Here is a 55,491-nt window from a genome sequence, read left to right on the forward strand (position 1 = left end):
GCAGCCCGACCCAACCCGATCTGCTCCCGCTCCAGCGGACTCAACCTCGACGCCATAACCACCCCAACGACGATCACGAAAGGGTGTTGCAACCATCGGTTGAGCCCGCCGCTCGAACGGTAACTGTCCAAGATCTCGGCGAGCGGGCGCCGCCGTGGCTGGTGCGGCGGCTTCGGGTGAGACGCGGCCGGCGCGACGGTGCGCCGTACCATCGATGGGTGCGCCGCCCCCAGTTGCCGCGGCCCGCAAGCGCCACGCGGCCCCGCCTGCTCATCGCCCTGACCGCCGTCGCCGTCCTCACCGCCACCACCGCCGCGTCCTGCGGTGACGATCAGCCGCCGGTCGCGCTCGCCTCGGCGGCCCGCAACCCGGTGAGCGAGGTGATCGACGCTCCGGCGACGGTGACCGCCCGGGCCGCCGCCACCCTGACCGCACCCGCTGACGGCACCCTGGCCAGCCTGCGCGTCCAACCCGGACAGCGGGTGAAGCGCGGCCAGGTGCTCGCCGTTGTCGCCTCCCCGTCGGCCCAGGCCCGGCTGCGCCAGGCGAAAGAGGCGCTGGACGCGGCCAAGCGCGCCGGCCGTGGTGTGTCCACCGGCAACCTGAGCAGCAGCCGGCGCGGCACCGACAAGGCGGCCGAGGAGGCGTTCGACGCCGCCCGCGAGGCGGCCGAGAAAATCGCCGACCCGCAGCTACGCGACGCGCTGCTGACCCAGGTGACGTCCGCACAACGGCAGTACGCCGCCGCCGCGCGCAGCGCCGATCAGGCCGTGCGCGCCGTACAGCGGGGGATCAGCGGGTTGAACTCCGCCGTCGGCTCGCTCTCCGCGGCGCAACGGCTCCAGGCCCAGCAGGCGTACGACCTGGCGAAGGCGACAGTCGACGCACTGACCCTGCGCGCCCCGGTCGCCGGGGTGGTGCAGCCCGGTGGCACCCGGGCCGGCGGCGGCGCCAACGGCGGCTTGGCCGGGCTGCTGGAGCAGGCCGGTGGGGCCGGTCTCGACCCGTCCGCGCTGGCCCCCGCGCAGGCCGGCCCGCCGGCCGGAGTGGACGACGCGGTGGCGGTCGGCGGTCAGGTCACCGCCGGCACGCCGGTGCTCACCGTGGTGGACACCGGGCAGCTCGGACTGCTCGCCGAGGTGGACGAGACCGACGTGCTGCTGGTCAAGGCCGGGGTGACCGCCACCGTCGAGTTGGACGCCGTCGCCGGCGCCAACTACGACGCCACGGTCCGCTCGGTCGACGTGCTCCCCACCAGCTCCGCGCAGGGCGGCGTCACCTATCGGGTACGCCTCACGCTGGGTCCCGGGAAGCTGGCCGAGGACGCGCCGGCCCCGACGCCCCGCCCCGGCATGAACGCGATAGTGCACCTGCGCGTACGCGAGGCCGCCGACGCGGTGACCGTCCCCGCTTCGGCGGTCTTCTCCGCCGACGGGCGGGACACGGTCTGGGTGGTCCGCGACGGCAAGGCCGACCGGGCGCCGGTGACCGTGGGCGTCCAGGGGGCCGACCTGGTGCAGATCCTCAACGGCGTCCAGGCCGGCGACCGGATCGTGGTGCGCGGCACCGACCAGGTGCGCGACGGCCAGGAGGTCCGGTGACCGACACCCCGCCGGCCATCGAGGCGGTGGACGTGTCGCGGACGTACCAGCTGGACGGGGTGTCGGTGGAGGCGCTGCGCGGGGTGTCGCTGACCGTGCAGCCCGGTGACTACGTGGCGCTGGTCGGGCCGTCCGGCTCCGGCAAGTCGACGCTCATGCACCTGTTGGGCGGGCTCGACCGACCGACCGGCGGCCGGTTGGTCATCGGCGGGCGGGACGTCAACGCCCTCACCCCGCCGGAGATGGCCGCCCTGCGCAACGAGACGATCGGGTTCGTCTTCCAGGCGTTCCATTTGCTGCCGCGTACCTCGGCGGTGGAGAACGTGGCGTTGCCCCTGGTCTACCGGGGCGTGTCGGCCCGGCAGCGCCGGGAGCGGGCGGCGGCGATGCTGGGCCGGGTCGGTCTCGGGCACCGGCTGGACCACCGGCCCAACCAGATGTCCGGTGGCGAGCAGCAGCGTGTGGCCATCGCCCGCGCCCTGGTCACCGAGCCGACGGTGCTGCTGGCTGACGAGCCGACCGGCAACCTGGACAGCGTCACCGGCGCGGCGGTGCTGGAACTGCTGGAGCAACTGAACGCCGAGTCCGGGGTGGCGCTGGTGATGGTCACCCACGACCAGGAGGTGGCCGCGCGAGCCACCCGCCGGATCACCATGCGCGACGGTGTGGTGGTGGCGGACAGCGCCACCGCACCTCATGATCGACCGCTGTCCGTCGATCACGGTCGACCTGAGACACTGGTCCCCGCTCCCAGCGCGGAGCCCCGGTCCGTGTCCGGAAGCGGCCCGGGGCACCCGTCCGGTGGCTCTGGTGGCGCCGCCGGAGCCACCGGGCGCCTTCCGCGCGAGCCCGGCCCGCGCCGCGGGGGGACCGACATGCGCGAGCCCGGCCCGCGCCGCGCCGAAGCCGGCCCGCGTGAGGCCGGCCCGGGCGAGCCCGCGGACGGTGCGGCGTGAGGGTCGCCGAGGCGTGGCGGGTCGCGCTTGACGCGCTCCGGGCCAACCGGCTGCGCAGCTCGCTCACCATGCTCGGCGTGATCATCGGGGTGGCCTCGGTGGTGCTGCTGGTCGCCATCGGCACCGGCACCAAGCAGAAGGTCGAGCAGCAGGTCGAAGGGCTCGGCTCCAACCTGCTGCTTGTCGTCCCCGGCAAGATCGAGGTGGGCACCGCGCCGGTCGTGTCGCCGTTGACGCTCAAGGACGTGGACGCGGTCTCCCGGGTCGTCGGCGATCCCGAGCGGGTCGCGGTCACCGTCGCCTCCGGTGCCACCGCACGCGCGGGTGCCCGCTCCGACTTCACGACCGTCCAGGGCGTGCTGGAGACCACCCCTGCGGTGTTCACCCGGTCGCTGGCCCGAGGTCGCTACCTCACCGGCACGGACGTGGACACCAGCCGGCGGGTCGCGGTCCTCGGTGACTCGGTGGCACGCGCGTTGTTCCCCGACCGGGATCCCCTGGGTCAGCAGGTGACCCTCGCCGGGGTGCGGTTCCGGGTCATCGGCGTCTTCGCGCCCCTCGGGCAGAGCCTCGGCGTCGACCGGGACGACGAGGTGCACGTGCCGGTCACCGCGGCGCAGCGCCTGTGGGGCACCCAGCGGGTGGACGGCATTGCGGTGAAGGCGCCCGATCGGGAGCGCATCGACGAGCTGGGTGAGCGCATCGTCGCCGAGCTGAACCGCCGCCACCCGGACACCGAGTTCAGCGCGGTCACGCAGCAGCAGATCCTCGGTGTGCTCGGCGACATCCTCGGCGTCCTCACCGGCGTACTCGCCGCCATCGCCGGCATCTCGCTGCTCGTCGGCGGCGTCGGCGTCTCCAACATCATGCTGGTGAGCGTCCGGGAGCGGACCCGGGAGATCGGGCTGCGCAAGGCCGTCGGCGCCCGACCCCGTGACATCGGCGTGCAGTTCCTGCTGGAGGCGGTGCTGCTCACCACCATCGGCGGGCTGACCGGGATGGCGCTGGGCGTGGGTACGGCCCTGCTGGTGGACGCGTTGTCGCCGATCCCGGCGGCGATCACCTGGTGGTCGTTGGCGCTCGCCTTCGGGGTGTCGGCGGCGGTGGGGATCGTCTTCGGGGTGGTTCCCGCGCAGCGCGCCGGCCGACTCGACCCGGTGGTGGCGCTGCGCGCCGAGTGACCAACCGGACGGTGGACGCAGCCGGGGAGATAACGGCAGGCCGGATCGGGTGAACCGACGATCCAGGCATGATCAGTTGTACGAAGGGATCGCGCCGGTCACAGCCGCCCCGCTACCGTACTGGTAACACGCGCGTCGCCGCCCGGCCCGGAGCATCCGTCGGGTTGGCACGCGCCGGGCATGGGATGGGTCGGTGAGCCATGGCCGGGTCGCAGTCCGATGGACGGCTGTCGGAGGTCAAGTTCCTGACCGTCGCGGAGGTGGCGACGGTCATGCGGGTGTCGAAGATGACTGTCTATCGCCTCGTGCACAGCGGTGAGCTCACCGCCGTCCGGGTGGGGCGGTCGTTCCGGGTGCCCGAGCACGCGGTGCACGAATATCTGCGGGGCGCGTTTCAGGAGACCGCCTGAGCCACCGGTCCGCCGATCGAGTGCCACGTAGGCGGCTTGGACGGGGGCGCGTTGGTCCTGCTGACGCTCTCCGGCTACCCTGGAGCCCGACCGAGACCCCACCGGTGCGCCCCGCCGCCCAGACTGGTCCGGTCCGTTGTCCGCATGCGGTCGCCGTCGCCACCTGCGTGGTGTCATCCGGTCCGCCCCGCACGTTGTATCGAAAGGCTGTCGTATGGGCTCGGTGGTCAAGAAGCGCCGTAAGCGCATGGCTAAGAAGAAGCACCGCAAGCTGCTGCGCAAGACCCGCGTCCAGCGTCGCCGTCTCGGCAAGTGATCGTCGCCGGGCGCTGAGCCCGGCGTTCGGCCTCACTTGCCAAACTGTCGACCCCCGGAGGCTCAGGTGATCAGGCCGTGGTCGTCCCGGCTCGGTCCCTCCTGTCGGCGTAGGTGCGTCAGATGACCCCCGGAAGCACTTCAGGTGCTCCGGGGGTCGTCGTCGTCACCGGGGTCGGTAGGTACCTGGGCGCGCACGTGGCGGCCCGGCTGGCCGCCGACCCCCGCATCGAGCGGGTCATCGGCGTGGACGCCCCGGAGCCGGGCGCCGAGTTCACCGACCTGCTGGACCGGGTCGAGCGGATTCGCGTCGACCCGGGGTCGCTCGGCGGGCTCCTCGCCGACCTGGACGTCGACGCGGTGGTCCACCTCGCGTTGGTCAGCGCCCCCGACCAGCAGCACGGCGGCCGGTCGGCCATGAAGGACCAGAACGTCATCGGCACCATGCAGCTGCTCGCCGCCTGCCAACGGGCGCCCCGTCTGCGCAAGCTCGTGGTCCGGTCGTCGACCGCCGCGTACGGGGTGTCGTTCCGCGATCCGGCGGTGTTCACCGAGGAGACCGAGCCGCGCGAGGTGCCACGCGGCGGTTTCGGCCGCGACATCCTCGACGTCGAGGGGTACGTTCGCGGCTTCCGCCGCCGCCGGGCCGACGTGACCGCGACGGTGCTGCGCTTCGCTCCGTTCATCGGTTCGACAGCCGACACGACGTTGACGCGCTACTTCGCGCAGCCGTTCGTGCCGACCGTCTTCGGCCGCGATCCCCGACTGCAGTTCCTGCACTTCGACGACGCGTTGGAGGTGCTGCACCGGTCGATCGTGGAGGATCACCCGGGCACCTACAACGTCGCCGGTCCGGGGGTGCTGTCGCTGTCCCAGGCGATCCGGCGGGCCGGTCGGGTGGCCGTGCCGGTGCTGGAGCCGGGTCTCTCGGGCGCCGCGGCGCTGGCCCGCACCATGGGGTTCGGCCGCTACGGCCTGGACCAGGTCGATCTTTTCGTGCACGGGCGGGTCGTCGACACCACGCGCCTTGAGCAGGAGTACGGCTTCACACCCCGCTCCACCGCGGCCGCGTTCGACGACTTCATCCGCGCCCACCACGGTGGGGCGGTGCTCAGCCGGGGTCAGTTGGCCGCCGCCGAGCAGTTGGTCCTGGACGGCATCCGGCAGGTCCGTGCCGCGGTGCGGGAGCGGTCATGACCGGGCCGGCGCAGGGCCGCGAGCCGGCGGGCATGGGGCCGTTCGACGTACCGCCGGGGCCGCCCGTGCCGGACGCGGAGCCGGCGCGGCGCAACGGTCACCGGCCGACGAGTCGACTCGCGCCGGCCGGGACGCCTGGCGACGAGGTCGACACCGCGACCGACGACCCGGCGACGCCGAGCGACAGCCCTGCCGGCGACGAGGTCGACCCGGCGACCGACGGCCCGGCGACGCCGAGCGACAACCCTGCCGGCGACGAGGTCGACACCGCGACCGACGAGCCGGCGAGCGGGGGCGTCGCGCCCACCGGAGGCGGGGCGGGCGGCACCGGTTCGGCGGTTCCGGATCGGCCGGGCGACCAGTGGGACCGCAGGGTCGCGAACGGGCTGGCGTTCCTGCGGCGGCGGCTGGCCGGCGACTACGAGGTCGACGAGTTCGGGTTCGACCCGGAGCTGACCGACGCGGTCTTCCACCCGCTGCTGCGGCTGCTCTACCGGGACTGGTTCCGAACCGAGGTCAGCGGGGTCGAGCACGTCCCCGTCGACGGGCCCGCCCTGGTGGTCGGCAACCACTCCGGCACCGTGGCCCTGGACGCGCTGATCCTCTCGGCGGCGTTGCACGACAAGCACCCCGCCCACCGCTACCTGCGCCTGCTCGGCGCCGACCTGGTCTTCCGCATGCCTGTGGTGTCGGAGATCGCCCGCAAGACCGGCGGCACGGTGGCCTGCAACCCGGACGCCGAGCGGCTGCTCGGCGGCGGTGACCTGGTCGGTGTGTTCCCCGAGGGGTTCAAGGGCATCGGCAAGCTCTACGCCGACCGCTACAAGCTGCAACGGTTCGGCCGGGGCGGCTTCGTCTCGGCGGCGCTGCGCACCGGCACGCCAATCGTTCCGGTCGCCATCGTCGGCGGCGAGGAGATCTACCCGATGCTCGCCGACATCAAGCCCCTCGCGCGGCTGCTGAAGCTGCCGTATTTCCCGGTCACGCCGACCTTCCCGTGGCTCGGACCGCTCGGCATGGTGCCGTTGCCCAGCAAGTGGCTGATCCAGTTCTGCCCGCCGATCCCCACCGCGCACCTGACCGACTCGGCGGACGATCCGCTGGTGGTCTTCAACCTCGCCGACCAGGTGCGCGAGACCATCCAGCAGACCCTGCACTCGCTGCTGGAACGGCGACCCGACCCCTTCGGCCCCTGAGTCAGCCGGCGCGACGGCGGCGCTGCAACGCCAGGCCGGCGGTGACCGCGCCGGCGACCAGGCCGGCTGCCGCCGTCGACGGTACGGCGATCTTGACGGCTCGGCGGCCGGTGCGGAAGTCCCGCACCTCCCAGCCGTGCTGCCGGGCCTGCCGCAGCAGGGTGCCGTCGGGGTTTACCGCGACCGCCCGGCCCACCGAGCTGAGCAGCGGCAGGTCGTTGGCCGAGTCGCTGTAGGCCGCGCAGCGGCTCAGGTCGAGCCCTTCCACGGCGGCGAGCTGGGTGACCGCCTCGGCCTTCGCCGGCCCGTGCATGAGATCGCCCACCAACCGCCCGGTGTACGCCCCGGCCCGCACCTCGGCCACCGTGCCGATCGCGCCCGTCAGGCCAAGGCGGGTGGCGATCACCCGGCCGATCTCCACCGGGGCGGCGCTGACCAGCCACACCCGCTGGCCGGCGTCCAGGTGGCGTTGGGCGAGCTGCCGGGTGCCGGCCCAGATCCGGGGTGCCATCAGCTCGTCGAAGATCTCCTCCGAGAGGCGCTCCACGTCGTCCACCCGCCATCCCTCGACGAAGGCGAGCGCGGCCTCCTTCGCCTGGGACATGTCCCCGGCGTGCTCGCGGGCGAGCAGCCGGAACCGGAGCTGCTGCCAGGCGAAGCGGGCCAGGTCGGCGGTCGTGAAGTAGTTCCGGGCGGCGAGCCCGCGGGCGAACCAGTAGATCGACGCGCCCTGCATCATCGTGTTGTCGACGTCGAAGAACGCGGCGGCACCCGGGTCCGGTGCGGGTGGGGTCACCGGCGCCAGCGCGGTCTCCGCCCACCCGGCGGTGTGACCGTCGGCGTCGGTGCTGACCGTCACCTTACGGCTGCGCGCCACGGGACTCCCTCCTGACCAGGTACGACTGATGCCTCCAGCGAGGGTAGCCGGAGCGCACGGTCGACCGGCCGGACCACAGGGAACTGTGGCCCGGCCGGTCGGACGTGCGGTATGGCGGTGCCGGGGCTGGCGGGTCAGCGCTCGCCGGGGCAGGTGGTCGGGGTGGGCCCGAGCGCGTCGCTGCCGGTCGGTGCCGGCAGGCCGCAGGCGATCGCCGCGCGTACCGAGTCCGAGCGCTCACGGATGCTGTCCAGCAGGGCAAGCGACCTCCGGGTCCGTTCGCGGTCGGGCCGGCTGGCGCCGTCGAGCAGGTTGGTCACCGCCCGGCGCTGGCTGGCGACGAACGTGTTGACGGTGTCCAGGCTGGCCGGCTCGGCCCGCTGCACTGCGGCGGCGGTGAGCAGGCGAATGCCCTGCCGGGTGTCGGCGTCCATGTCGTCGAGGACGGCGCTGTAGCCGATGCGGTCGCCGCGCAGCTCGGCTGCCTCGCCGAGTCTGGTCCGGGCGAAGTCCAGGAACAGTTGGCCGCGGCTGATGTCCGAGCTGGCCAGGGCGAGCTGGGCCCGCTCGGTGGAGCGCTTCATGCCGTACAGCGCGTCGCCGGGAACGGCGTTCTCGCTGGCGGCGGAGATCCCGGAGACGGCGATGGCGCCGGCGGCGATGCCGACCAGGATCGCGCCCCGGGCGCGGGCCCGCCGGGCGGTGACGGCGGGCAGCAGGGAGCCGCGGCTCGTCGCCGCAGCCCGTGGGGCAGCCGGCTCGGTGGTCGCCGGCGGGGTGCCCATCCCCTCGCGCTCGGCGGTGGCGAGCAGCATCGCTCGCAGGCCGGTGCGGAAGTCGGGGTTCACCTCGGCGGTGGGGGGATCGACGCTGAGTCGCTGGCCCACTGCGACGAGCGGAGCCAGTTGGCTGTCCACTCGGGACCGCACGTGGTGCCGCCGGCCGCCGTTGGCCTCGTCGAGAAGCTGCGCGAAGCGCTCGGCACGCCGGCGGGAGAAGAGGATGTCGTCCACCGCAGGCACCTCCTCTCGCTGGTCACGGCCGGTCGGCCGCCATCGTTGCCAGCGACCGGGCGGCAAAGTGACACCACGGAGGTGAGGTGCCGTCCGGCGTGCCGGTCGGACCTCGGTGCCCCGGGCCTGCCGGGACAACCACCGGTCGCACCCGGAGAAACGCGGCGGACCGGGCACGGGTTACGGGCCTGGCGGGGCCGAAATCACAGAAAGTGATCGCCATCACCGGGTGCCGGCAGCCCTGAGCTGCCGAGACATTGATCGACGCCCGTCGGCCCCGCCGCCGAGAATCACGGCTGGAAGCCGTCGGGCAGCAGCCGTGCCAGCGCGCGAACGGCCCGGTACTGCAGGGCCTTGATGGCACCCTCGTTCTTGCCCATCGCGCGGGCGGTCTCGGCGACCGAGAAGCCCTGGAGGAACCGGAGCACGATGCACTCCTGCTGCTCCGGGTTGAGCTGCTTGACGGCGGTGAGCAGGGCGACGTTGGTGATGTGTTCGACCACCGCGGCTTCCGGGCTGCCCTCCGGGCCCCGGTCCTCGCGGTCGGCGTCGAGCACGTCGCCGGTGGTGACCTCCAGGCGGTACCGGCCGGACTTGAAGTGGTCCGCGACCAGGTTGCGGGCGATCGTCACCAGCCAGGCGCCGAGATCGCGGCCCTGCCAGGTGAAGCTGCCGATCCGCTTGAGAGCGCGCAGGAACGTGTCCGAGGTGAGGTCCTCGGCGAGCTGGCGGTTGCCGACCCGGAAGTAGACGAACCGGAAGACGGTGTCGACGTACCTGTCGTAGATCAGGCCGAACGCCTCGGACTCGCCGGCCTGCGCCCGCTCGACCAGGGTCCAGACCTCGGTGGCCGGGTCGGACGGGTCCGGGCGGCTGGGGAAACCGGTCGGGGTGGTCGAGGTGGCGGCGGCCGGGACCGCCGGGATCACCGCCGTCTCGCCAGCCGTCGGATCGGTGGCCGCCGCCGGCGCGTCGCCGACCCGACGGCCCTGCGAGGGCATTGTCGGTCGGGCTGGTGCGGCGACACGGCCACCGGTCGGCATCGCGTTGGCACCCGGGGCCGCCGGTCTCGGTGGTGGCTCGTTGGTGTGCGGGCGGTTGCGGGTCCGCTGGGCCGCGTTGTCGCCGCGCATCGCGGCGTGCGGGTCGCCCAGCGGCGCGCGGGCCGCCTGTCGTTCGTTGAGCGGGGAGCGGGGCGTCTGGCCAGTCAGGCCGACCGGGCGTTCCGCGTATCCGAAGGTGGTCACCGCGCCGCCCCCGTCCCGTCGGTAGCCGGCCGGGCCGGTTTACGGGTCGTTGGTGCGGACCGACCGGGCAACCGGTCGGGCAGGACGGTTCCGGGGTGTGCCGACGGGCGGCAGTTCCCCTTGAGGTGCTGGTCCAATGCGCTCACAGGCACGGGGGCCTCCTCGGGCTGAGGGGTGTCGACTCACGGCAAATGGGGTGAGCCGACCCGAGTGATAATAGGGCCAACGTCACCCGCGCGTGGCAAGTCCGTTACACAGGGCGGAAGTATTTCCCGCTGTGTCGCACCGATGGCGGACCGGTTGTCCGTCGTGTGCGTTTGACTTTGGCCCGGGCCGGTGGTCCTGGGTGGATCCCCAGGTCGGGGGCAATGTGGCCGGTCGGCTGCGCCGCCCCGGCCGGTCGCCGTGTGGGCCGGGTCGAGGCATCCGTCCGACCCGTCGCCCGTCCCATCGGCCGGACTCGATCGGATCATCGACGGCACGGTGAGTGTCCCGTTGACGGGACGCTCGGCGACCCCGGCGGCCGACCGTCGGGCGTGGCCTGTCGATCGCCGCTGTGCCAGACTCGACCACCGTGCAGGACTTCTCGGCAGACCCCGCGCCGAACCTCGCCGACCGGGTCCACCGGGCGGCTCTCGACAACGGTGACCGGCCCGCGCTGCACTGGCGGGACGGGCGCGTCACCTGGTCCGAACTGGACGCCGCCGTGACCGCCGCCGCGCACGGCCTGGCCGCCGCCGCGCCGGCCACCGACCCGGGTGGCACGCCGCCGCGGGTCGCGATCGCGCTGCACAACACCCCCGACTTCGTGATCGGCTGGCTCGGGGCGCTGCGGGCCGGTCTGGTCGCCGTCCCGGTCAACCCCGGCTTCACCGCCCCGGAGCTGCGGCACGTACTGGCCGACTCGGGCGCGTCGCTGCTCATCGGCACCGAGCGGGTCCGCCGCCTGGTCGCCGAGGTGGCCGCCGACCTGCCCGCGCTCACCGCCGTGCACGACACGCCGCCGACCGCCGAGGCGCCCGATCCACGCCCCCGCCCACGCCGAGGCGGCGACGATCTGGCCGTACTGCTCTACACGTCCGGCACTGAGGGCCGTCCGAAGGGCGCGATGCTCTCCCACCGTGCGCTGCTGGCCAACCACGAACAGGTCGCGGAGATCGAGCCGCCGGTCGTCGGGCCGACGGACACTGTTCTGCTCGGGTTGCCGCTGTTCCACGCGTACGGGCTCAACTCGGGGCTCGGCGCCGTCGTCCACCACGGCGCCACCGGCGTGCTGCTCGACGAGCCGGGGCCCACGGCGGGGCTCGCCGAGATCGCGCGGCACCGGGTGAGCGTGCTGGTCGGCGTACCGTCGATGTTCCTGGCCTGGGCCGGCGCCGACGCGGTCCGCGCGGCGACCGCGTCGGTGCGGGTGGCGGTGTGCGGCGCGGCGCCGCTGGAGCCAACTGTCGCGGCGCGCTTCACCGAGGCCACCGGCCAGCAGGTGCACGTCGGGTACGGCCTCACCGAGACCGCGCCGGTGCTCACCTCCACCCTGGTCGGTCCGGTGGTCAAGCCCGGCTCGATCGGCCGGCCGCTGCCCGGCGTGCAGCTGCGCCTGGTCGGCGCGACCGGGGAGGACCTGTGGCGCGACGGCCAGGCGGTCCCCGATGACGACCCGGACGAGCTGGACATCTCCGACGCCGCCCCGGGCACCGACCCGGGGCAGATCGTCGTTCGCGGGCCCAATCTCTTCGACGGCTACTGGCCCGACGGCCGCGACGGCCCGGACGACGACGGCTGGTGGGGCACCGGCGACATCGCGTACGCCGACGAGGACGGTGACCTCTTCCTGGTCGACCGGCTCGGGGAGTTGATCCTGGTCAACGGGTTCAACGTGTATCCCCACGAGGTCGAGCTGGTGCTCGCCGGGCACCCCGGGGTGGTCGAGTCGGCGGTACTGGGTGTGCCGCACCCGCGGACCGGCGAGACTGTGCGGGCGTACGTGGTGCCGGTGCAGGGCCGACCGGTGACCAGCGAGGAGTTGCTCGCCCACTGCGCGCGCAACCTGGCCCGGTTCAAGTGCCCGACCGCTGTCGAGTTCGTCGACACCCTGCCGCACTCGGCGATCGGCAAGGTACGCAAGACCCAGCTCCGGTCGGCGACGCCGACCGACCGCACGGAGGTAACCGATGGCCAGTGACGCCCGACTCGCCCTGATCACCCGACCCGGCTGCCACCTGTGCGACGACGCCAAGGCGGCGCTCGACCGGGTGGTCGCGGTGACCGGCGACAAGTGGGTCGAGTGGGACGTCACCGGCGACGAGGGGCTGGAACGGGAGTACGGCGACCGCCTGCCGGTGGTGCTGCTCGACGGCAAGGAGCACGGCTACTGGCGGGTGGAGGAGGACCGGCTGCTGCGGGACCTGACCACCCCGCAGCTCTGAGTGGCACCTATGGTGCTGTGATGACCCCTGCGCGCTCCCACCTGGTCTGGGACTGGAACGGCACCCTGCTCAACGACCTCAGCCTGGTGGTGGCCGCCACCAACGCCGCGTTCGCCAGCGTGGGCGGGCCGACGGTCACCCTCGACGAGCACCGGACGCGGTTCCGCCGGCCGATCGCCGACTACTACGCCGAGGTGCTCGGTCAGGCTGTCGACGACGACGCGTTCGGCCGCCTCGACCGGATCTTCCACGACGCGTACCGCAGCGGCCTGACGACCTGCGAGCTGGCGGCCGACGCGCAGTCCGCGATGGCCGCCTGGGAGGGCAGTCAGAGTCTGCTGTCCATGTGGTTCCACGAGGAGCTGGTGCCCACCGTGCACACCTACGGCCTGACCGGCCACTTCACCCGCGTCGACGGCCTGCGGGCCACTGTCGGCGGCGACCGCAAGGCCGAGTCGCTGCAGCGGCACCTGGCCGAGCTGGGCGTGGACGGCGGCGCGGTGGTGCTGATCGGCGACTCCATCGACGACGCGGACGCGGCCCTCGCGGTGGGCGGCCGGGCGGTGCTCTACACCGGCGGCTTCACCGACCCGGCCCGGCTGCGCGCCTCCGGCCACCCGGTCGCCGACACCCTCACCGACGCGGTGGCCCTGGCCGCCCGGGAGGTCAGTTCCGCAGGTAGGTGAGGACGGCCAGCACCCGCCGGTGCTGCTCGGTGTCCGGCGGGAGCGTGAGCTTGGTGAAGATGTTGCGCACGTGCTTCTCCACCGCGCCGTCGCTGACCACCAGGGCGCGGGCGATGGCCGTGTTCGACCGGCCCTCGGCCATCAGGGCGAGCACCTCGCGCTCGCGGGGGGTCAGCTCACTGAGCGGGTCGTCGCGGCGGCGTCGGGCGAAGAGCTGGCCGACCACGTCCGGGTCGAGCACCGTGCCGCCGGCCGCCACCCTGCGCAGCGCGTCCAGGAACTCGTCGATCGCGGCGACCCGGTCCTTGAGCAGGTAGCCGATACCACCGCCGGCGCCGCCGGTGGTGGCCAGCAGATCATCGGCGTACGAGACCTCGACGTACTGGGAGAGCACCAGGATCGGCGTACGCGGCACCAGCCGGCGTGCCTCCACCGCCGCCCGCAGACCCTCGTCGGTGTGCGACGGCGGCATCCGGACGTCGACGATCGACACGTCCGGCCGGTGCTCCACCACCGCCTCGACCAGCGCGTCGCCGTCCCCGACGGCGGCCACCACCTGGTGTCCGCTCTCGGTCAGCAGCCGCACCAGCCCCTCCCGGAGCAGGACGGCGTCGTCCGCGATCACGATGCGCATGGCTGTGGTGTCTACCACGTCCGGCCCCGTTCCCGTTGGTTCACAGCGGAAGCTCCGCACGGATCTCGGTGGGCCCGCCGCTCGGGCTCACCACCGCCAGCTCCCCGCCTGCCGCCCGGACCCGGTCGGCGATGCCGGCCAGCCCGTGGCCCTTGGCGATGTGGGCGCCGCCCTGCCCGTCGTCGCCCACCCGCACCTGGAGCTGGGTGTCCTGGCGGGTCACGGCGACCACTGCCTCGGTGGCCCGGCTGTGCTTGGCGATGTTGGTCAACGCCTCGGCCACCACGAAGTACGCGGTGTTCTCCACCGCCGGATCGAGCCGTCCGCCCGGCGTGCCGAGCTGCCGGTCCACCTGAAGCTCGATCGGGATGAGCCCGCGCCCGGCGAGCGCGGCCAGGGCGCTGGGCAGGCCCCTGTCGACCAGGATCGGCGGGGCGATGCCCCGGGACAGCGCCCGCAGCTCGGCCAGCGTCTCCCGGGTCTGGGTCACCGCCTCGTCGATGGTCCGGCCGGCGGCCTCCGGGTCGGAGGCGAGCTGCATCCGGGCCCGGCTGAGGTCCATCGCGAGCCGGACGAGGCGCTGCTGGGGGCCGTCGTGGATGTCGCGTTCGAGCCGGCGCAGCGCGGACGCCTCGGCGGACACGGCGGCCCGCTTCTGCTCCTCCAGCACGGTGATCCGGTCCCGCATCTCGGCCACCCCGGTCAGCAGGGCCTTGGCGAAGCTGGCCTGGAGCAGCGCGCAGCCCCGGACCACGATCGGCAGCGTGATCAGGAAGAACACCCCGATCGCGGTGGTCACCCCGATCCGGGCCGTGGTCGAGTCGCCCAGGCCGAGCAGTTGGGCCAGGTCGCTGTCGTCCGCGCCGTGCGGCAGCGTCCAGTCGTACACCCAGTAGAGGGAGCCGGCGGCTGCGGCGATCCACCAGGCCACCGCCAGCACGAAGGTGACCAGCGCCACGATCATCCGCAGGATGCCGTGTGCCAGGTCGAGCCAGGACTGGGCGTCGCGCATCGGCAGGAAGATCCGCCGCCAGGCGTTCGCGCCCGCCTCCGGCATCCGGTAGTGCGGCCGGATCCGGGGTTGTCCCAGCACGGCGGGCAGCCGCAGTCGTTCGATGTCGGCCAGCCCCCGGGCCGCGTACAGGGTGCCGCTGAGGATCGGCAGGCCGATCACGGTGACCACCAGGCCGACACCGGCCACGAGGCCCGCGAGGAGGACGACGAAGCTGGCCACCGCGAGGGGGAGGCCGAGCAGCACGTACCCGGAGTCGACGAAGAGCTGGCGGGGGATGCTCGGTGCCAGCGTCGGATGGTCGCTGGCGGCAACGGCGGTCATAGCCCAAAGGCTAGGCATGGGGGCTCGGTGTCCCCATCCCGAAGCCCCGCCTCTCCCCCGTAGTGCTGTCCCTACCGCCGCCCCTGTGACCAGGCCCTACCACCGCCGGGACCGGCCGACGCGGGATTGGTCAGAGAAGTCGGGATTGAGCAATAATCGCCAGGGGTGGCGGGCGCGCAGGGCCGCTCAATCGATCTTGTGGAATGGAGGGGCTGGTGGGGTCGCGTCCCGGAGCGACAAGATCGCGATTTGTGCACGTCTTCACAAGCGCCTACTCTGTAGTTCCGACGCGCCCTGCTAGCACAGCCGGCAACCTCGGTCGCCAGCGGGAGTCCATAAGCGGCCGACCAGCGGAGTTGGCCGAGGATCGCACCGCACGGAGTCTCATGAGTCAGCACCGTCACCCAGGTGCGCCCGGCCGCGCCGGTGCCGTACCGGCGCTCCCGGATCTGCCCGAGGCGACCGTCGCTCGGCTCCCGGAATACCTGCGCGCGCTGCACAACCTCGCCGACGCCGGGCACGAGACGATCTCCAGCGAGGGCCTCTCGGCCGCCGCCGGGGTCAACTCCGCCAAGCTCCGCAAGGACCTCTCCCACCTCGGCTCGTACGGCACCCGTGGCGTCGGCTACGACGTCGCGTTGCTGATCGAGCAGATCGAGTACGTGCTCGGGCTCACTCAGCGTCGCGCTGTCGCCCTGGTCGGCGTGGGTAATCTCGGTCACGCTCTGGCCGGCTACGACGGCTTCGCCAGCCGCGGCTTCCGGATCGCCGCACTGCTGGACGCCGATCCCTCCCGGGTCGGCGAAGAGATCAACGGCCTGGTTGTCCGGCATGTCGACGAGCTGCCGGCGGTCGCCACGGAGGAATCCATCGCGATCGGCGTGATCGCCACACCGGCCGCCGCGGCCCAGCGGGTCGCCGATCAGCTGGTCGCGGTCGGCGTGACGAGCATCCTCAACTTCGCGCCGTGCGTACTCTCTGTTCCGGAGGGGGTCGACGTGCGCAAGGTCGACCTCGCCATCGAGCTGCAGATTCTGTCCTTCCACGAGCACCGCAAGGCGTCGCTGACCGCGCTGCCCGCCACCGGCGGGTCCGCTCTCACGGCCCTGCCCGGCGGGCTCGCGGCCACCGACACCCAGGAGGCGATCGGCACGTGAAACTGCTCGTCGTCGGCGCGTCCTACCGGACCGCCCCGGTCGCCACGCTGGAGCAGCTGGCCGTGCCCCCCGCCGACCTCACCCGCACCCTGGACCGCCTGGTCGCCCAGCCGTACGTGAGCGAGGCGGTGCTCGTCTCCACCTGCAACCGGGTGGAGGTCTACGCCGCCGTGTCCGGATTCCACGGCGGGCTCGGCGACATCTGCGCCGTGCTGGCCGAGCAGGCCGACAGCTCGCCGGCGGCGCTCGCCAGCCACCTCTACGTGCACTACGACACCGCCGCCGTGGACCACGTCTTCCGGGTCGCCAGCGGGCTGGACTCGATGGTCGTGGGCGAGGCGCAGATCCTCGGCCAGCTGCGTGACGCGTACCACTGGGCCACCGGCGCCGACTCGGCCGGCCGCCTGCTGCACGAGCTGATGCAGCAGGCGCTGCGCGTCGGCAAGCGGGCCCACGCCGAGACCGGCATCGACCGGGCCGGCCAGAGCGTCGTCACCGCCGCGTTGGAGCTGGCCGCCGGGCACCTCGACGGCAACCTCGCCGGCCACCCGGCCCTGGTGATCGGGGCCGGCGCGATGGGGTCGCTCGGGGTGGCCACGCTGTCCCGGCAGGGCGCCGGGCCGCTCACGGTCACCAACCGGGGCATCGACCGGGCCGTCCGGCTCGCCGAGTCGTACGGGGCGGACGCCGCGCCGATGACCGAGCTGGCCGCAACGCTCTCCACAGTGGACATCGTAGTGGCCGCCACCGCGTCCACTGAACCGGTCCTCACCCGCGCGGTGGTCGGTGCCGCGCTCGCCGAGCGGAGCCCCGCGCGGGGCCCGCTGGTCCTGCTCGACCTGGCCGTCCCGCGCGACGTCGAGGAGGGCGTCGCCGACCTGCCCGGCGTCGAGGTGATCGACATCGACCGGATGGCGACGCTGCTCGCCGACGGTCCGGCCGCGGCGGACGCCGCCGCCGTCGAGCGGATCGTGCTCGGCGAGGTGGAGGGCTTCCTCACCTGGCTGCGCGGCGCCGACGTGGCACCCACCGTGGCGGCGCTGCGCGGTCGTGCCGACGACGTCGTCACCGCTGAGCTGCGTCGGCTGGCCCAGCGCCGTCCCGACCTCGGCGACGACCTGCGGGCCGAGGTGGCCCGTACGGTGCACCGCGTGGTGCAGCGGCTGCTGCACCAGCCCACCGTCAAGGTCCGCCAGCTCGCGGCCGAGCCCGGTGGCGACCAGTACGCGGCTCTGCTGCGCGAGCTGTTCGACCTCCAGGTGCCGCAGACCTCGCCGGTGGACACCGTCCCCGACGTGCTGACCCCCACCAACGCCCCGGTGACCGGCTCCGACGCCACCGAGCAGATCCCGCCCACCGGAGGTGCGCGATGACCGCCCCCCTGCGCCTCGGCACCCGGGGCAGCGCCCTGGCGATGGCCCAGTCCGGCCACGTCGCCGAGGCGTTGACCGCCGCCACCGGCCGCCCGGTCGAGCTCGTCGAGGTGGTCACCGCCGGCGACCGCTCCAGCGCTCCGGTGCACCGGCTCGGCGTCGGGGTGTTCGTCTCCGCGCTGCGGGACGCGCTGACCGCCCGGACGATCGACTTCGCCGTGCACTCCTACAAGGATCTGCCGACGGCCGGCGCCGCCGGGCTGCACATCGCCGCCGTGCCGGCCCGACAGGACCCGCGCGACGCGCTGATCGCCCAGGGCGGGCGGACGCTCGCCGAGCTGCCGCCCGGCGCCACAGTTGGCACCGGCGCGCTGCGCCGCATCGCCCAGCTGCACGCCCTCGGGCTGCAACTGGAGGTCACCCCGATCCGCGGCAACATCGACACCCGCCTGGCGCGGGTGCTCGGCCCCGAGGCCGACCTCGACGCGATCGTGCTGGCCCGGGCCGGACTGGCCCGGATCGGCCGGACCGACGCGATCACCGAGACGCTCGACCCGATGCTCATGCTGCCCGCGCCCGCCCAGGGCGCGCTGGCCGTGGAGTGCCGGGTCGACGACCAGGAACTGGTCGAGCTGCTCGGGACGCTCGACCACGCACCGTCGCGCGCCGCGGTCACCGCGGAGCGCGCGTTGCTGGCAACCCTGGAGGCCGGGTGCAGCGCACCCGTCGCCGCCTATGCGGAACTCGCCGAAGGTGACGCCGGCGATGAGATCTACCTGCGCGGGGCGGTGATCAGCCCGGACGGCACTCGTGACCTCCGGCTGTCCCGCACCGGAACGCCCGCCGACGCGGCGGAGATCGGTAAGGCACTCGCCGCCGAACTCCTCGAACTCGGCGCCGACTCGATCCTCGGCCACGAAGGACACACCGGCCCGGGGACCCAGCAATTTGGGAGCACAGAATGACCCGCACCCGTAAGCCCGTCGGCCGTATCGCGTTCGTCGGGGCTGGCCCCGGCGACCCGGGCCTGCTGACCCGTCGGGCGCACGACGCCCTGGTCGACGCCGACCAGGTGATCTACGACCGGGGAGTCCCCGAGTCGCTGCTCGCCGTCGTCCGCGCCGAGGCCAGAGAGGACGCCGAGTTCACCCCGGCCGAAGGTGCGCCGGGGGACGTGGCGAAGGTGCTGATCTCCGCCGCCCGGTCCGGGCTGAACGCGGTGCACCTGGTTGCCGGTGACCCGTTCGGCCACGACTCGGTGGTCAAGGAGGTGCAGGCGGTGGCCCGCACCGCCGCCCACTTCGAGGTGGTGCCGGGTGTCGGCCAGGCAGAGGGCGTCGCCACCTACGCGGGGGTCCCGCTGCCGGGTGTGCGTACCGCCGCCGACGTCGAGGACGTCAGCACGCTGGACTTCGAGGCGCTGGCCGCGGCCGTCGGCCGGGGTTCGCTCGCGCTCGCGGTGGACGCCGGTGACCTCGCCGCCGTCCGGGACGGCCTGCTGGCCGCCGGGGTCGACGGCACCACAGGCGTCGGGGTGACCGGCGACGGCACCGGCGAGACCCAGTACACGACCACGTCGACCGTGGACAGCTTCGTGGCCGCCGCGCTCGGCTTCACCGGCCGGGTGGTGCTCACCATCGGCGCGGGTGTGGGCCAGCGCGACAAGATGAGCTGGTGGGAGAACCGCCCGCTGTACGGCTGGAAGGTGTTGGTGCCCCGCACCAAGGAGCAGGCCGGCGCGATGAGCGCCCGGCTGCGGGCGTACGGGGCGATCCCGTGCGAGGTGCCGACCATCGCTGTCGAGCCGCCGCGCACCCCGGCCCAGATGGAGCGGGCCGTCAAGGGCCTGGTCGACGGCCGGTACGCCTGGGTGATCTTCACCTCGGTGAACGCGGTCCGCGCGGTCTGGGAGAAGTTCGCCGAGCACGGCCTGGACGCCCGGCACTTCGGCGGCGTCAAGATCGCCTGCATCGGCGAGGCGACCGCTGACGCGGTCCGCGCGTTCGGCATCCAGCCGGAGCTGATCCCCGCCGGGGAGCAGTCCTCCGAGGGGCTGCTTGCCGAGTTCTCGCCGCACGACGAGATCCTCGACCCGGTCGGTCGGGTGCTGCTGCCGCGCGCCGACATCGCCACCGAGACGCTCGCCGCCGGGCTCACCGAGCGCGGCTGGGAGGTCGACGACGTGACCGCGTACCGGACGGTGCGGGCCGCGCCGCCGCCCGCCGAGATCCGCGACGCGATCAAGTCGGGCGGGTTCGACGCGGTCCTCTTCACGTCTTCTTCCACTGTGCGGAACCTGGTCGGCATCGCCGGGAAGCCGCACGCGCGGACGGTTGTTGCCGTGATTGGGCCCAAGACGGCGGAGACCGCGACGGAGTTCGGCCTTCGGGTCGACGTCCAGCCACCGCACGCCTCGGTGCCCGACCTGGTGGAGGCGCTCGCCGCCTACGCCGTCGAGTTGCGCGAGAAGCTGGCCGCCATGCCGGCCAAGCAGCGCCGTGGCTCGAAGGTGCAGGGGCCGACCGCCCTCCGCTTCCGGTAGTCGTCTCCAGGAGGGCCCTTTCATGTCGTACCCCGAGATCCGGCCCCGCCGCCTGCGCCGCACCCCGGCGATCCGCCGGCTGGTGTCCGAGACCAGGGTCGACCCGGCCGAGCTGGTCGTGCCGATGTTCGTCAAGGAAGGGCTGACCGAGCCGCGCGCAATCGGGTCGCTCCCGGGGGTGCTTCAGCACTCCCGGGACTCCCTGCGCAAGGCGGCCACCGAGGCGGTCCAGGCCGGCGCCGGCGGGATCATGCTCTTCGGGGTGCCGGAGCAGCGTGACCCGACCGGGTCCGGTGGCCTCGACCCGAACGGCATCCTGAACGTCGCCATCCGCGACGTGGTGTCCGAGGTGGGCGACAGCACTGTCGTGATGAGCGACCTGTGCCTGGACGAGTTCACCTCGCACGGGCACTGCGGCGTGCTCACCGCGGACGGTGAGGTGGACAACGACGCGACCCTGGCCGCGTACGCCGAGATGGCTGTTGCCCAGGCCGAAGCCGGGGTGCACATGGTCGGGCCGTCCGGGATGATGGACGGCCAGGTCGGCGTGGCCCGCCGGGCGCTCGACGCCGCCGGCCACCAGGATGTGGCGGTGCTGGCGTACGCCGCGAAGTACGCCTCGGCGTTCTACGGCCCGTTCCGGGAGGCGGTGGAGTCCGCGCTGGAGGGCGACCGGCGCACCTACCAGCAGGATCCGGCCAACCTGCGCGAGTCGCTGCGCGAGGTGGCGCTCGACGTCGCCGAGGGCGCCGACCTGGTGATGGTCAAGCCGGCGCTGCCCTACCTCGACGTGGTGTCGGCGGTGCGGGCCGCGGTGGACGTCCCGGTCGCCGCCTACCAGGTCTCCGGGGAGTACGCGATGGTCGAGGCAGCCGCCGCGAACGGCTGGATCGACCGGGAGCGGGTGATGTTGGAGACGCTCACCTCGATCAAGCGGGCCGGCGCGCAGATCATCCTCACCTACTGGGCGGTCGAAGCCGCCGGTCTGCTCCGCCAGCGCTACTGACCGGGTCCGCGGGTCCCGTCGGGGTGGCCACCTCGTCGGCGCCCGCGACGGCGGCCGGGAGCCTCCGGCTGGTCAGCCAGGCGAGCGCCAACAGCACGGCCGACACCGCAAGCGCGAGTTGGGTGGCCTGCGCCAGTTCCGGCGCGAGGTCGAGCCGGCTGGCCGGGCCGAGCCGGTTGGCTGCCGTGATGCCCCCGCCGCCCAGGGTCGGGGCGAGCCGGTCCGCCAGCCAGGACAGGGCGGCGGCGATCAGCGCCGTGCCGGCCGCGACCGAGGTGTGCGACACGGTGGTGAGCAGCGTGGAGCCGGACGGCAGGTCGTCGGGCGGAAGCGACCGGCTGGCCGCTGTCATCGTCGGCATCAGGGTCGCACCCATGCCCAGGCCGATGACCGCACCCAGCGTGGCCAGCAGCGGGTACGACGTGTCGGCGTCGAGCACCAGCACCCGGGCCACAGTGCCGGCCACTGCCATGGCGATGCCGAGCCCGACGACCCGCCGCGCCGAGACGCGATCGACGAGCCGGGTCGCGACCTGGAGCATCAGACCGGTGGTCAGCGCCTGCGGGATGCCGATCACCCCGGCCAGGGTGGCCGAGTCACCGCGTACCACCTGCACGTAGGCCGGGATGATCAGGAACGAGCCGAAGTATCCGGCGGCGAAGAACGCCACAGTCGCCGCGCCGGGGGTCATCCCTGGCGCGCGCAGCACGGCAAGGCGCAGCAGCGGCTGCCGTACCCGGCCGGCCCGCCAGGCGAAGGTGACCACCAGCATGGCGCCGAGCACGAGCGGCAGCAGCACGGACGTGGTGACGACCCCGCCCCGCTCGCCGGTGACGCTGAGCCCGTAGACCGCCAGCGCCAGACCGGGGCAGAGCAGCAGCAGCCCGAGGACGTCCAGCCGGACCGGTGCTCGTCGCGGGTCGGCGACCGGCAGTACCGACCGGCCGAGCACCATCGCCAACAGCCCCACCGGCAGGTTGATCCAGAAGATCCACCGCCAGGACGCGTGATCGAGCAGCAGCCCACCCAGCACCGGCCCGATCAGGGGCCCGACCAGCACCGGAAGGCCGAGCAGGCTCATCATCCGTCCGCGTCGCCCCGGCGGCACCGCGGCGAGCGCGACGGCCATCCCGACCGGGTTGAGCAGTCCACCGCCGAGCCCCTGGAGCACCCGGAACGCGATGAGCGACCCGACGCTCCAGGCGGCACCGGCCAGCACGGAGCCGACGGTGAACAGCAGCAGCGCGGTCAGGTAGGTGCGGCGGGCGCCGAAGCGGCCGATCGCCCAGGCGGCGGTGGGCATCACCGCGACCAGGGCGAGCGCATAGCCGCTGGTGACCCAGCCGATCGTGGTGAGGTCGGTGTCGAGGTCGTCGACCAGTCTCGGCAGGGCCACCACGGTGACCGTGGTGTCGATCACCGCGAGCAGACCACCCAGGGTCAGGTACCAGCCGAGCCGTCGCGCGGACGCATCCATGTCGGCGGCTCAGGGCCGGACCTGGCGGGCGGCGCGCAGCGCCTCGGCCCACCAGGCCAGCTCGCTCAGCGTGGCGTCGGCAGCCTGCCGCAGCGGCTCGTCGTCGACCAGCCGACCGGCGACGTCGAGTCGCTCCCAGGGAGCCCGGAGCACCACCCCGGAGCGGGTCGTGGCGGCCTGCACCTCGGCGAAGACCAGCCGGAGCTGCTCGACCGCGCGGATGCCGCCGGAGCCCGCGCCGTACGACACGAAGGCCACCGGCTTGCGGGCCCACTCCCGGTAGTGCCAGTCGATGGCGTTCTTCAGGGCGGCCGGGAAGCTGTGGTTGTACTCGGGTGTCACCACGACGAACGCGTCGGCGGCAGCCAACCGGGCACTGATCGGGCTGGCCGAATTGCCCCCGGGAGGGGTGTCGGCGAAGGGCAGCGCCACCTCGGCGAGGTCCACGAGGTCCAGGTCGAGGTCCGTACGGCGGCTCCCGTGGGCGACGAACCAGTCGGCGATCGAGCGGCCCACCCGAGGTTGCCGGACGCTCCCGACGAGCACGGCGACGGTCGGCGGTGCGGTGTCCTCTTGCGTAGTCATGACTCGGACGCTAGGACTTGAACTAATGGTGAAGTCAATGGCGGCGGGGGAGTGGCGATGGGCACGTTGACGGTCGGCGAGGTGGCCCGCGACAGCGGGGTCAGCGGTTCCGCCGTGCGGTTCTACGAGCGGCAGGGCCTGATCACGGCTGCCCGCACCGGCGGCAACCAGCGGCGCTTCGACGCCGACGCGGCCTGTCGGATCAGGGTGGCGCGCGTGGCCCAGCGCGTCGGCCTGACCGTCAACGAGATCCGCGACCTGCTCGCGGCCCTGCCACCCGGCCCCCAACTGGCCGACTGGGAGGGCCTGCACGATCGGCTGACCGCCGAGGCCGAGCGGCGCATCCGCGACCTGCACGCGGCACTGGACGACATCGGCTCCGGCCGCCGCCTCTGCGACCTCTGACCTCGACCGTCCGCAGTCCGCAGTCCGCAGTCCGCAGTCCGCTGATCGTCGTCCGCGCGCCCTGACGATCAGGGCAGGTGCCCCGGCTGGTCAACCACGGCCATCCGGATGACGGCGGCGAGCAGCTCACCGGCACGGGCCCAAGGCCCACGGCAAGGCCCACGGCCCACCGCCCACGGCAAGGCCCACGGCCCACGGCCCCACGGCAAGGCCCACGGCCCACGGCCCACCTTGAGGTCCTTTGCTCTGCTTCAGCGGAGGCAACACTGAGAGCCTCCCACTGTCGCCTCCGTTGAAGCAGAGCAAAGGATGCGTGCGGGGTGCGGCGAGTCCCTGAGCCGGCCAGCTTTCCACAGGGTTATCCACAGGGGTTGAGAGGCAGGTCTCGGCCGAGAATGGTTGTCGGATGGCCTCCGCACTCGTTCCTCCTTCGCCACCCGGCCCGACCGTCGGGCGGTTTCCCATCACCGGCCTGGTCCGGCGAGCCCGTCGGATGAAGGGGTTGGGGCAACGCCAGATGGCCCGCTTCGCCAAGGTCTCACCGTCGACCGTGGGCAAGGTCGAGGCCGGCAGCCTGATACCGAGTCTGGCGGTGCTGGAGCGCCTACTCGGCGCGGCCGGGCTCTATCTGGTGGTGGTGGACCAGGAGGGCCGGGTGATTCAACCGATGGTCGACCGCGACGACGTTCACGACGGCGCCGGACGCCGCTACCCCGCCCACCTCGATACGATCCTCGATCCTGAGCCGGGGGAGTGGTGGGGGGACATCTACGGCCTGGCACGGCCACCGGAGACCTACCACCGCAGCTCGGCGGACCGCGAGGCGCGGCGCCGACGCAGCCAGTGGGAGGTGCGGGTCGCGCAGCATCGGCACCTGCCACCGCCCCCGATCATCGATGAATACTACTGACACCGCGAACGGCCCACCCTCCGGGGAAACCGGAGGGTGGGCCGTCAGTGCCGTCGTTCAGTCGTCGTTGGTGATCGTGCCGGTCGCCAGGGGGTCGGCCAGCCGCAGGCCGGGCACCCCGGCCACCAGCAGGGTCAACTTCTCGTCCGACTCGCGCCGCCGGTCACCCCGCACGGTGACCGGGAAAGCCACCGAGGTGTCACCGGCGGCCAGCACCTTGCAGCCGGCGTACGGCTCGAAGTCCGAGCCCGCCTGCGCCGTGAGGCCGACGGTCGCGGCGCAGAGCAGCACCGGCTGGGACAACGGACGGGACACGGTCGCCGTGAAGGTGAGCTGACGGGTGCCCTGGTCGCCCTCGACCACCGACGTGTCGGCGACGGTCAACGACGCCCGGGACCGGAAACGGGCCACCTGCGGGTCGTGGTCGCTGGAGCCCCGTGACCCGTCACCAGTGAACTCCGCCGGCCAGTCGGCGTTGACGTGCGCCGCCCGCACCTGCACCAGGTCACCGTAGAGCGCGTCGTTGACGAACAGGTGGTCGAGCGTCTGCGCCTGCCCCTCGAAGCTGTACGAGTAGGCCGACGCGGGCACCTGCGCGACGAGGGTGTCCCACAGGTTGTGCAGGCCGGCCTCGTAGAGCGGGGCGAGCTGGTCCGACGGCGTCGGCTGCGCGGCGGTGGCGATGGGATCGTCCGGGCGGGGGAAGACGTTCAGGTCGCCGCCGTAGACCACCCGGGCGCTCCGATCGGACGCCTCGATCGCGGTGACGATCGCCGCGCCGTAGGTCGCCTGCTCCCGCCGCTGCCCGATCCGGCCGTCCGGGCCGGAGGAGTAGTGGTTGCTCAGCGCGTACAGGGTGAACCGCTCGGCCGCACCGGGCGCCGCGGCGACCGTGAACTTGCCCAGCTGGGGTGCCCGGGTGAAGACGTTGTTGCCGTCCTTGCCGGTGGAGGTGTCCACATCGGCCGGCAGTACCGCGTTGAGGGCCTTCGGGTTCTGCACGTCGGCGTTGCCCGGCAGTCCGGGGGCCCGGTACTGGACGGTCGGCGTCGAGCCGAGCAGCGGGTCGTTCGCCGTCGCGGCCGCCAACGACAGCCGGTCTGTGCGGTACAGGAACGCGGCGGTGATACCGCGGGCGTCCGCGCCGGTCCGGTCATAGGTGGCGGCGTACGCCGGCCCGCCGGCCGCCGCCACCGCGAGCGCCAACTCCTGGATGCTGTCCGGAGCACCGTCGGCGTTGTTGGTGTCGCCGCAGGTCAGCGCCGCACCGGAGACCGTGCAGATGTCCTGGTCCTCGGCCTCCTGCACCAGGATCAGATCCGGCGCGTGCAGATCGGAGACGATCTGGTCGGCGAGCGACGTCAGGTGCTCCCGGTAGTCCGCCTCGCTGCTCGGCACGTAGTCGAACGGCGGGCTGACGCCCGGGCAGCCGGAGTTGCCGGCGAAGTCGCAGCCGTCGAACGGGTCGTCGCGGTAGTCGTACAGGTTCTCCACGTTGTACGTGGCGACCGCTACCTCCTGGGAACGGTCGGCCGGCTTCGGCGGGTTGTTCTTCGACGGGTCGGCCCCGGCGTCGAACTCGGCCCGCTCGACCTGCACGCCGTACTTCTCGAACGAGTAGTAGACGCCGCCCACCGCGTCCGCGCGCAGGGTGTCGAAGGTGTGCGCCGGCGGGAGCAGCGCGGTGCTGTCCCCGGCGGTGCCCTTCACGCCCATGCTGCCGAGCAGCACGCGCTGACCGTTGCCGTCGTCGAAGCGGCGGCTCGGGTCGTTGTCCAGCGGGTGGGAGTCCCGGAAGACGCGTCGGGCGTACGGGTCTGCGCGGTCGAGCAGCGGGTCGTCCCGGTCGACGACCCACAGCTCCGCGTCCGCCGTGGACGAGAAGACGTCGCGACCGCTCACCGCGCCGCTGCCCGCGCGAACGCGCAGCCGGGCGCCCTCGTGCCGCTCCCACCAGCGCTGCGCCTCGGTCAGCTCGACCGGCGGCACCGCGTCGGTCACCGCGACAGTCGTGTCCACGTCCAGGCCGGTGGCGATCCGGCGGACCAGCGACGCACCGGAGAGCTGGGTGAGGTTGTAGTACTCCGACACGCGGGCCCGGAGCACCACCTCGTCGCCGACGGTCGGCACGTAGCCGCCGACCAGCGAGGTGAACGTGCCCATGAACACGAAGACGCCGTCGGAGCTGGTCGGGTCACCGTCGGTGTCACCGCTGCGGCTCTGCAGGAAGAACCCGTTCTGCTCCGCACCGGCCGTCGTCCGGGCGAGCGTCAACTGGGTGATCACGCCCCGGACGTCGTACATCGTGCTGCTGGTGCCGTTGCCGCTCGCCGGTGCGAGCGGTGACCGGTCGGCGGGGCCGGACTCGGCGTCGGTGGTCGGACCCTGCACCTCGCCGACGGTCAGCTCCCGGGTGACCTGCACGGCCAGCGCGCAGGTGGCGGTGCCACCGCCCGCGTCGGTAGTGGTCACGGTGACGGTGTACGCCCCGGCGGTGAGGTCGGCGCTCGCGCTGATCGTGGCGCGGGCGGTGCCGCCCACCTGATCGGCCGGGGTGAACGCGGTACGGGTGATCGAGCCGGAGGTCGGGCTCGGGCTGATCGCGGTCACCACCAGGTCGACGATGGTGTCGTCGGGGTCGGCGGCGGTCACCTCGCGGCTCGCGGCCGTCCCGGCGGCGGTGACCAGCGGCCCACCACAGGTCAGTGTGGCCGGCGCATCGACCGGGCCGCCGCCGTCCACGGTGTGCGAGCCGAGCCCGTCGAAGGTGTCGACGGGCAGACCGGTCCACTGCGCGGCCGGGTCGAACGCGTCCGACGGGTCGGTGTCGCCCGACGTCACCGTGGGCAGCCGGCGCAGCGTGTTGTCCGCCGTACTGGTCGCGCCCGTGCCCCACTCGGCGCCCGGGTCGACGCCCACCTGGCCGATCGAGTCGAGCACCGTGGCGCCCCGGCGCAGCACTATCGCGTCGTCGCCGTTGAACAGGCTCGCGCCGGTGGTCTGGTCGGCCTGGGCGAGGATGGCCGCCCCGGCCGAGGCGCTGGCGAACACGAACGCGTCCCCGGCGGCCACGGTCCCGGCCAGCGCGATGCTCGTCGGGGTGGTGGAGCCGTTGAAGTAGAGCTGGAGCTGGTAGCCGCCCGCGGTGAGGTCGACGGCGGCGCCGGTGCCGTTGAACAGCTCGATCGCCTTGTTGTTCGACGAGCCTTCGACGTACTCCGAGATGAACAGGTCGGTGGGCGCGGCGCTGGCCGCGGTGGGTGTGACGCCGAGAGCCGTGACGGTCACTGCGGCGGTGGCGATCGCGAGCGCGGCTGTCGTGCGGCGCGGGCGCATAGGGCCTCCACGATGGGTGGATGGGAGTCAACGCACGTTAAGGTGCGTAACCGTCCATCGTCCATCCCCCACCGGACAGTTTCGTGAATTCCTCAGCGCGGCGGGTCGATGCGGTGCACCAGCTCGGCGACGTCGACGCTGTATTCGCACCAGTCCCGGTCGGGCCGGTAGCCCAGCTCCGCGTTGACCTTGAGCATCGCCTCGTTGGCCTGGGCGTTCCAGGTCTGCACCTCGGCCAGCTCCGGCTCGGCGGAACGCAGTTCCAGCAGCATCCGCGCCTTGATCGCCCGGTCGATGCCGTAACCCCGGTGGTCCTGCGCGACGATCGTGTCGTACTGGTCGGCGCGGGTCGGGTGCTGCGCCGGCACCACGACCTCGGTCAGGCCGGCCACCTCACCACTCTGCTCGTGCCGGGCCAGGACGATGTACGGCTTCATGCCCCGCCGGTGCAGGGTGTCCAGGCTGTCCCGCAACCGCTCCGGGTCATACGAGCTGGGACGCAGCTCGCCGTCGTCGACGTCGCGCACCTCGGCCTTGGCCCGCGCGTACGACTCGATCAGGTCGTCCGGTGGCCCACCGGGGTAGAACTCCAGGTGGTAGCCCGCGCCGATCCCGGTGGCCATCTCGGCCAGCTCGGCCCAGTCCACCGAGGTCAGGTCGAGAACGCTGCGCGTCTCCACGTACTCCCGGGTGAAGCCGAGCGACTCGTAGAAGCCCACCGCCGGCGTGTCGCCGACCACCTCGACCCCGATCGACTGGAAACCCTCCTGGTAGACGCGGCGGGCGGCGCGCAGCACCAGCTCGCGGCCGAGGCCGTTGCGTCGGACGGAGGGATGCACCAGCACCTCGAGCACCCCGATGTCGCCGAGGAGCAGCACGTGGACCTGCCCGAGGACGGCGCCCGTCTCACCGGGAGCGGTCGGCTCGGCCTGAGCGAGCCAGGAGATCCGCCGCTCACCGGGCATCACCTCGCCGAGATACTCCCGCAGGGAGGTCTCCCGCCACGGCGGGTCCTGCGGCAGATCGGCCGCCAGCACCGCGTTCAGCGTTGTCAGCAGCGACGCGATCTCGGCGGACGACGCGGTCCTGGGGTCCCACTCGCGCACCATCACCCGTCTAGCTTGCCGCTAACGGCTGCTCGGGGGAAGTGTCCAGTTCTCCAATGTACGCGGACGATCACATCACGTGCGGCTGGCCCGTCCGTACCGGTCAGCGGTGTCGTAGACGGCCTTGGCGTACTGGCGCACGTCGTTGTACGACAGGATCGCGTTCCACCAGTCGCCCGGGATGCTGAGGTTGCGGCCGCCCTTGCACAGGTAGTTGCCGGCCGCCAGAGCGGCGTCATCCAGGTCGTGCGGGTCCTTGACGCCATCCTGGTCGGCGTCCGCGCCGATCTCCTGCCAGGTCGTCGGGATGAACTGCATCGGCCCGATCGCGCGGTCGAACGTGCTGTCCTTGTCGAGGACGCCGCGGTCGGTGTCGATGATCCGCATCCGGCCGCCGTTCCCGTCCAACGGCAGCCCGATGATCTGGGGCAGCGCCTTGCCGTCCGCCCCCAACCGCGCGCCGTTGGCCGAGCCGTGCCCGGACTCGACCTGGCCGATCGCGGCCAACGTCGTCCAGCTCAGCGCGCAGCTGCGGTTGGTCTGGGCGAGCATCACCTCGGCGTACCCGTACGCCTGCACCGCGGTCGCGGGAATGTTGACCTTGGCGGCGACCTGTTGCGCCCAGGCGGCCAGGGAGTCCGAGGGACGGCCGCCGGCCGTCGGACCGACGGCCGGCCCGGTCGGCATGCCGCCGCTGGGGAACGCTCCGGTGGGGAGCGGCGCGGTCGGCATCGGCCCGGTGGGCAGGGGACCGGTGGGCAGCGGGTCGAGGGGCACCGCCGGCGGCAGGGCCACGGTCGGCGCGGCCGTGACGTCGGCCACCGGTCGGGATCCCCGGATGGTCGCCGGGACGAGCAACGCCCCCGCCGCGGCGGTCGCGGCCACCAGGACCAGCAGGAAGACTCCCGGGACCGTGAGTCGTCCGCTGGGCCGGCGGGCCCAGGCGCGGGTCGCCCGGGCGGCGGTCACCGCGGCCTGACGTGGCGGTGGCACCCGTACGGCGTGCGCGAACGGCACCCGCCGCCGACGGCCACGTTCGGGCACCGGCACCACGGCGACACCGTCCACCTTGGTCGCCGTCACGTCGGTGGCTGTCGCGCCCGCCGCTGTCGCGGTGTCGACCTTCGCGCCGTCGGTCTTCGCGGTGTCGGTCTTCGCGTCGTCGGTCTTCGCGGTGTCGGTCTTCGCGCCGTCGACCTTCGCGCTCTCGGCCTCCGCGGTGTCCGCTCGCGGGTTGTCGGTCTTCGGGGCTCCGATGCTGTCGGCCTTCGCGGTGTCGCCCTCGGCGTCGTCGCGCGTCGGGCTCTCGGCCTTCGCGTCGTCGGCCTCCGCGCCGGCGCGGCCGGCTTCGGCGCTGCCGGCGGCGGCTGCGGTTGGGGCGTCGGGGTCGGTGGTGTCCGAAGAGGGCTTCGCGGGGGCGAGGTCGCCGGTGGCGGTGGCCCCCAACTGGTCACCGGTCGGGGTATCGACGTTCGGGGAAAGGGGTGCGTCGGTGGTCACGGACGTCGCGGGAGTCTTGGCCTTCGCGTCGGTCGTGCCGCCGCGAAGCCAGGGCCGGCGGGGGCGGGGCACGGCTGCGGGCGCCGGATCCGGTGCGGCGCCCGACTCGGCCAGCGGCCCGTCCAGCGGCGCGGCCGGCCGAAGCGGTTGCACACGCGTTTTGTCCTCGCCGTCCACCACCCGTCGAGTATCACTCATGTCCCCGGCGAGCGTCAGGCCCACGTACCCTGATCGCCATGCCCCGGTACGAGTTCCGCTGCCGCGCATGCGGCGACACTTTCGAGGTCAACCGTCCGATGGCGGAGGCCGGCGCCCCGGCCACCTGCCCGCAGGGTCATGCCGACACGGTCAAGCTGCTCTCGGCGGTGTCGGTCACCGGCCGGGGCACTGGTGGCGCGCAAGCTCCCGCTGGTGGCGGTGGCTGTTGCGGTGGTGCCTGCGGCTGCTGAGCTGGCGTTCCGGTGGCCGGCCGGTGGCTGGCCTTGCCGGGAGCGGGTTCGAGTGGCACCTTGAGGCGGCACGTGCCCGGCCGTTCTCACGATGCGTGACCGCTCGGAGTCAGGCAGCATGAACCCGACGTCACGGGCGGAGGTTCCACGCATGTCGCCACGGATCCAGCTCCCGAGCGGTTGGGTGACCTTCGTGTTCACCGACATCGAGGGCTCGACCCGGCTGGCTCAACTGCTCGGCGCGGACTACCGCCCGGTGCTCGCCGAGCACCGCCGGTTGCTGCGCCGCACCCTGGCCGCCACCGGTGGCGCGGAGCTGCTGACCGAGGGCGACTCGTTCTTCCTGGCCTTCGACGACGCGGCGGCGGCGCTGACCGCCTGCCTGACCGCCCAGCGGGCATTGGCGAGCCACGACTGGCCCACCGAGGAGGCCGCGCCCCGGGTGCGGATGGGCTTGCACACCGGTTACGCCGAGCCCCGCGACGGCGAGTACGCGAGCCCCGAGGTGCACCGGGCCGCCCGGGTGGCCGCCGCCGCGCACGGCGGTCAGGTGCTCTGTTCGGCGTCCACCGCCCGCCGGGCCGATCCGCTGCCCCCGGGCGCCACCCTGCTGGACCTGGGCCTGCACCGGTTGCGTGGCTTCGACGACCGGGAGCGGCTGTTCCAACTGGTCGCGCCCGGCCTGGAACGGCAGTTCCCCCGCCCCCGCACCGCCGACGCGGTGGCGCACAACCTGCCGACCCAGGTGACCTCGTTCGTCGGGCGGGAGGTCGAGCGGGCCGAGCTGGGCCGGTTGGTCGAGCGGCACCGACTGGTCACCGTGCTGGGCGCGGGTGGCGCGGGGAAGACCCGGCTCGCCGTGGAGTTGGCCGGTAGCGTCGTCGAGGCGTACCCGGACGGGGTCTGGTTCGTCGACATCGCCGCGGTGACCGACCCGGGGTTGGTGGCGTTCGCCATCGCCGCGGTGCTCGGGCTGCGGCCCGAGCCGGGCCGCCCGATGCTGGACACCCTCGTCGAGTACGCGGCCGCCCGCCGGATGCTTGTCGTGCTGGACACCTGCGACACACAACCGGCCGCCTGCGGCGAGGTCATCTCACGGCTGCTCTCCGGCGGGGGCGGGGTGCGGGTGGTGGCGACCAGCCGCGAGTCGTTCAGCCTGCCCGGCGAGGTGGTCTGGCGGATCCCGCCGCTCTCGGTCGATCCCCGTCCGGACGGCGTGGAGAGCGACGCGGTCGCGCTGCTGCTGGACCGTACGGCGGCGGCCCGTGGCGGTCGGCGGCCCGACCCGTCCGAGTCGGCCGACCTGCGGCGGGTGGTGCAGCGGCTGGACGGGCTGCCACTCGCCATCGAGTTGGCGGCCGCCCGGCTGCGGGTGCTCTCGGTGGGTCAGCTGGCCGAGCGGTTGGACGACGTCCTCGGCACGTTGGACGCCGGCCGGGAGGATCCGGATCCGCCGCCGGTGGAGCGGGGCTGGTCCGGCAACCAACAGGACACCGTGGACCTCGTGGCAGCGGCGATCGGGACACCGCCGCCCACCCCGGCGAGCAGGGCCGTGCAGCGTTCGGCCACCGAACGACATCTGACCATGCAGGCGACCGTCACCTGGTCGTACCGCACGTTGGGGCCCCGGGCCGCGCGGCTGTTGCGCTGGCTGGCGGTCTTCGCGGGGCCGGTGGATCTGCCGACGGTGGAGTGGCTGCTCGGCGACGACCCGCTGGATCCACTGTCGGTGCTGGTCGACAAGTCGATGGTGTTGGCCGAGCCGCGCGCCGCCGGCAGTTCGTACCGGATGCTCGACCCGATTCGGGCGTACGCGGCGCGACGGCTGGCCGAGGCGGGTGAGGAGCAGGCTGCCCGGGACCGGCACGTGGCCTGGTCGGCGCACGCGCTGGAGCGGGCCCACCTGGGGCCGGACGGCCGGCCGGTGACGTTGTCGCTCTACACCCTCGACCCGCTGGCCGACGAGCTGCGGTCCGCGTTGCGCTGGTGTGCCACCGGCGGCAGCGCCCGTGCCGGTCTCCGCCTGGCCGGTGGGCTGGACCAGTGGTGGCGCGAGCGCGGGCTGGCCCGGGAGGGCCGGCTCTGGCTGTTCCGGCTGTACGGACGGATCGCCGAGACCGGTGAGCGGATCCCGGAAGCGGAGCTGGCGGCGGCGTACCACATGCATTCCCTGCACGCCGGCGCCGACGGCGAGTTCGCGGAGGAGTTGCGCTACTCGCAGCGGGCGGAGGCGGCCGCCCGGCAGGCCGGCGACGCCGGGCTGCTGGCCCGGGTGCTCGCCGGCCGGGCCGCGCCGTTGGTGGACATGGGCCAGTTCTTCGAGGCCGAGCGGGTCTGTCGGGAGGTCATCGACTGGGCCCACGGGCAGGACGTGGTCGGCGAGGCGCTGTTCGCCGTGTTCAGCCTGGCCGAGCTGCTGTGGCGGCGCGGCGCGCTGGAGGAGGCGGCGGAGCTGCTGGGAGCGGCGCGTCCGGTGGAGGCTGCCCGGCCGGTCGAGCGGGGCCGGCGTTCGGTGGACATGCTGCTCGGGATGGTCGCGCTGGCCCGGGGCGACGTGATCGCCGCGCACGAGCACCTGCTGGTGGCGTTGCGTTCACGGATGGGGCACGGCTACCACGGCCGGGCCTGCGACACGCTCAACGCGATCGCGGTGCGTTGCGCTCTCGGTGGCGACCGGTTGACGGCCGCCCGGCTGTTCGGGGCGGCCCAGGCCACCCGGGCGAGCATGCGAGCGACACCGGGCATCTACGGCGGCTACTGGGCCGACCAGCAGGCGGAGCTGCGGGCGATGGCGGGCGACGCGGCGTTCGACGACGCGTACGGGGAGGGCGCCGAGATGGGCCTGGACGAGGCCGTGGCGCTGGCGCTGGACGTGGAACACCCGGACCTGGCGGCGGATTCGACCCGCTTCAGCACCGACCTGTCCCAACACGCGCCGGCCCCGCACCCGGCGGACCCCAACCGCCACCATCCGGCAACCCGAACGGAACGGGCCTGACCTCCCACCGTTGACCATGAAGTTGTTGCCGCGACACGCCGGGCGGACGGGCAACAACTTCATGATCAACGCGACGGGTGGGGTGGGGTTAGCGGGTTGCGGCCTTGGCCTCGGCTTGGGCCTTCATGCGGGCGGCTCGGTCGATGTCGGCCTGCTGGACGGCTGCCACCGAGCCGAAGATGTGCACCGCCTGGTAGTACGTCCAGGCCAGGCTGTAGCAGGCCGGGCGGACGACAGTGTTGTACGTGACGCAGACCCGCTTCAGGTCCGCGTAGAAGGCGTTGTCCAGGCGGGACTTGTTGGCGGAGAACTGGCCGACCGCCTTGTAGTTGCGGTAGCCGAAGTCGTGCCGGTAGCAGCTCAGGTTGAAGGTGAACCCGAGCGGGTTGTCCGGGCTGGACGAGCAGTAGTCGGTGGACCAGTCGAAGTTGTACTCGTTCCAGGGGGCCCGGTTGACGCGGGCGCTGTTCCAGGAGTTGTAGCTGGACGCGCTGGTCTGGGTCCAGCTCGACAGCACGGACAGTCGCTCCGCGGGGGTGACGGCGGCGGCGGGGGAGGCGACGGCGAGGGTGGCGAGCAGCGCGAGCGCGCCCGAGGCGAACAGGGTGGCGAGACGTCGGGGCACGGTTTACCTCCGCGGGGTGAGCGGTGGGACGGAAGTTACCGGCGGGTTACCGGATGTCGATGAGTGTCGATCAGCTGATCAACTGGGCGGTATGTGCGCCGCCAACTATTGGTGACATGCGTTCAAACAGACGAATGCCCCGGGTGCGCGAGGCACCCGGGGCATTCCGCGGAACGGGTCAGTGCAGCAGGAACGCCGGCGGGCTGGCCGGGCTCTCGTTGGCGGTACGGTCCAGCGCCGTCACCCGGTAGGTGTACCGGTGGCCGGGCTCGGCCGTCGTGTCCACCCAGGACTGGACGCCGCCGGGGGTGGCCCGGACGGTGTCGACGAGGTGCGTGGCGTCCGCCGTGGCGCACCGCCCGGGCAGGGTGGTGCCGTCGAAGCGGTAGATCGCGTACGACGTGGCCGTGCCCAGCGGGCCCACGCCGTCGGCGGGCTGGCGCCAGGTCAGCCGCACCCCGTCGGCTTCCCGGGCGACCCTGGTGACCACCGGGAGGAGCAACGGCTTCGCCGGCAGGTGTGGCATGGCCGGCACGAGGGCCGGGCGGGAGTAGTGCTCGGCCGCGTAGATGTCGGTGGCGCCGAGCCGGTTGGCCCGCACCTGGACGGCCGAGAAGTGCACGTTGCCCTGCACCTCGGGGTACGACCGGTTGAGCGTGAGGTGGTCGGACAGCTCACGCGGGTTCTGCCAGTACGGCCCGTACGCCGGATCGCCGCTCTTGTAGTCGGCCTGGCCGATGTAGAGCTGGACCCGGGTGCCGCGCACGGTCTCGGCCCACCACGGGACCAGCCGCGCGTAGTCGGCTGCCGGGTACTGGCCGATGTACCAGTAGAGCTGCGGCACCACGTAGTCGATCCACTCCTGCTTGACCCACTTGCGGGTGTCGGCGGAGATGATGTCGTACGACTGGCTGCCGGTGGTGTCCGAGCCGAGCGGGTCGGCGCTGGCGTTGCGCCAGATGCCGAACGGGCTGACGCCGAACTTCACCCACGGCTTCGCCGCCTTGATCTTGCCGTTCATCTCCTGGATCAGCAGGTTGATGTTGTCCCGCCGCCAGTCCGCCCGGTCCGTGAAGCCCCGGTTGTACGCCGCGAAGGTGGCATCGTCGGGCACCTGGTAGGTGCCGCTGGGGTAGGGGTAGAAGTAGTCGTCGAAGTGCACGCCGTCGATGTCGTACCGCTTGACCGCGTCCATCATCGCGGTCTGAACGAACTCGCGGACCTCGGGGATGCCGGGGTTGTAGTAGAGCCGGCTGCCGGCCACGCCGGCCGGCGGGTAGGCGAAGGTCCAGTCCGGGTGCTGCCGGGCCGGGTGGCCGGGCGCGAGCTGGCTGAGGTCGGCGCCGGCGCCGCCGGGGGCCGGCATGGAGACGCGGTACGGGTTGAACCAGGCGTGGAACTCCAGGTTGCGCTTGTGCGACTCGGCAACCAGGAAGGCCAGTGGGTCCCAGCCCGGGTCCTGGCCGCGTACGCCGGTCAGGTACTCCGACCACGGCTCGTACGGCGAGGGCCAGAGCGCGTCGGCGGTCGGTCGGACCTGCACGACTACGGCGTTGTGGTTCAGCCGTTCGGCGAGGTCGAGCAGTTCCCGGTATTCGGCCTGCTGGGCGGCGACCCGGTCCGGGCTGGTCTGGGACGCCTTGCTGGGCCAGTCGATGTTGACCACCGACGAGATCCACATCGCCCGGAACTGTCGCTTGGGGGTGGCCGGGTTGGTGACGCAGGTCGGGGTGGTGGGGGTGGTGGTGGCGTTCGCGGGGGTGGCGGCGGCGAGTGAGCCGAGCAGAACCGCGGCCAGACCGGCGGCTGCGAGTCGGGTTGCTTTCATGCGGTATGTCCCTTCATTGGGGCTCCCGTGCACTGTGGGTGCGGCAAGATTCGCCGCTGCCTATCTGCGTACAGAAGGAAATTTTCACAATCGCGTCGCCACCGCAAGTATTCGTGGTTGACCATTCCTCCGGCTGGGTAGCACGGCGGTCACCGGCCGCTGCGGTGGTGGCCGCGCGGTGGGGAGGGGTGAGCGCATGTCCGTGCTGCGAACCAAACCAATCAAGGACGTCATAGCCCAGGGCGACGCCGACGGCAGCGACGGCCAGCTCGGGCTCAAGCGGCGGCTCGGCGCTGTCGACCTCACCGGCTTCGGCATCGGCATCGTGATCGGCACGGGCATCTTCACGCTCACCGGGATCGAGGCCCGCGACAGCGCCGGTCCGGGCGTGGTGATCTCCTTCGCCATCGCCGGCGTGGTCGCCCTGCTCGCCGCCCTCTGCTACGCCGAGCTGGCCTCCAGCGTGCCGACCGCCGGCAGCGCCTACACCTACGCGTACGCCACGATGGGCGAGATCGTCGCCTGGATCATCGGGTGGGACCTGCTGCTGGAGTTCGCGCTCGGCGCGGCGGTGGTGGCCCGCGGCTGGTCCGGCTACCTCGCCGAGCTGCTCGACCTGCCGACCCGGTGGTTCGGTGAGGAGGGCAGCATTGTCAACATCGGCGCGATCGCCATCGTGCTGATCCTCGGCGTCGTGGCGATCGTCGGCATCCGGGAGTCCGCCCGGGTCACCAACCTGCTGGTGCTGGTCAAGGTGGCGATCTGCGTGTTCGTGGTGGTCGCCGGCCTGTTCTTCGTCAAGGCGGCCAACCTCAGCCCGTTCATCCCGCCGGCCGAGCCCGCCGGCAGCGGTGACGACGGCATCAAGCAGCCTGTCACGCAGGCGCTCTTCGGGTTGGAGCCGTCGGTCTTCGGCTTCGTCGGGGTGCTCAGCGCCGCCGCGGTGGTCTTCTTCGCGTACACCGGCTTCGAGGCCGTCGCCAACCTGGGCGAGGAGACGCGCAAGCCCAAGCGGGACCTCACCCTGGGCCTGCTCGGCACGCTGCTGATCTCCACAGTGCTCTACATCGGCGTCTCGCTTGTGGTCGTCGGGATGGTGCCCTATACCGAGATCGACCGGGGTGCCCCGATCGCCTCGGCGTTCGAGTCGGTGGGTGCCGGCTGGGCGGCGACGCTCGTCTCCATCGCCGCGGTCGCCGGCCTGACCAGCGTCATCCTGGTCGACCTGGTGGCGATGGGCCGGATCGGCTTCGCCATCGCCCGGGACGGCCTGATCCCGCCCTCGATCGCGGCAGTGCACCCGCGCTGGGGCACCCCGTACCGGATCTCGGCGATCATGACGGTGGCGGTCGCGTTGCTGGCCGGCTTCCTGCCGCTGTCCGCGCTTGCCGACCTGGTCAGCATCGGCGCGCTCTGCGCGTTCGTGCTGGTCTCGATCGCGGTGCCGATCCTGCGCCGCAAGCGCCCCGACCTGGAGCGGCCGTTCCGGGTGCCGTTCTCCCCGGTGCTGCCGGTCGTCTCGGCGCTGGCCTGCTTCTACCTGATGCTCAACCTGTCGGTGGAGACGTGGCTGCGGTTCCTGGCCTGGATGCTGCTCGGCGGCATCATCTACTTCGGCTACGGCTACCGCCGCAACCGGCTGGCCCAGCACGAACCGGCGGTCGCCCCGACGCCACGCGAACCGAGCGCCTGACCGATGTGCGGAGGGGCCGAGCGCCCCTCCGCACTCGTCAGCTCAGGGGCGGGTCTGCGGCGTGGCCGTCGGACCCTTGACGACAGGCTTGCCGTCGACCCAGGTCACCTCGTCGAGCCACACCTGACGGCCGGGGTCGGTGCTGCCCTCCTGGCCCGGAGGCCAGGCGTGGTACAGCAGCCAGGTGCGGCCGTCCTTGACCACCATCGAGGCGTGGCCCGGGCCGGAGGCGGCCTCGTTGCTCTTCAGGATCGGGTTCTCGGCTGCCTTCACGCACGGGCCGGTCGGGCCCTCGCAGACCGCGTAGCCCTCGGCGTACTCGGCCCGGTCGTAGGCGTTGGCGGCGAAGAACAGGAGCAGCCGACCGTCCTGGCGGTGGAAGAACGGCCCCTCGATCAGGGTGCCCTCCCACGGTTCGGTCTGCTTGAGCAGCTTCGTTGGCTCGCCGACGAGGGTCAGGCCGTCGTCGGCGAGGCGCTGCGACCAGATCCAGGTGTCCACCCCGATCGCGTTGCCGTCGTTCTTCCACAGCAGCCAGAGACTGCCGTCGGTGTCCCGGTACGGGCTGGCGTCGATCGCCCCGCCCAGGTCGGCCTGGCAGATCAGCGGGCCTGTCGCCTCGTCGGCGTACGGCCCCTGCGGCGCGCTGGCCACCGCCCGCCCGACGCACTGCCGGCCGGATTCCCGGCCGGCGACCGTGTAGTAGAGCAGGAACCGATCCGGTGCCAGCTGGATCGCCTCCGGCGCCCAGGTCTTGCCGGGGTCCGCCCAGTCCGGCAGCGTCGGCAGGGCGTCCTCCGCCTCGGTCCAGTCGACCAGGTTCGACGAGGTGCGCACCGGGACGTTGCGGCCCTGCGAGTTGGTGTGGAACAGGTACCAGGTGTCGCCCACCTGGATCGCCTGCGGGTCCGGGGCGTCGGTGCTGACGACCGGGTTGGTGAACATCCTCGGGCCACTCCCGTTGCTCGTGTAGGTGGTCTCGTCGCCGTCGGAACAGCCCGTGACGAGCAGCGCGGCGGCGAGAGTGATCGCCGCCGCGCCGCGTCGCCGGGCGGTCGAGCGCGTCATCCCTTGAGGCCGCTACGGGAGACGCCCTGGATGATGTGCCGCTGCGCGAGCACGAAGAGGATCAGCACCGGCAGGCTGGCCAGCACCGCGCCCGCCATGATCACCGGGTAGTCGGTGACGTACGAGCCCTGGAGCAGGCCCAGGCCCGGCGGGAGCGTCAACTTCTCCGGGCTGAACAGCACGAAGATCGGCCACAGGAAGTCGTTCCAGTTGGTCAGGAACGACAGCACGGCCAGGGTGGCCAGCGCCGGCTTGGACAGCGGCAGCACCACCCTGACGAAGATCTGCCACTGGTTGGCGCCGTCGAGGGTAGCGGCCTCCTCCAGCTCGTTCGGCAGCGAGAGGAAGAACTGCCGCAGGAAGAACACCCCGAACGCGCTGGCCGCGCCGGGCACCACCACCACGGCGAGGGTGTCGATCCAGTTGAGCTGGTCGACGATCAGGAAGTTCGGGATGATCAGCGAGGTCGGCGGGATGAACAGCGTCCCGACGATCAGCGCGAAGGTCACCCCGCGTCCACGGAACCGCAGCCGGGCCAGGGAGTACGCGGCCATCGAGGCCGTCACCAGCACCAGCAGCGAGTGCAGCGTGGCCGCCACCATGCTGTTGAGGAACCAGCGCAGCACCGGGTTCGCCGAGTTGTTGATGATCTGCTCGTAGCCGTACCCGGCGAGGGGGTCCGGCAGCCAGCTCGGCGGGATCTGCTGGGCGGCGGTGTAGGTCTTCAGCGAGGTGATGACCATCCACACCAGCGGGGTCAGGAAGATCAGGGTAAGCGCGACCAGGGTGGCGTAGAAGACGACCCGGCGCAGCCCGGGGGCGGAGCCGTTGGTGGTCGGCGTGGGCGTCGTCATGGCGGTCCCCTCAGTCTTCCCGGTAGCGGAAGAGGCGGAAGTTGGCGATGCTCACGACCGCCAGCAGCAGGGCGAACACGATGCTCATCGCGGCGGCGCGACCGGCGTCGTTGTCCCGCAGGCCCTCCTCGACGATGAACCACACCACCGTGCGGGTCTCCGTGCCCGGCGCTCCCTGGGTGATCAGGAACGACTGACCGAACATGTTCGCCGAGGCGAGCACCGTCGTGGTGATCACGAAGAGCAGCACCGGCCGCAGTCCGGGCAGTGTCACGTTGCGGAACCGCTGCCACGCGTTGGCACCGTCCATCCGGGCCGCCTCGTACAGCTCCGGCGAGATGTCCTGCAGACCGGCCAGGTAGATCACCGCGTTGAAGCCGGAGGTCCACCATACGGTCACCCCGACCAGCGAGATCCACGCCCACGGCATGTTGGTCACCCACGGGGTGTCCGACGGCAGACCGACGACTCCGAGGAGCCGGTTGACCAGGCCCAGGTTGGCGTCGAGCAGGAACCGCCAGAGCAGGCCGATCACCGCCACGCCCAGCACGTACGGGGCGAAGTAGATCGCCCGGAAGAAGGTGCGGCCCGGGAAGGAGCGGTTCAACAGCAGAGCCAACCCCAGCGGTACGACCACCAGCAGCGGCACCGACAGCACCGTGAAGATCGCGGTGGCCCGGACGCTCTCCCACCAGTCGCCGTAGACGGCGGAGTCGCTGGAGAACAGCTCCGTGTAGTTGTCCAACCCGACGAAGGGTCGGTTGGGCAGCTGGAAGTCCCACTGGTGCACGCTCAGCCAGAGGCCGAGGATGATCGGCAGCAGGCCGAAGACCCCGAACAGGACCAGGTACGGGGCGAGGAACAGGTATGGCGTCGCCCGTCCGGTCCGGCCCGCCGAGGCGCCCCGGCGGACTGCGTTGGCCGCCGGGGGCGGCGCGTCACCGCGCGCCGCCCCGACCTCGATCACGTCCGCCACGGGTTATCAGCTCCCGTACTTCTTGCGGTTGTCCTCGAGCTGCTTGTTGGCCTTGGACACGCCGTCGTCGAGCGCCTGCTTGGGCGACTTCTTGCCCAGCGCGGCCTCGTTGAACGAGTTGTAGAAGGTCGTCATGACCTCGCCCAGGCCCGGTGCCGCCGGCGGGAAGGCCGCGTACTCCAGCTCGGGGGCGAGCGACGAGATCTCCGGCAGCGCCTTGAACTCGGCGCCCTCACGGACCTCCTTGCGGGCCGGGATCTGCCCGCCCTTGGCCCAGTCCAGCGAGTGCTGGCTCAGCCAGTTGATGAAGACCTTCGCCCCGGAGACCTTGTTGGCGTCGTTGGCCCGCTGCTTCACGATCGTGAAGTTGTGCGAGTTGGCCCAGGCGGACGGCTTGCTGCCGATCTGGGGGAGCGGGGCGACACCCCACTGGACCTCGGGGCTCTTCTTGAGGTCGTTGATCTGCCAGATGCCGTTCCAGGTGAAGGCGTTCTTGCCGCTCTTGAACGCCAGGTAGTCGGCGTCCTGCCCGACGTTGGCCGGCGAGTAGCCCTGCTTGATCATGTCGACCAGCCAGGTGCACGCCTCGACCGCCGGGTCGGTGTTGAACGTCGCCTTGGCGACCTCGGCGTCGAAGAGGGTGGCGCCCCACTGGTTGAGCAGGGAGTAGAACGTCATGCCGCCGGTGAACTGGAACGGGCTGACCCAGAAGCCCTGCACTCCGGCCTTCTTCAGCTCGGCCAGGGCCGCCGTGTAGTCGTCCTTCGTCGCCGGCGGCTTGTTCGGGTCGAGGCCGGCCTTCTGCATGACGGCCTTGTTGTAGTAGAAGCCCAGCGGGTGCATGTCCAGTGGGATGCCGTACCGCTTGTTGTTGTAGATCCCGCCCTTCCAGACGGTCGGGGCGAAGTCGCCCTCGGAGAGCTCCAGGTTCTTGGCCACGTCGTCCAGCTCGGTGATCACGCCACGAGCGGCGAAGGTGGCGAGCTGGTCCATGTGCATGACCGCGATGTCCGGACCGTTGCCGCTGGAGGCCGCACCCGGGAGCTTGTTGTAGTAGTCCTCCCACTGGTACGTGGCCACCGACACCGCGATGTTCTTGTGCTCGGTGTTGAACTGGTTGACCAGCGCCTTGAAGATGTCGCCGTCGCCGCCGGTGAACCCGTTCCACAGCTTCAGGTCGACCTTCGGGCCGGTGTACTCCTTGCCGCCGTTACCGGCGGCCGGCCCGGAGGTGCTGTCGCCGCCGCCGCAGCCGGCGAGGGTCAGCGAGGCCGCGGCACCGATTCCGAGACCGAGGCCGAGCAGGCGTCGCCGGCTCATGTCGTTCTGGATCATGCTGTATCTCTCCTTGGAGGGGGACGGGATGAATTGTGCCTGCTCAGAACCGGTACGACATCAGACGCCGGTCGGGCCGAAGCGCAGCACGCTCCACGACACGGCGGGCAGACGCACAGTGCACCGGCCGCCGTCGGGGGTGGGGGTGGGCAGTTCCCGCGGCGTCACCCGGTCGGGCTCGGCCTCGGTGTTCGTCGCCGACGGGTCGGACCCGGCGGCGATGCTCTGGAAGGAGTAACCGGACAGTCCGGGCAGGCCGCGCAGGTCGATGTCCAATGCGAGGTCCGTCGTGTCACGGTTCGTCGCGAAGACGGTCAGCTCGCCGGTCTCCTCGTCGTGCACGGCGACCGTGTCGAGCACCGGGACGTCCCCGTACTTCTTCGTGTCGTAGCGCGGCGACACCGGCTCGGTGCGCAGCACGGTGCCCCGGGCGTACCGGGCGGTCAGCGCGAACGGGTGGAAGATGCTCTGCCGCCAGGCGGGGCCGCCGTTGCGGGTGCGGATCGGCGCGATCACGTTGGCCAACTGGGCCTGGGCGGCGACCCCGACCCGGTCGGCGTGCCGGAGCAGGGTGATCAGCAGGTCACCGACCACCACCGCGTCCACCGCAGTGAAGTCGTCCTCGATCAGCGCGGGCGCCTCGACCCAGCCACGCCGGTCCAGGTCGGCCTGGAGGCGGGACTCGTACCAGACGTTCCACTCGTCGAACGAGATCTTCAGCTTGCGCTTCTGCCGCTGCCTGGCGGCCACGTGGTCGGCGGTCGCCACGACCTCGGTGATGAAGTTGTCCATGTCGACGGCCGACGCCAGGATGCTCGCCTGGTCGCCGTCGGACGGGTCGTAGTAGGTGTGCGCCGAGATGTAGTCGACGTGCTCGTAGGTGTGCTCCAGCACTGTCGCCTCCCACGCGGCGAACGTGGGCATCCGCCGGTTGGAGCTGCCGCAGGCGACCAGGCTGATCGACGGGTCGATCATCTTCATCGCGCGGGCCGCCTCGGCGGCCAGCCGCCCGTACTCGTCGGCGGTCTTGTGGCCGACCTGCCACGGGCCGTCCATCTCGTTGCCCAGGCACCACAACCGCACGCCGTACGGGTCCTCCGCGCCGTGCTTGCGGCGCAGGTCGGACAGCTCGGTGCCGCCCGGGTGGTTCGCGTACTCCAGCAGGTCGAGCGCCTCCTGGACGCCGCGGGTGCCCAGGTTGACCGCCATCATCGGCTCGACGCCGGCCTCGGCGGCCCAGGTCATGAACTCGTCCAGCCCGAACGCGTTGGTCTCGATCGTCTTCCACGCCAGGTCGAGCCGGCGCGGCCGGTCACCGACCGGGCCGACGCCGTCCTCCCAGCGGTAGCCGGAGACGAAGTTGCCGCCCGGGTAGCGGACCACCGAGACGCCCAGCTCACGGGTCAGGTCCAGCACGTCGCGGCGCAGGCCGCGGGAGTCGGCGTCGGGGTGGCCGGGCTCGTAGATGCCGCCGTAGACGCACCGCCCCATGTGCTCGACGAACGAGCCGAAGAGACGTCGGTCGGCCGGCCCGATCTTGAAGGCCGGGTCGATCGTCAGCTGCGCGGTCCGCAAGGGATGCCACCTTTCCTCAGTGCCGGAACCGGGTGACCGCAGTCACCGCCCACCCGGCGTCCCTCGTTTCTACAACGTTGTAGGCAACGTTGTAAAGAGCTGCTGACGAGGTATGGTGCGCTGGGTTACATCGGGGAGGTTGCGGCGTGCGACACAGGCTCAAGGACGTGGCCGAACGGGCGGGCGTCTCGGTGAAGACCGTCTCCAACGTGGTGAACGGCTACGTGCACGTACGTCCGGACACCCGGGCCCGGGTCGAGGAGGCCATCGCCGAACTGAACTACCGGCCCAACCTCTCCGCCCGTCACCTGCGCAAGGGGCGTACCGGGGTGATCGCCCTGGCGGTGCCGGAACTGGACATCCCGTACTTCGCGGAACTCGCCCGCTATGTGGTCACCGCCGCCGCCGACTACGGCTGGACGGTGCTCATCGACCAGACCGGCGGCCGGCGCGAGCAGGAGCGGGTGGTCGCCTCCGGCATCACCGACCACCTGATCGACGGGCTGATCTTCAGCCCGCTGGCGCTGACCGCCGAGGACCTGGCCGGCCTGGACGGCACCCCGATGGTGCTGCTCGGCGAGCGCGTCGACCACGGCCCCGCCGACCGCGTGGTGATCGACAACGTGACCGCCGCCCGCGAGATCACCGACCACCTGATCAAGCTCGGCCACCGTCGGATCGCGGCCATCGGCTCGCAGCGCACCGACGAGGGCGCCAGCGCCCGCCTGCGCCTGGCCGGCTACGCCGAGGCGTTGCGCGCCGCCGGCCTGCCCTACGACGAAACCCTCGTGGCGCCCGCGCCGGCCTGGCACCGCGCCGACGGCGCGGCCGCGATGCGCGGCCTGCTCACCGCCGGTGTACGCCCCGACGCCGTCTTCTGCTTCAACGACACGCTCGCCCTGGGCGCCCTGCGTGCCCTGCACGAGGCCGGCCTGCGGGTGCCCGGGGACGTGGCGGTGGTCGGCTTCGACGACATCGAGGACGGCAGGTTCTCGATCCCGACCCTGAGCACTGTCGCTCCGGACAAGGAGCGGATCGCCCAACTGGCCGTCGAACTCCTGGCCCACCGCCTGGACGGCGACCGCGCCGCCCCGGCGAAGGAGCTCTCCGCCCCCTACCGCCTGGAGATCCGCGAGTCCACCCAGGCCCCGTAATCCGGCACCGGGTTCGCCGTCTGCCGGTGCTCAGTCGAAGAAGCGGGCCAGGTGGGACGGGGGTGCCGGGTCGGCCTCCGGAGGCAGGGGGGTCAGGTCGGCGAAGATCGAGGCGCCGTCGCAGCCCGCGTGCAGCGGATACCAGCGCGGGGTGCCCGGCGGTCGGAGCTGGCAGATCCCCTTGAACGTCTGCACGTCCATCAGCCGGACGTGCGTCGGGTCGGCGACCGCGTTCACGTGCCCCCACCAGGGGCTCATCACGTGCAGGACGCCACCCGGACGCAGTACGCGGTGGCACTCGTCCACCAGCGGCAGGAAGTCGATCAGGTGCTCCAGGATGTGCACCGCGAAGAGGACGTCCACCGACTTGTCCGCCAGCGGCAGCGAGCCGGACAGATCCGCGACCGCGTCCACCCCCGGCGCCGGGTAGATGTCCAACCCCAGGTTGCTCGACCACTGCTTGGTCGGCCCGCACCCCAGGTCCACCACCACCGGCTCCCGGCCACCGACGCCGACGCGGCACCAGACGCCGTAGACGCCGGCCAGCCGCCCCACCAGGTCGCGGACCAGCCGCAGCTCGGCGGGCTCGGCCACCTCCCCGGTGAGATGGGCGACCCCCCGGTCGAAGCGCACCTCGACCGCCAGAGCGCGCAGTCGGTCGTCGTGCCGGACCTGGTCCGCCCACGCCTGCGCGAGGGATTCGTCGATCAACCGCAGCCGGTCGGCCGAGGGCGGAGTCTGTGCCAAAGCGACCATTCGGGCCACCTCCCGCCGCGCGTTACCCGCCCACGCGCCCGGTATTCCCGTTTCCACCGTTTCGTGATTGCCCGGCTGTCGGCTGGCGTGTCGGCCGTCCGAGGCACCTCCCGGTCGAGGGTGATGACTGGGCGGCATCAAGATGCCGCCCAGTCATCACGCTCATCGGAGGGTGGCCTCGCGGAGTGGGGCCGCGCCGATCCAGGCGTCCGCGACGGCGGTCAGCCGGACAGGGTGCGACGGCTGCCGCGCATCCGCTGGCGGGGCTGCGGGGCGGCGGGCTTCGGCCGCTTCAGGTGGTAGCGGTGCAACTCGTTGTTGCCGGGCAGAGACGGGTCCTCGCTCATCGCGACCAGTTCCCAGCCCTGGTCGCCGGCCCGGTTCAGGTGAGCCAACGCGGTGTCGCCGTACGGCGTCACGTCGACCATCGAGCCGTCCGGGCCGTACCAGACGAAGACGACCTCCCAGCCGAGGTCGTTGGTCGCCGCCTGGCGGCGGCGGACCAGCAGGGCGTACTCCCACTTGAGCATGGCGTCATTCTCACCCCGGCCCGGCCCTTCGGCACGGATCAATCCTCGGCGATCCGTCCGGCGTCGACCCGCAGCCGACGGTTCGTCTCGATGGCGGCAAGCATCCGCCGGTCGTGGGTGACAAGCAGCAGCGTGCCGGGGTAGCTGGCCAGCGCCGATTCGAGCTGTTCGATGGCGGGCAGGTCGAGGTGGTTGGTGGGCTCGTCGAGCACCAGCAGGTTGACCCCGCGCCCCTGGAGCAGGGCCAGCGCCGCTCGGGTCCGCTCGCCGGGAGAGAGGGTCGCCGCCGGCCGCGGCACGTGCGCCGCCCGCAGCCCGAACTTGGCCAGCAGGGTCCGCGCGTCCGCCGGCGTCAGGTGCGGTACGGCCGCGTGGAACGCGTCGATCAACGGAGCGTCACCGAGGAACAGCCCCCGAGCCTGGTCCACCTCGCCGATGACCACTCCCGGCCCGAGCGAGGCGGTGCCCTCGTCCAGCGGCAGCCGCCCGAGCAGCGCGGCCAGCAGGGTCGACTTGCCCGAACCGTTCGCCCCGGTCACCGCGACCCGGTCCGCCCAGTCGATCTGGAGGTCCACCGGCCCGAGGGTGAAGCCTCCCCGGCGTACCACCGCATGTCGCAGCGTGGCCACGACGGCGCCGGCGCGGGGCGCGGCAGCGATCTCCATCCGCAGCTCCCACTCCTTGCGGGGCTCCTCGACCACGTCGAGTCGTTCGATCAGCCGTTCGGTCTGCTTGGCCTTGGCGGCCTGCTTCTCGCTCGACTCGCTGCGGAACTTACGGCCGATCTTGTCGTTGTCGGTGGCCTTGCGGCGGGCGTTCTTCACGCCCTTCTCCATCCAGCCACGCTGGGTGCGGGCCCGCGCCTCCAGGCCGGCCTTCGTGTCGGCGTACTCCTCGAAGTCGGCTCGGGCGTGCCGCCGCGCCACCTCGCGCTCCTCCAGGTAGGCCGCGTAGCCGCCGCCGAAGTGATTGACCTGCTGCTGCGGCAGGTCCAGCTCCAGCACCCGGGTCACCGTGCGGGTGAGGAACTCCCGGTCGTGGCTGACCAGCACCGTGCCGGCGCGCAACCCGGTGACGAACTCCTCCAGCCGCTCCAGGCCGGCCAGGTCCAGGTCGTTGGTCGGCTCGTCGAGCAGGAACACGTCGTACCGGCTCAGCAGCAGCGACGCCAGCCCGGCGCGGGCCGCCTGACCGCCGGACAGCCCGGTCGTCGGGTGGTCCAGGTCGACCGCGAGGCCCAGGTCGGCGCTAACCTGCTCGGCGCGCTCGTCCAGGTCCGCGCCGCCGAGGGCGAGCCAGCGCTCCAACGCGTCGGCGTACGCGTCGTCGCTGCCCGCCGCCCCGGCGGTCAGCGCCTCGGTGGCCGCGTCCAGCGCCGCCTGCGCGGCGGTCACCCCGGTCCGGCGGGCCAAAAAGTCGCGTACCGTCTCGCCCGGCCGCCGTTCCGGCTCCTGCGGCAGGTGCCCGACGCTCGCGGTGGGCGGGCTGAGTCGCACGCTGCCGGCCTCGACCGGCAACAATCCGGCGAGGGTACGCAGCAGCGTCGACTTGCCGGCCCCGTTCGGCCCGACCAGGCCGACCACGTCGCCCGGGGCGACGACCAGGTCCAGCCCGGAGAAGAGTGGGCGGTCCCCGTGCCCGGCGGCCAGGTCCTTGACGATCATCGTGGCGCTCATCAGGACGGCAGCCTATCCGGCTGCCCGCATAAGAGCCGACGGCAGCGGGCAGACTCAACGACGTGGTGACCACTCTGGCGATCGACTGCGGTGGCGGGGGCATCAAGGCGTCGGTCCTCGACGAGGCCGGCACGATGCGCGCCCGGCCGCTGCGGGTGCCGACCCCGTACCCGCTGCCGCCCGCGCTCTTCGTCCAGACCCTGCTGGAGCTGGGCGGGCGACTGCCCACGGCGGACCGGCTGACGGTCGGCGTACCCGGGATGATCCGGCACGGAGTGGTGGTGGCCACCCCGCACTACGTCACCCGCAGCGGCCCCCGCTCCCGCGTCGACCCGGACCTGCTGGCCGAGTGGTCCGGCTGGGACGCGCGGGGCGCGCTGGCCGACGCGTTCGGGGTGCCCGCGCTGGTGCTCAACGACGCCGAGGTGCACGGTGCGGGTGTGGTCGCCGGCACCGGCTGCGAACTGGTGTTGACCCTGGGAACAGGGCTGGGCAGCGCCCTCTTCGACGGCGGAGTGCTCGCACCGCACCTGGAGCTGTCGCACGCGCCGGTGCGCTGGGGCACCACGTACGACACGTACGTGGGGGAGCCGGAGCGTCGGCGGCTCGGCGACGCCTTCTGGTCCCGGCGGATCCGCCAGGTGGTGGACGGGCTGCGCCCGGTGTTCCGGTGGGACCGGCTCTACCTGGGCGGGGGCAACTCCCGGCTGATCCGGCCCGAGCAGCTGGCCCGGATGGGCGACGATGTGGTGGTGGTGCCGAACACGGCCGGGATCGTGGGCGGCGTCCGCGCCTGGGAGCTGGCCGCCGGCCGCCGGGACGCCCGCACCTGACCCGATTTCGACACGGGGAACAGTCGCCAAACGCCCAGTGTTGTGCCAGCGTCGGAACAGGTGACGGCGCGACCCGAGGAGGTGGGCAGATGGATCTTCTGGCGGACTACCGGCGGGCGACCATGTTCTTCGAGACCGGTGACCCGAGCGGAGCGGCCCGACTGCTGGAACCGATCGTCGACGCCGAACCCGGCAACGCGGCTGTCCGGCAGCTGCTGGCCCGGGCGTACTTCCAGTCGGCCCAGCTCAACCGGGCCGAGGAGCAGCTGCGCGAGCTGGTCGAGCGGGACCCCAGCGACCACTACGCGCACCACGTGCTCGGTCGGACGCTGGAGCGGCTGAACCGGCACACCGACGCGCTGCGGCACCTGCGGATCGCCGCGGCGATGTACGCGGCCAACGACGACTACCGGATCGCGCTGCAGCGGGTGGAGACCCGGGTGGGCGGCACGCGCTGAGCGCAGAACTGGTGACGAGCAGGGGGCGGTCCTACGGGCCGCCCCTTCGTCGTCCGGCGGGCGGGCCGACGGGCGTGCCTAGGATGGCGGACATGGGACCTGACCGGCCGGGGGCTGCGGCATGAAGCTCAAGCTGGACCTGCACGACATCTTCAACAAGGGCCAGGACATCGACCGCGCGCTGCGCGGGATCATGGACGAGGCGGTCGCGAAGAAGGCCACCCTCGTGGAGATCATCCCGGGCAAGGGGTCGGGGCAGCTCAAGAAGCGGGTGCTGCGGTTCCTCGACCAGAAGGACGTCAAACAGCTCTACCACCGGGTGGAGAAGGACTCCAAGAACTTCGGCCGCCTCTTCGTCCACTTCCGCTGGAAGTAGAGATGGCATGACCTCTGACCTGCGTCTCAGTGCTCTGCCAAGGCCGGTGAGCCATGATCATGCCGTGTCCAGGCCGTCAAGGGCTTGCCGAGCGTCTGCGCTGGGCTGGTCTCCACCGAGTGCCTTGTCGATGGCCCGGCGGATGCGATCCTCGCTGGCCGGCAGTAGGTGGGTGTAGGTCCGGAGGGTGAAGCCCGGGTCCGCGTGGCCCAGGTAGGCCGACAGAGCCTTGATGCTTTCTCCGGCGTCCAGGAGGACTGAGGCGTAGGTGTGGCGCAGGACGTGCATCCCGTTGTGTCGGTCATCGGGGACGCCGGTCGCCCGGATCGGCCGGCTTCCAGACGCCGGAGTTGAACATCGAGCGGGACAGCGCCAGGCCGGCGGGCGTCGTCAGGTACAGCTCGACGGTTCGCGGCTCGCCGGTCAGCGTCTCCCACGGCAGGGTCACGGGAGCCGGCGGGCAGTTCCGCGCGTGTTGCTTGAGCCTGCCGGCCACCGAGTCGGGCAACGGAACCTCACGGGACTTGCCGCCCTTTGGCGGAGCGAAGATCAGTGAGCCACGAACCAACTTGATCTGCCGAGTGATGTGCAGGACCGGGCGGTTCGGGTCGAAATCCTCGGGGCTGACCGCGAATATCTCTCCTTGCCGTAGGCCGCATCCCGCCCCCAGGTCCACCGTGATCCGGTATCGGGGCCGCACGTTCTCCCTGAATGCTGTCAACCGGGTGACCGGCCACGGCACCACCTTGGTTGGAGCGGGCTTCGGCCGGCGGATGCTCTTGACCGCGAACGCTGATGTGCGACGCAGCTCCGCCAGGTGATACGCGACAGATCCAGCAAGCTAGGGGCGAGAGGATGGCCGCCACGCAAGGTCCTGTCATGCCGAGGAGCGGATGCTGTCCCGGTCAGGTGCTCGAAGTAGTGCCTAGCTCGTTGGGGGCGTCGATCCGTTGAACGTCAGCGAGCAGCAGGCGGGCACCTTGGCGGACGACGTTCCAGTCGGTCTTCGGGGAGCGGTTGAGGTTCCTGGCAAGCCAATGCCGTCGGTCTTCGTGTTCCCGCCGCAGCTGGACGAGGTCAAGATTCACGCCAGGTAGCCCACCGAGGCGTTCCAGCTCTTCGACCCGTTGCCCCATGTTGTACATCAGCTCGCGGTTGAGGGTGTGCACGGCCTCAAGGTATGCGCTGGTCGGGACGCTGAGCCGGACTGTGGGGTCGGCGGTGAAACCGATCTCGCCGTCGTCCTCGTGCCGCCAATCCATGGTGATCTCGTCCCGATCGCCGCGGGCGGTGCGCCAGACCCGGAGCTTGGGAGGATTGCGCAGGTAACCGAAGTCCAGGTAGTGGTCGCCGTGCCAGATCGCGGCCGTGACGACTGGATGGTCGGGCACGTCCGCGTTCCCGTCGTCGGCCCGTTCCTCATCCGGCTCGGCCACGAACTCGAGCGGGTCACACGTCCACTGCGTGGGGTCGGAGGCGATGAATGGCTGCAGATCGTCGGGGACCGGCTCCAGCACCTCGGGTGTAAGGACAATGACGTCTTCCCAGAGCCGCGCCAGGTAGTAGTCGATGTAGGGATGCGGGTGAACCTCCCGGGTGCGGCGCAGCAGCTCCTGCCCGCCTGCTTCGAGCCAGTACCAACCCTCAGTGAGGCCGAACCAGTGGAGCCTCGGCTGGTCACTGCCCCACGGCGACACCTTGTCCAGTGGGTACAGCTCGAAGCGGAACCTGATCATTGAGGCAGTATCCCGCAACATTCGGCGGCCGATCGAGAGCCCGGAAGTAGCCGCAATCAGCGTGCGGAGGTGTCGCAGATCAGTTGGCGGACGAGTGTTGCGCATCAGTCGACGGAGGACAACCAGGGTGATCCCCATGTTGTGAGAACTTTCTGTACGAGATCAAGGCGGCCCGCTTCGCAGGCCGCTCGCGCCGCCGACCAGGGGCCGACCCAACCGGGCCGCCGATCGGGGACCCCGCGCCCTTAGCGCAAGCGCACGGGCGCACCCCGAACGGTTCCAGCCCCGTCGGCGGCGCGACATACGAAGAAGGGGTCGAGCCCAAGGTGCCCCCGGACCCCCAGTCTCGGGCTCGTCCTGCCCGACGTGGCCGGGCCAAGATCATGCCGTTTCCAGGCCGCCTAACGAGAGCCAGCAGTGACTATCGTTGACCATCCATGTCAGGTCTAGCGCCAGATCAGACGCCAGGTTGTCCGGTTTGATCGACTACGCTCGTGGCCTAGATCAATACCGCTGGAAGTAGCTCGAGCCGCTGGAGGCAGCCACGGTCACGACCTGCTGGGCTGAGCCTGCTTCAGCGGGCCGCGCAGCCAGCTATCGGCGGCGGCGTGACTGCGGAGGCGCACCACGGGAAGGTCCGGACGCCGGGCCGCCAGGGCCGCGATGCGCGCGGCCGTCTGTGAATGTGTGTTCCACGCCCAGCGGACGATGTGCTCGGGATCGGTGAACAGGGTCCAGAGCGGCGGTTCGACGTTACCGTTCCAGAGCTGCCGGCGTCGAAGACGGCGGACGACGGTCCGCCGGACGACCTGGCGCATAACGGTGATCTTCGGCAGATCCATCCACACCAGCAGGTCCGCGAGATCGGCGAGGTGGGCGCGAACCGCCTCGTACTGCCACTCGGTCACCCAGGAGGGGCTTGCGCTGAAGCGCCGTACGTCTTCTTCGAAGGAGGGACGTCTGGTCCACGAGGGCCCGTGGAAGAGGCCGTCGATCTCCACGTGCGGCGCCTGCAACGAGATGGCGATGCGCGAGGCGAGGGTCGTCTTTCCGGCGCCCGAGGTCCCGGCGACCAGGACGCGGCAGGGACGGCGCGGCAGGGGATCCGTGGCGTCCAGGTGCGGCATGACGGTGAGGGTAGTTCGACCGGATCGGCGACCCGTATCGCTGGACGCCTTGGTGCTTGATGAACAAGAGCGCTCCGTTCACCCCATCGACGGGTGTGGCTACCGAACGGCGTTCAGCGCGTCTCGGAAGTCGGCAGTGGCTTGCTCGTGGGGGTAGCGACGCTGAAGTTCGACGTCAACTTCGCCGGCGACGAGCAGCAGCGAGGGCAGGGACCGCCGAGTAGCGGCGAACGCCGCCACCCCCTCCTCGACGGCCCGATCCAGCTCGCCAGCGCGCAGGGCTGTGGCGGCGAGAGTGAGTCTGGCTTCGGCCATCCGCATGGGTGACCGCTCGATGCCGTCCGATCCGGTGCCGAGGCGCAGAACCTCGTTGGCGTAGTGCTCGGCGAGAGCGTCGTGTTCGGCGAGGCGGTAGGCGTCCATCGCGTAGAACAGCCATTTGCCAGGATCGACCTCGAAGTGGTTGTCGGGCCGGTCTGGCGCACCGAGGTCGTCGAGGAGCCGCCGACCTCGATCGAGCGCCGCCCGCGCGCCCTGAAGGTCGCCGAGCCGTGCCAGCGCTTTGGCTTCCTGTGCGATCAGTTGCACCCCCACCCGCTGCCCGCCGGCGGCTTCCTGCCCAGCTCGGGCGGCAGTCAACACTGCCTCGTGCCGAGACTGGGTGAGCGCGAACCACGCCGCCATCTCCCACGCCCAGCCGGTGATGCCGGCGTGACCGGCTTCCTCGCCCAGCTGACGGGCGGCAGTGCGGGTGGCCTCGGCGCTGGCGCGTTTGCCGAGGTCGTATTCGACGCAGCCGATCAGCAGCGCCAGCCAGCCTGCGCACACCAGCAGTTCGCGATGCTGCCGTAGCCCGGTGGGGCGCTGCAGCAGTCGGGCGACCTCGCGCAGCCAACCCTGACCTTCGGCGCGGAGTTCCCCGGCGTCGCGCCACCCGTACTGGCAGCACAACTCGGTTACGGTCGCCCGCAACGTTTCGATGGTGGCGGGGGCGGTGTCGCTGGCGTGCATTCGATGTAGCAGCTCGACGGTCTCCGACGGCCGGGTGTCGGAGGCGGCGGCGATATCCAGGGCGGCGCAGGCGATCAGCTCCCCACGAGCGGCCAGGACGTCGTCGATCCGGCGGGCCAGATCCTCACCCGGTCGACGACGGCCGTTCTCGAGGCGGGAGAGGTGCCCCTTGTCGGCGGGCAGCAGCTCCGAGAGAGCGGCCAGGCTGAGGCCGCGAGCTTCCCGCGCTGTCCGCATTCGGGCGCCGAATGTTGGCATGTCTCGCCTCCCGCCGGAGTTGCCGGGTTGCCGATGCGGGTTGGCAACGCGCAACCCGTCGACCGATGTGAGCGTACCGCCGCAGGGTGTATCGGACGAGCACGCGCAGTGACCGGCGGGAGGCGTGGTGGCGGTTCGGGAGCGGTTCAAACGCTGGTGGAGCAGACGGAATCAGGTCCAGTTGGACAAGACCGGCGCAGCGACCTGCTATCCACAGCGGTCCGGCGCGCATGAAATCACGGCGCGGGACGGCAACCACGACGGTAGGCGGGCGGCTCTGTGATGGCCGGAGAGTGGGAGACGGCGCGGGCCAATCGGGCTGAACGGTCGGTGTCAGCGCTCGATCGCCGGATGGACGGGGAGCACCTGCCGCGCCGGCCGCAGTGGCACTGTCAGACGTGTGCGGCAGACACGCCCTGGCCGTGCCATCCGGCGCGGGTACGCCTGGCCGAGGCGTACGGGTGTGACCGCATCGGCCTTTCCATCTACGTCAGTGGGCTGCTCTTCGTCGTCGTCGTGGAGCTGCCCGAGGTGGCGCCGGCCGAGTTGTACGAGCGGTTCGTGGCCTGGACGCGCTGATGGGCAGCGTCCACCCAGGCGACGGGTCATGTCCTACTCCGACTGGGCGCACTGTCACAGGCTGGCGGTGAGGAGGCCGCACGCGGCCAGCGGCAGCACCGCGCTGAGGGTGCCCACCACGGCCGACGAGCGATTCCGCGTACGGGGGACCAGCACTGCGAGCGTCACCAGGCTGACCAGCAGCGCGAGGAACATCGCCGGCAGGGCGACGTAAAGCCCGAACAGCAGCATCCGGGACCGTTCCGAGTCGCACACCTCCCCGCAGCCCGCCGGAACCGAGCCGGAGAGCGTGCCGAGGAACAGGCCGAACGCCACGACGATGGCCAGATACCAGCCGATCATCACCAGGAACGCGGCCCTGCTGCTGACGTCGGGGCGCGGCGGCGACAGGGCCATCAGCCGCCGGGCCGACCGGACGGAAGCGTTGGTGCCACGGTGACGAGCCGGGCCGTCGGCTTCAGGTTGGCGCAGAGTTCCCGGGGGAAGGTGATCGCTGCCTTGCGGACCGCGTCGCACCCACCCGACGTGGTCCGGGCGATGATCGACCATCCGGCCGGCTCGTTCCGCAGGAAGTAGCGCCGCACGGCGGTGTTCACCTCGCACCCAGGGCGTGGCTCGACGCCGCACGATGCCGGGTCGTCCGGCACCGTCATGACCAGCCAGTTCCCGTCGCAGGCTTCGACGTGACCCTGCGAGTGGCGGGACACGTCCATCCCCCGTACGGCCGCACGCGTCCACGTCGGGTCGCAGCGGTCCTTCGGTGGGTTGCAGCCCAGGTGCTCGTCGCAGCGGTTGTAGGCGCCGTTCCTCAGCGCCCATGTCTTCTGGTTGAGCGACAGCGCGCGGTCGCCGATCGGCTCCGTCGACGTGAGGGTCACCTCGGCGGGCTCGAAGGTCGGACAGGCGCCAACGATGGCGGACCCGGCCGAATCCTGCACGATGTCGGCGAAGATGACGCCGTTCTCCTCGGTCTGGTTGTCGACCCGCACGTTGCGGGAGCAACCATCGCCACCAGCGAGCGCCTCGACCTGCACGGTCACCGCCCGGGCACCCGGACCGGGCGTCACGCCGCTCACCTCGGCCTGGTAGGTGCTCCACGCGGCGGACGCGCTGGGTGCGGCGTC

At 72.0% G+C, this 55,491-nt stretch carries 51 protein-coding genes and 1 pseudogene (1 of these 52 only partly in view); 25 read left to right on the top strand and 27 right to left on the bottom strand.

Going from position 1 to position 55,491, the window contains the following annotated elements; all coding sequences use genetic code 11:
- Positions 1 to 218 precede the first annotated feature (218 nt).
- The 7 genes and pseudogenes from AB0B39_RS29930 to AB0B39_RS29960 all read left to right on the top strand — a co-directional run bounded on the left by AB0B39_RS29930 (position 219) and on the right by AB0B39_RS29960 (position 6,856).
- Positions 219 to 1,601, top strand: a complete 1,383-nt coding sequence (locus tag AB0B39_RS29930) for an efflux RND transporter periplasmic adaptor subunit (protein WP_357575982.1) — start codon at positions 219 to 221, stop codon at positions 1,599 to 1,601.
- Positions 1,598 to 2,437: pseudogene (locus tag AB0B39_RS29935) on the top strand (ABC transporter ATP-binding protein); the annotation flags it as partial. The gene AB0B39_RS29930 and the pseudogene AB0B39_RS29935, both read left to right, overlap by 4 nt.
- Before the next feature lie 116 nt (positions 2,438 to 2,553).
- Positions 2,554 to 3,738 carry an ABC transporter permease gene (locus AB0B39_RS29940; RefSeq protein WP_357494683.1) on the top strand — a complete coding sequence of 395 codons (1,185 nt, stop codon included), beginning with the start codon at positions 2,554 to 2,556 and terminating at the stop codon, positions 3,736 to 3,738.
- A 200-nt stretch (positions 3,739 to 3,938) separates the two neighbouring features.
- On the top strand, positions 3,939 to 4,148 hold the full coding sequence (locus tag AB0B39_RS29945) for a helix-turn-helix domain-containing protein (RefSeq protein ID WP_007465625.1): 210 nt from the start codon (positions 3,939 to 3,941) through the stop codon (positions 4,146 to 4,148).
- A 214-nt stretch (positions 4,149 to 4,362) separates the two neighbouring features.
- Positions 4,363 to 4,464: an AURKAIP1/COX24 domain-containing protein gene (locus AB0B39_RS29950; RefSeq protein WP_007465623.1), complete on the top strand. Its 102-nt coding sequence runs from the start codon at positions 4,363 to 4,365 to the stop codon at positions 4,462 to 4,464.
- A gap of 122 nt (positions 4,465 to 4,586) precedes the next feature.
- Positions 4,587 to 5,660 carry an NAD-dependent epimerase/dehydratase family protein gene (locus AB0B39_RS29955; protein ID WP_234582366.1) on the top strand — a complete coding sequence of 358 codons (1,074 nt, stop codon included), beginning with the start codon at positions 4,587 to 4,589 and terminating at the stop codon, positions 5,658 to 5,660.
- A gap of 386 nt (positions 5,661 to 6,046) precedes the next feature.
- The gene (locus tag AB0B39_RS29960; RefSeq protein ID WP_255786582.1) at positions 6,047 to 6,856 is read left to right on the top strand and encodes a lysophospholipid acyltransferase family protein; all 810 of its coding nucleotides are present in this window, start codon (positions 6,047 to 6,049) and stop codon (positions 6,854 to 6,856) included.
- A 1-nt stretch (position 6,857) separates the two neighbouring features.
- On the opposite strand, the gene AB0B39_RS29965 is transcribed toward AB0B39_RS29960, so the two are convergent.
- The 3 genes from AB0B39_RS29965 to AB0B39_RS29975 all read right to left on the bottom strand — a co-directional run bounded on the left by AB0B39_RS29965 (position 6,858) and on the right by AB0B39_RS29975 (position 9,993).
- Positions 6,858 to 7,733, bottom strand: a complete 876-nt coding sequence (locus AB0B39_RS29965) for an HAD-IB family hydrolase (protein WP_357494679.1) — start codon at positions 7,731 to 7,733, stop codon at positions 6,858 to 6,860.
- A 134-nt stretch (positions 7,734 to 7,867) separates the two neighbouring features.
- Positions 7,868 to 8,755 carry a DUF5667 domain-containing protein gene (locus AB0B39_RS29970; protein ID WP_357575983.1) on the bottom strand — a complete coding sequence of 296 codons (888 nt, stop codon included), beginning with the start codon at positions 8,753 to 8,755 and terminating at the stop codon, positions 7,868 to 7,870.
- Positions 8,756 to 9,036: 281 nt separating this feature from the next.
- The gene (locus tag AB0B39_RS29975) at positions 9,037 to 9,993 is read right to left on the bottom strand and encodes an ECF subfamily RNA polymerase sigma factor, BldN family (RefSeq protein ID WP_357494677.1); all 957 of its coding nucleotides are present in this window, start codon (positions 9,991 to 9,993) and stop codon (positions 9,037 to 9,039) included.
- Positions 9,994 to 10,549: 556 nt separating this feature from the next.
- On the opposite strand from AB0B39_RS29975, the gene AB0B39_RS29980 reads away from it, so the two are divergent.
- Genes AB0B39_RS29980 through AB0B39_RS29990 form a run of 3 tightly spaced genes read left to right on the top strand, consistent with a single transcriptional unit; the run spans position 10,550 to position 13,105 of the window.
- The gene (locus AB0B39_RS29980) at positions 10,550 to 12,175 is read left to right on the top strand and encodes an AMP-binding protein (protein WP_357575984.1); all 1,626 of its coding nucleotides are present in this window, start codon (positions 10,550 to 10,552) and stop codon (positions 12,173 to 12,175) included.
- A complete protein-coding gene (locus tag AB0B39_RS29985; protein WP_234582371.1) occupies positions 12,165 to 12,419 on the top strand; it encodes a glutaredoxin family protein in 255 nt (84 codons plus the stop codon). The genes AB0B39_RS29980 and AB0B39_RS29985 overlap by 11 nt, the downstream gene beginning before the upstream one ends.
- Before the next feature lie 20 nt (positions 12,420 to 12,439).
- Positions 12,440 to 13,105, top strand: a complete 666-nt coding sequence (locus AB0B39_RS29990; RefSeq protein WP_357575985.1) for an HAD hydrolase-like protein — start codon at positions 12,440 to 12,442, stop codon at positions 13,103 to 13,105.
- On the opposite strand, the gene AB0B39_RS29995 is transcribed toward AB0B39_RS29990, so the two are convergent.
- Together AB0B39_RS29995 and AB0B39_RS30000 are read right to left on the bottom strand one after the other, a co-directional pair.
- A complete protein-coding gene (locus AB0B39_RS29995) occupies positions 13,086 to 13,739 on the bottom strand; it encodes a response regulator transcription factor (RefSeq protein WP_357494671.1) in 654 nt (217 codons plus the stop codon). The genes AB0B39_RS29990 and AB0B39_RS29995 overlap by 20 nt on opposite strands.
- Before the next feature lie 40 nt (positions 13,740 to 13,779).
- Positions 13,780 to 15,075 (bottom strand): sensor histidine kinase, encoded by a 1,296-nt coding sequence (locus AB0B39_RS30000; RefSeq protein WP_357494669.1) that lies wholly within the window; start codon positions 15,073 to 15,075, stop codon positions 13,780 to 13,782.
- 386 nt (positions 15,076 to 15,461) lie between these two features.
- On the opposite strand from AB0B39_RS30000, the gene AB0B39_RS30005 reads away from it, so the two are divergent.
- From AB0B39_RS30005 to hemB, 5 genes are read left to right on the top strand one after another with little or no spacing between them, the layout of a single operon-like run.
- On the top strand, positions 15,462 to 16,232 hold the full coding sequence (locus AB0B39_RS30005; protein WP_234582375.1) for a redox-sensing transcriptional repressor Rex: 771 nt from the start codon (positions 15,462 to 15,464) through the stop codon (positions 16,230 to 16,232).
- A complete protein-coding gene (locus AB0B39_RS30010; protein WP_357575986.1) occupies positions 16,229 to 17,605 on the top strand; it encodes a glutamyl-tRNA reductase in 1,377 nt (458 codons plus the stop codon). The genes AB0B39_RS30005 and AB0B39_RS30010 overlap by 4 nt, the downstream gene beginning before the upstream one ends.
- A complete protein-coding gene (gene hemC / locus AB0B39_RS30015; RefSeq protein ID WP_234582377.1) occupies positions 17,602 to 18,570 on the top strand; it encodes a hydroxymethylbilane synthase in 969 nt (322 codons plus the stop codon). Before AB0B39_RS30010 ends, hemC begins: the two co-directional genes overlap by 4 nt.
- A complete protein-coding gene (locus tag AB0B39_RS30020; protein WP_357494666.1) occupies positions 18,567 to 20,147 on the top strand; it encodes a uroporphyrinogen-III synthase in 1,581 nt (526 codons plus the stop codon). The genes hemC and AB0B39_RS30020 overlap by 4 nt, the downstream gene beginning before the upstream one ends.
- 22 nt (positions 20,148 to 20,169) lie before the next feature.
- Positions 20,170 to 21,153, top strand: a complete 984-nt coding sequence (gene hemB, locus AB0B39_RS30025) for a porphobilinogen synthase (RefSeq protein ID WP_357575987.1) — start codon at positions 20,170 to 20,172, stop codon at positions 21,151 to 21,153.
- Here hemB and AB0B39_RS30030 read toward each other — a convergent pair.
- Entirely contained in the window at positions 21,104 to 22,630 is a 1,527-nt protein-coding gene (locus AB0B39_RS30030; RefSeq protein WP_357575988.1) for a DHA2 family efflux MFS transporter permease subunit, read from the bottom strand. The two genes, hemB and AB0B39_RS30030, sit on opposite strands and share 50 nt — an antisense overlap.
- A 9-nt stretch (positions 22,631 to 22,639) precedes the next feature.
- The gene (locus tag AB0B39_RS30035) at positions 22,640 to 23,215 is read right to left on the bottom strand and encodes an NAD(P)H-dependent oxidoreductase (RefSeq protein ID WP_234582381.1); all 576 of its coding nucleotides are present in this window, start codon (positions 23,213 to 23,215) and stop codon (positions 22,640 to 22,642) included.
- A gap of 57 nt (positions 23,216 to 23,272) precedes the next feature.
- On the opposite strand from AB0B39_RS30035, the gene AB0B39_RS30040 reads away from it, so the two are divergent.
- Together AB0B39_RS30040 and AB0B39_RS30045 are read left to right on the top strand one after the other, a co-directional pair.
- On the top strand, positions 23,273 to 23,620 hold the full coding sequence (locus AB0B39_RS30040; RefSeq protein ID WP_357575989.1) for a MerR family transcriptional regulator: 348 nt from the start codon (positions 23,273 to 23,275) through the stop codon (positions 23,618 to 23,620).
- A 406-nt stretch (positions 23,621 to 24,026) separates the two neighbouring features.
- Positions 24,027 to 24,530 carry a helix-turn-helix transcriptional regulator gene (locus AB0B39_RS30045; RefSeq protein ID WP_234582383.1) on the top strand — a complete coding sequence of 168 codons (504 nt, stop codon included), beginning with the start codon at positions 24,027 to 24,029 and terminating at the stop codon, positions 24,528 to 24,530.
- A gap of 57 nt (positions 24,531 to 24,587) precedes the next feature.
- On the opposite strand, the gene AB0B39_RS30050 is transcribed toward AB0B39_RS30045, so the two are convergent.
- The 3 genes from AB0B39_RS30050 to AB0B39_RS30060 form a co-directional block, all read right to left on the bottom strand.
- The gene (locus AB0B39_RS30050) at positions 24,588 to 27,866 is read right to left on the bottom strand and encodes a lamin tail domain-containing protein (RefSeq protein ID WP_357575990.1); all 3,279 of its coding nucleotides are present in this window, start codon (positions 27,864 to 27,866) and stop codon (positions 24,588 to 24,590) included.
- Between the two features lie 92 nt (positions 27,867 to 27,958).
- The gene (locus AB0B39_RS30055) at positions 27,959 to 28,975 is read right to left on the bottom strand and encodes a GNAT family N-acetyltransferase (protein WP_357494966.1); all 1,017 of its coding nucleotides are present in this window, start codon (positions 28,973 to 28,975) and stop codon (positions 27,959 to 27,961) included.
- 72 nt (positions 28,976 to 29,047) lie between these two features.
- Complete coding sequence (locus tag AB0B39_RS30060; protein WP_357575991.1) at positions 29,048 to 30,670, bottom strand: lytic murein transglycosylase; 1,623 nt, start codon at positions 30,668 to 30,670, stop codon at positions 29,048 to 29,050.
- Between the two features lie 38 nt (positions 30,671 to 30,708).
- Here AB0B39_RS30060 and AB0B39_RS30065 point away from each other — a divergent pair, with 38 nt between their 5' ends.
- Together AB0B39_RS30065 and AB0B39_RS30070 are read left to right on the top strand one after the other, a co-directional pair.
- Positions 30,709 to 30,921: a zinc ribbon domain-containing protein gene (locus AB0B39_RS30065; RefSeq protein WP_357575992.1), complete on the top strand. Its 213-nt coding sequence runs from the start codon at positions 30,709 to 30,711 to the stop codon at positions 30,919 to 30,921.
- Between the two features lie 151 nt (positions 30,922 to 31,072).
- A complete protein-coding gene (locus tag AB0B39_RS30070; RefSeq protein WP_357494655.1) occupies positions 31,073 to 33,919 on the top strand; it encodes an adenylate/guanylate cyclase domain-containing protein in 2,847 nt (948 codons plus the stop codon).
- 88 nt (positions 33,920 to 34,007) lie between these two features.
- Here AB0B39_RS30070 and AB0B39_RS30075 read toward each other — a convergent pair whose 3' ends face one another.
- Both AB0B39_RS30075 and AB0B39_RS30080 read right to left on the bottom strand, forming a co-directional pair.
- Entirely contained in the window at positions 34,008 to 34,544 is a 537-nt protein-coding gene (locus AB0B39_RS30075) for a phospholipase (RefSeq protein WP_357575993.1), read from the bottom strand.
- Positions 34,545 to 34,722: 178 nt separating this feature from the next.
- Positions 34,723 to 36,372 carry a family 10 glycosylhydrolase gene (locus AB0B39_RS30080; protein WP_357575994.1) on the bottom strand — a complete coding sequence of 550 codons (1,650 nt, stop codon included), beginning with the start codon at positions 36,370 to 36,372 and terminating at the stop codon, positions 34,723 to 34,725.
- Between the two features lie 196 nt (positions 36,373 to 36,568).
- Between AB0B39_RS30080 and AB0B39_RS30085 the strand changes: the two genes are divergently transcribed.
- On the top strand, positions 36,569 to 38,065 hold the full coding sequence (locus AB0B39_RS30085) for an amino acid permease (RefSeq protein ID WP_357494649.1): 1,497 nt from the start codon (positions 36,569 to 36,571) through the stop codon (positions 38,063 to 38,065).
- 42 nt (positions 38,066 to 38,107) lie between these two features.
- Here the strand turns inward: AB0B39_RS30085 and AB0B39_RS30090 are convergent, their stop codons facing one another.
- Genes AB0B39_RS30090 through AB0B39_RS30110 form a run of 5 tightly spaced genes read right to left on the bottom strand, consistent with a single transcriptional unit; the run spans position 38,108 to position 43,873 of the window.
- Positions 38,108 to 39,133, bottom strand: coding sequence for a glycoside hydrolase family 43 protein (locus AB0B39_RS30090; RefSeq protein WP_357494647.1), 1,026 nt, complete (start codon positions 39,131 to 39,133; stop codon positions 38,108 to 38,110).
- Complete coding sequence (locus AB0B39_RS30095) at positions 39,130 to 39,987, bottom strand: carbohydrate ABC transporter permease (RefSeq protein ID WP_357494645.1); 858 nt, start codon at positions 39,985 to 39,987, stop codon at positions 39,130 to 39,132. The genes AB0B39_RS30090 and AB0B39_RS30095 overlap by 4 nt, the downstream gene beginning before the upstream one ends.
- 10 nt (positions 39,988 to 39,997) lie before the next feature.
- A complete protein-coding gene (locus AB0B39_RS30100; RefSeq protein ID WP_357494643.1) occupies positions 39,998 to 40,963 on the bottom strand; it encodes a sugar ABC transporter permease in 966 nt (321 codons plus the stop codon).
- 6 nt (positions 40,964 to 40,969) lie between these two features.
- On the bottom strand, positions 40,970 to 42,298 hold the full coding sequence (locus AB0B39_RS30105; protein ID WP_357494641.1) for an ABC transporter substrate-binding protein: 1,329 nt from the start codon (positions 42,296 to 42,298) through the stop codon (positions 40,970 to 40,972).
- 60 nt (positions 42,299 to 42,358) lie between these two features.
- A complete protein-coding gene (locus tag AB0B39_RS30110) occupies positions 42,359 to 43,873 on the bottom strand; it encodes an alpha-N-arabinofuranosidase (protein ID WP_357494639.1) in 1,515 nt (504 codons plus the stop codon).
- Between the two features lie 146 nt (positions 43,874 to 44,019).
- On the opposite strand from AB0B39_RS30110, the gene AB0B39_RS30115 reads away from it, so the two are divergent.
- Positions 44,020 to 45,027, top strand: a complete 1,008-nt coding sequence (locus AB0B39_RS30115) for a LacI family DNA-binding transcriptional regulator (protein WP_357494637.1) — start codon at positions 44,020 to 44,022, stop codon at positions 45,025 to 45,027.
- Between the two features lie 30 nt (positions 45,028 to 45,057).
- On the opposite strand, the gene AB0B39_RS30120 is transcribed toward AB0B39_RS30115, so the two are convergent.
- The 3 genes from AB0B39_RS30120 to AB0B39_RS30130 form a co-directional block, all read right to left on the bottom strand.
- Positions 45,058 to 45,783 (bottom strand): methyltransferase domain-containing protein, encoded by a 726-nt coding sequence (locus AB0B39_RS30120; RefSeq protein WP_357494635.1) that lies wholly within the window; start codon positions 45,781 to 45,783, stop codon positions 45,058 to 45,060.
- A 221-nt stretch (positions 45,784 to 46,004) separates the two neighbouring features.
- Positions 46,005 to 46,313 carry a hypothetical protein gene (locus AB0B39_RS30125; RefSeq protein ID WP_234582398.1) on the bottom strand — a complete coding sequence of 103 codons (309 nt, stop codon included), beginning with the start codon at positions 46,311 to 46,313 and terminating at the stop codon, positions 46,005 to 46,007.
- A gap of 38 nt (positions 46,314 to 46,351) precedes the next feature.
- Entirely contained in the window at positions 46,352 to 47,989 is a 1,638-nt protein-coding gene (locus tag AB0B39_RS30130) for an ABC-F family ATP-binding cassette domain-containing protein (RefSeq protein WP_357494633.1), read from the bottom strand.
- 62 nt (positions 47,990 to 48,051) lie between these two features.
- Between AB0B39_RS30130 and AB0B39_RS30135 the strand changes: the two genes are divergently transcribed.
- The 3 genes from AB0B39_RS30135 to AB0B39_RS30145 all read left to right on the top strand — a co-directional run bounded on the left by AB0B39_RS30135 (position 48,052) and on the right by AB0B39_RS30145 (position 49,656).
- Positions 48,052 to 48,822 carry an ROK family protein gene (locus AB0B39_RS30135; RefSeq protein WP_357494631.1) on the top strand — a complete coding sequence of 257 codons (771 nt, stop codon included), beginning with the start codon at positions 48,052 to 48,054 and terminating at the stop codon, positions 48,820 to 48,822.
- 89 nt (positions 48,823 to 48,911) lie between these two features.
- Positions 48,912 to 49,280: a tetratricopeptide repeat protein gene (locus AB0B39_RS30140; RefSeq protein WP_357494629.1), complete on the top strand. Its 369-nt coding sequence runs from the start codon at positions 48,912 to 48,914 to the stop codon at positions 49,278 to 49,280.
- Positions 49,281 to 49,401: 121 nt separating this feature from the next.
- A complete protein-coding gene (locus AB0B39_RS30145; RefSeq protein ID WP_088987488.1) occupies positions 49,402 to 49,656 on the top strand; it encodes a Smr/MutS family protein in 255 nt (84 codons plus the stop codon).
- A gap of 57 nt (positions 49,657 to 49,713) precedes the next feature.
- On the opposite strand, the gene AB0B39_RS30150 is transcribed toward AB0B39_RS30145, so the two are convergent.
- The 5 genes from AB0B39_RS30150 to AB0B39_RS30170 all read right to left on the bottom strand — a co-directional run bounded on the left by AB0B39_RS30150 (position 49,714) and on the right by AB0B39_RS30170 (position 53,788).
- Complete coding sequence (locus tag AB0B39_RS30150; protein WP_357575995.1) at positions 49,714 to 49,944, bottom strand: tyrosine-type recombinase/integrase; 231 nt, start codon at positions 49,942 to 49,944, stop codon at positions 49,714 to 49,716.
- Positions 49,945 to 49,957: 13 nt separating this feature from the next.
- On the bottom strand, positions 49,958 to 50,398 hold the full coding sequence (locus AB0B39_RS30155) for a hypothetical protein (RefSeq protein WP_357575996.1): 441 nt from the start codon (positions 50,396 to 50,398) through the stop codon (positions 49,958 to 49,960).
- A gap of 163 nt (positions 50,399 to 50,561) precedes the next feature.
- Complete coding sequence (locus AB0B39_RS30160; protein ID WP_357575997.1) at positions 50,562 to 51,392, bottom strand: DUF5984 family protein; 831 nt, start codon at positions 51,390 to 51,392, stop codon at positions 50,562 to 50,564.
- A 548-nt stretch (positions 51,393 to 51,940) separates the two neighbouring features.
- The gene (locus tag AB0B39_RS30165) at positions 51,941 to 52,519 is read right to left on the bottom strand and encodes an AAA family ATPase (protein ID WP_357575998.1); all 579 of its coding nucleotides are present in this window, start codon (positions 52,517 to 52,519) and stop codon (positions 51,941 to 51,943) included.
- Between the two features lie 99 nt (positions 52,520 to 52,618).
- On the bottom strand, positions 52,619 to 53,788 hold the full coding sequence (locus AB0B39_RS30170) for a helix-turn-helix domain-containing protein (protein ID WP_357575999.1): 1,170 nt from the start codon (positions 53,786 to 53,788) through the stop codon (positions 52,619 to 52,621).
- A 351-nt stretch (positions 53,789 to 54,139) separates the two neighbouring features.
- On the opposite strand from AB0B39_RS30170, the gene AB0B39_RS30175 reads away from it, so the two are divergent.
- Entirely contained in the window at positions 54,140 to 54,367 is a 228-nt protein-coding gene (locus AB0B39_RS30175; protein ID WP_234582409.1) for a hypothetical protein, read from the top strand.
- 54 nt (positions 54,368 to 54,421) lie between these two features.
- On the opposite strand, the gene AB0B39_RS30180 is transcribed toward AB0B39_RS30175, so the two are convergent.
- Both AB0B39_RS30180 and AB0B39_RS30185 read right to left on the bottom strand, forming a co-directional pair.
- On the bottom strand, positions 54,422 to 54,763 hold the full coding sequence (locus tag AB0B39_RS30180) for a hypothetical protein (protein WP_357576000.1): 342 nt from the start codon (positions 54,761 to 54,763) through the stop codon (positions 54,422 to 54,424).
- Positions 54,763 to 55,491, bottom strand: the 3' portion of a protein-coding gene (locus AB0B39_RS30185) for a hypothetical protein (RefSeq protein ID WP_357576001.1). It continues 87 nt past the right edge of the window; only the last 729 of its 816 coding nucleotides appear in the window; the start codon falls outside the window, past its right edge; its stop codon occupies positions 54,763 to 54,765. Before AB0B39_RS30185 ends, AB0B39_RS30180 begins: the two co-directional genes overlap by 1 nt.

The organism is Micromonospora sp. NPDC049114 (assembly GCF_040648635.1).
Taxonomy (GTDB): Bacteria; Actinomycetota; Actinomycetes; order Mycobacteriales; family Micromonosporaceae; genus Micromonospora.

Excerpts from the sequence above, each read along its gene's own strand:
- AB0B39_RS29945 (WP_007465625.1), top strand. The coding sequence starts at position 3,939 with ATGGCCGGGTCGCAGTCCGATGGACGGCTGTCGGAGGTCAAGTTCCTG.
- AB0B39_RS29950 (WP_007465623.1), top strand. The coding sequence starts at position 4,363 with ATGGGCTCGGTGGTCAAGAAGCGCCGTAAGCGCATGGCTAAGAAGAAG.
- AB0B39_RS29955 (WP_234582366.1), top strand. The coding sequence starts at position 4,587 with ATGACCCCCGGAAGCACTTCAGGTGCTCCGGGGGTCGTCGTCGTCACC.
- AB0B39_RS29985 (WP_234582371.1), top strand. The coding sequence starts at position 12,165 with ATGGCCAGTGACGCCCGACTCGCCCTGATCACCCGACCCGGCTGCCAC.
- AB0B39_RS29990 (WP_357575985.1), top strand. The coding sequence starts at position 12,440 with ATGACCCCTGCGCGCTCCCACCTGGTCTGGGACTGGAACGGCACCCTG.
- AB0B39_RS29995 (WP_357494671.1), bottom strand. The coding sequence starts at position 13,739 with ATGCGCATCGTGATCGCGGACGACGCCGTCCTGCTCCGGGAGGGGCTG.
- AB0B39_RS30000 (WP_357494669.1), bottom strand. The coding sequence starts at position 15,075 with ATGACCGCCGTTGCCGCCAGCGACCATCCGACGCTGGCACCGAGCATC.
- AB0B39_RS30005 (WP_234582375.1), top strand. The coding sequence starts at position 15,462 with ATGAGTCAGCACCGTCACCCAGGTGCGCCCGGCCGCGCCGGTGCCGTA.
- hemC (WP_234582377.1), top strand. The coding sequence starts at position 17,602 with ATGACCGCCCCCCTGCGCCTCGGCACCCGGGGCAGCGCCCTGGCGATG.
- AB0B39_RS30020 (WP_357494666.1), top strand. The coding sequence starts at position 18,567 with ATGACCCGCACCCGTAAGCCCGTCGGCCGTATCGCGTTCGTCGGGGCT.
- hemB (WP_357575987.1), top strand. The coding sequence starts at position 20,170 with ATGTCGTACCCCGAGATCCGGCCCCGCCGCCTGCGCCGCACCCCGGCG.
- AB0B39_RS30030 (WP_357575988.1), bottom strand. The coding sequence starts at position 22,630 with ATGGATGCGTCCGCGCGACGGCTCGGCTGGTACCTGACCCTGGGTGGT.
- AB0B39_RS30035 (WP_234582381.1), bottom strand. The coding sequence starts at position 23,215 with ATGACTACGCAAGAGGACACCGCACCGCCGACCGTCGCCGTGCTCGTC.
- AB0B39_RS30040 (WP_357575989.1), top strand. The coding sequence starts at position 23,273 with ATGGGCACGTTGACGGTCGGCGAGGTGGCCCGCGACAGCGGGGTCAGC.
- AB0B39_RS30045 (WP_234582383.1), top strand. The coding sequence starts at position 24,027 with ATGGCCTCCGCACTCGTTCCTCCTTCGCCACCCGGCCCGACCGTCGGG.
- AB0B39_RS30050 (WP_357575990.1), bottom strand. The coding sequence starts at position 27,866 with ATGCGCCCGCGCCGCACGACAGCCGCGCTCGCGATCGCCACCGCCGCA.
- AB0B39_RS30055 (WP_357494966.1), bottom strand. The coding sequence starts at position 28,975 with ATGGTGCGCGAGTGGGACCCCAGGACCGCGTCGTCCGCCGAGATCGCG.
- AB0B39_RS30060 (WP_357575991.1), bottom strand. The coding sequence starts at position 30,670 with ATGAGTGATACTCGACGGGTGGTGGACGGCGAGGACAAAACGCGTGTG.
- AB0B39_RS30065 (WP_357575992.1), top strand. The coding sequence starts at position 30,709 with ATGCCCCGGTACGAGTTCCGCTGCCGCGCATGCGGCGACACTTTCGAG.
- AB0B39_RS30070 (WP_357494655.1), top strand. The coding sequence starts at position 31,073 with ATGTCGCCACGGATCCAGCTCCCGAGCGGTTGGGTGACCTTCGTGTTC.
- AB0B39_RS30080 (WP_357575994.1), bottom strand. The coding sequence starts at position 36,372 with ATGAAAGCAACCCGACTCGCAGCCGCCGGTCTGGCCGCGGTTCTGCTC.
- AB0B39_RS30085 (WP_357494649.1), top strand. The coding sequence starts at position 36,569 with ATGTCCGTGCTGCGAACCAAACCAATCAAGGACGTCATAGCCCAGGGC.
- AB0B39_RS30090 (WP_357494647.1), bottom strand. The coding sequence starts at position 39,133 with ATGACGCGCTCGACCGCCCGGCGACGCGGCGCGGCGGCGATCACTCTC.
- AB0B39_RS30095 (WP_357494645.1), bottom strand. The coding sequence starts at position 39,987 with ATGACGACGCCCACGCCGACCACCAACGGCTCCGCCCCCGGGCTGCGC.
- AB0B39_RS30105 (WP_357494641.1), bottom strand. The coding sequence starts at position 42,298 with ATGATCCAGAACGACATGAGCCGGCGACGCCTGCTCGGCCTCGGTCTC.
- AB0B39_RS30120 (WP_357494635.1), bottom strand. The coding sequence starts at position 45,783 with ATGGTCGCTTTGGCACAGACTCCGCCCTCGGCCGACCGGCTGCGGTTG.
- AB0B39_RS30125 (WP_234582398.1), bottom strand. The coding sequence starts at position 46,313 with ATGCTCAAGTGGGAGTACGCCCTGCTGGTCCGCCGCCGCCAGGCGGCG.
- AB0B39_RS30130 (WP_357494633.1), bottom strand. The coding sequence starts at position 47,989 with ATGAGCGCCACGATGATCGTCAAGGACCTGGCCGCCGGGCACGGGGAC.
- AB0B39_RS30140 (WP_357494629.1), top strand. The coding sequence starts at position 48,912 with ATGGATCTTCTGGCGGACTACCGGCGGGCGACCATGTTCTTCGAGACC.
- AB0B39_RS30145 (WP_088987488.1), top strand. The coding sequence starts at position 49,402 with ATGAAGCTCAAGCTGGACCTGCACGACATCTTCAACAAGGGCCAGGAC.
- AB0B39_RS30150 (WP_357575995.1), bottom strand. The coding sequence starts at position 49,944 with ATGCACGTCCTGCGCCACACCTACGCCTCAGTCCTCCTGGACGCCGGA.
- AB0B39_RS30160 (WP_357575997.1), bottom strand. The coding sequence starts at position 51,392 with ATGATCAGGTTCCGCTTCGAGCTGTACCCACTGGACAAGGTGTCGCCG.
- AB0B39_RS30165 (WP_357575998.1), bottom strand. The coding sequence starts at position 52,519 with ATGCCGCACCTGGACGCCACGGATCCCCTGCCGCGCCGTCCCTGCCGC.
- AB0B39_RS30170 (WP_357575999.1), bottom strand. The coding sequence starts at position 53,788 with ATGCCAACATTCGGCGCCCGAATGCGGACAGCGCGGGAAGCTCGCGGC.
- AB0B39_RS30175 (WP_234582409.1), top strand. The coding sequence starts at position 54,140 with ATGGACGGGGAGCACCTGCCGCGCCGGCCGCAGTGGCACTGTCAGACG.
- AB0B39_RS30180 (WP_357576000.1), bottom strand. The coding sequence starts at position 54,763 with ATGGCCCTGTCGCCGCCGCGCCCCGACGTCAGCAGCAGGGCCGCGTTC.